The sequence below is a fragment of the uncultured Adlercreutzia sp. genome (assembly GCF_958431955.1).
Lineage (GTDB): Bacteria > Actinomycetota > Coriobacteriia > Coriobacteriales > Eggerthellaceae > Adlercreutzia.
Map to the genome: position 1 here is coordinate 1 of NZ_CAUASN010000012.1, position 57,671 is coordinate 57,671.

Below are 57,671 nucleotides of genomic sequence, written 5' to 3' on the forward strand. Positions count from 1 at the left end.
TCAACGGCGTGAAGTACTACTTCGACCCCTCCACGGCCATGAGCCTGCGCTGGAGCCAGAAGCTGGGCGGGTCCTGGTACTACTTCGACTCCGACTCGAAGATGGTCAAGGGCTGGGTCACCTGGAAGAACGGCACCAAGAGCTTCTTCGACTGGGACGGCCGCGCCCTCACCGGCTGGCGCAGCTTCAACGGCGTGAAGTACTACTTCGACCCCTCCACGGCCATGAGCCTGCGCTGGAGTCAGAAGCTGGGCGGCCGCTGGTACTACTTCAACTCCTCCTCGCAGATGGTGAAGGGGATCGTCACCTGGAAGGACGGCACTAAGAGCTACTACGATGCCCAGGGCCGCGAGACGGGCGGCTGGGTGCAGTCGGGCGGCGCCTGGTACTACTTCGATTGGTCGGACGGGAAGGCTGTCCGCTGGCACCAGAAGATCGGCAGCCACTGGTACTACTTCGACGAGGACTACCAGATGCACACCGGCTGGCTGAAGTGGAACGGCGTGCAGAAGTGGTCGTACTTCTACAGCAGCGGCCGTCAAGCCTTCGGCACGCAGGTGATCGGCGGCTATCGCTACACCTTCGATAGCAACGGCGAGACGAGCACGAAGCCCGTTGTGCTCCCGGCCGGCCAGCTGGCCATGTGGAACAAGGCGCAGAACTACTACAGCAACACCAACTACATCATCTTGGTGAACAGCAGCACCCACAAGGTAGGCGTCTTCAAGGGCAGCAGCTACAACTGGGAGCCGGTGTGGTATTGGGACTGCACCACCGGCGCCCCGGGCTCTCCCACGGTGAAGGGCACCTACACGGTGGGCTCGCGCGGGAAATCCTTCGGCTCGGGCTACACCTGCTGGTACTGGACCCAGTTCTACGGCAACTACCTGTTCCACTCGGTGCTCTACCAGCCGGGCAGCATGTCCCGCATTCAGGACGGCCGCTTGGGCATCTCGGCCTCCCACGGGTGCGTGCGCCTCGATATAGAATGTGCGCGGTGGATCTACAACAACATCCCCCGCGGCACGCGCGTGGTATCCTATTAGAGGTTTTCCCGCACAGAAGTTGTAACAGTTTTCCGGGAGATCGGCGACGGTCTCCCGGTTTTTGTTGAGCGGGCGCATCGGCGCCCGGGGAATGGATGGGCCTATGGACACGCGCTCGGCAACAGATTCCCGCGCAGTCGCCGGCGTGCCTTTCGCGCGGCCGCTTGCAGAGACGAGGGGCAAGGGGCGCTACGCCCTTGTGCTTCTGGTGGCATGCGCGGTTGCCTTCCTCGGCGTCGTGCTCATGCTGGCGCTGCGGGATCGCTCCCTCATTTGGGAGACCGACGGGCGCCTGCTGTACCTCCCCTTCATGATCGCCGAGGGGGAGTGGATCCGGGGCATCGCCGCATCCCTGCTCGCGGGATCCCCCTCGGTGCCCGTCTACTCGTTCGACCTTGGGTTCGGAGCCGATTGGCTCATAACCGCCTCGGGCAACTCCAACGAGCCCTTGAACCTGCTCGCCGCGCTGTGCCCGCGCGAGTTCTCCGAGTATTTCTACGCCTTCCTCGTGTTCTTGCGCTTCTACCTGGCCGCGCTGACGTTCTCGCTGTACTGCTTCAGCCGCGGCAAGGGGAAGGGGGCCACCCTGGTGGGGGCGCTCTGCTACGGGCTGTGCGGCTACGTGGTGCTCTGGGGTGTGCTGCGCCATCCGAACTTCATCGACTTCGCCGTGCTGCTCCCCTTGGTCTTCATGGGCGCCGACAAGCTGTTTGCGCGCAAGAACCCGCTGCTGTTCGTCCTGGCCATGGCGGGCATCTTCGTCTACTCCATCTACTTCGCCTACATGGCTTGCATCTTTTTGCTCTTCTACTGCCTCATAACGTACTTCGCCTACCCGCGTGCCCGCTCGGCCGGGGATTTCCTCTTGCTGGCAGGGAAGTTCGCCCTGGGTCTTGTCGTCGCGTTCGCGTTGGTCGGCTTCTCGACGGTGCCGATGTTTCTGACGCTGACCTCCATGGGGCGGGTGGGCATCGTGCGTGACATCGCGTTCTTCCAGACCCCGGACTTCTATGCGAGCTTCGCCGCCGTGCTGCTGGGCGACCATACGGCCCAGAACGCCTCGGTGCTCGGGGCGGTGCCCGTCATCGCCATGCTCGCCCTGGCCGTGGCCGGCTCTGCGATCGATCGGTACGAGCGCCGCGCGTGGGGAGCGGGGATAGCCCTGTGCCTTGCCGGCGCGATGCTCGCGAAGGTGGGTTCCCTCATGAACGGTTTCGGGTATCCCACCGACCGGTGGGAGCTTATCCTCGGCTTCTGCGCGGCCTACGCCGTCGTCCTGCTCGTGCCCGCCGTCACGCGGCTCACGGCGCGGCAGTGGGGGGCGCTCGCCGTTCTCGCGGGGGCGGTGGGAGCTTGGGCGCTCTGGTACGCCGTGGGCGAGCGCACGCTGCTCGGCTTCGCCGTGGTTGCCATGTTCGCCGTCGTGTTCGCGGCGCTCGCCGGGTGGGCGGCGTGGCACCGCCGCGTCCGGGCGAGGTCGGGGAAGATGCCCCGGCTGCTGCGGCCGCAGGCGCTCTGCGTCCTGCTGGCCCTGGCCGTCGTCGTGAACGCGGCGGGACAGACGGGTATATTCCTCAGTTCTCAGGGCAGCTTGTACTACAAGGAGTTCCTCCGCGCCGATCACGGCCTGAGCACGCGCGAGCAGCTCGATTTGGCCCCGGCCCTGGATGAGGTCGACGACGCCTACCGCATCAACCGCACCGACACCACCTACGGCCGCAACGGCAGCTTCGTCCACGGCTACAAGGGCTTCGACTTCTACTCGAGCTTCTACAACCAGGTCGTCGACGACTTCCGCCAGTCCCTCGGGTTGTCCGACGATGTGAAGAGCACCATGTTCGACGGCACCGAGCAGCGCGCCGCTCTGGACTACGTGCTGGGGGCCAGGTACTACATCTCGTCCTCCGAGGCGGCCGACCTCGTGCCGGAGGGCTACGAGAAGGTGGCTGATCTGGGGGAGGCCCACAACGGACTCTCCTACGCCCTCTACGAGACCGACCGAGCGCTTCCCGTGGCGTTTACGTACGAGACGGCGGTTCCCCAATCGGTCTACGACGACCTCAACCTCGTCGAGCGCCAGGAGCTCATGACGCGCGCCCTCGTGCTCGGCATCGATCGAGAGCTTGCCGGCGCACCCGAGCTCGAGACCGAAAGCGAGGCGCCGAGCGTGGTCAGCGCCGACGGCGCGTGCGTTCAGGACGGGCGCATCATCGCGACGAAGAGGGACGCCTCGGTGACCCTCGCCTTCGACGGCCGCCCCGACTGCGAGACCTACCTGTGCTTCGAGGGATTCCGTTTCGCCTCCTTGCCTGCCGCCGACGCCGATCTTCTGGCGGGCGACCCGGAGCTTGCCGTCGAATCGCTGCCCGGGGATCCCGGCTTCGTCCCGGGGCGCACGGCTTGGGTCTCCGTTACGGGGGAGGCGCGTGACGACTCCTTCGAGATGGTGACGAGCGCGAGCCCTAAGTACGCGGGCAAAGAGGACTGGGCGGTGAATGCGGGCTACAGCGCCGAGCCTCAGACCGCCCTGACCGTGACGCTGAGCGCCGTGGGGGTCTACGAGTACGACGAGCTGTATGTGGCGACCCAGCCGCAGCAGGCTGTTCTCGACAATACGGCTCAGCTCCAGCGGGAGAATGCAGCGACGATCACGTTCGGCGACAACGCCATGGAGGTGCATGTGGATGCCTCCGATCATGCCGATGGGGAGGGAAATGGGGAAAATTCCCGCTACGTATTCGTGTCCGTTCCCTATTCGGCGGGATGGAGTGCTACGATAGACGGGCAACCCGCCGACGTGTTGAGGGCGAACGTGGGGTTCATGGCCGTGGAGGTGGACGATGCGGCCCATGATGTCTCGTTCTCCTATATGATGCCGGGACTGCTGCCGGGCTTTGGGTGCACGGGCGTCGCCTTGGGGGCGCTCGTGGCCTACGAGGTGTGGCGCAGCCGGCGACGGACGGCGGTGCGCGAGGACGTATCTGAGAAGGAGCTTGTCCGATGATCGACTTCAATGTTCCCCCCTGCGTGGGCACCGAGATGGAGTATGTGCGCCAGGCGGCCGAGGAGAACCACAAGATATGCGGCGACGGCCCGTTCACCAAGCAGTGCCAGGCGTGGATGGAGGAGCGCTTCGACGCCGACAAAGTGCTGCTCACCACGAGCGGCACGAGCGCGCTGGAGATGGCGGCCATGCTCTGCGACCTTGAACCGGGCGACGAGGTGATCCTGCCGAGCTTCACCTTCTCGAGCACCGCGACGGCCTTCGTGCAGATGGGGGCGACGCTCGTGTTCGTCGATATTCTGCCCGACACGAAGAACATCGACCCGGCAGCCATCGAGGCGGCCATCACCGACAAGACCCGCGTCATCGTGCCGGTGCACTACGCGGGCGTGGGCTGCGACATGGACGCCATCATGGGCATCGCCCGCCGCCACGGCCTGCTGGTGGTGGAGGATGCGGCCCAGGGCGTGATGAGCACCTACAAGGGGCGCCCCCTGGGCACCATCGGGGATTTCGGCTGCTATTCCTTCCACGAGACGAAGAACTACTCCATGGGGGAGGGCGGCGCGGTGCTCGTGAACAATCCCGATTGCCGCGAGCGGGCCGACATCATCCGCGAGAAGGGTACGAACCGCTCGCGTTTTCTGCGCGGCCAGGTGGACAAGTACACCTGGGTCGACAAGGGGTCGAGCTATCTGCCCTCCGATCTGAACGCGGCTTACCTGTGGGGCCAGCTTCAGGCGGCGGATGCCATCTACGACGACCGCATGGCCACGTGGCACGCCTATGACGAGGCGTTTCGGCCCTTGGCCGAGACGGGGCTCGTCGAGCTGCCGGTGATACCCGGCGATTGCGTGCAGAACGCGCACATGTACTACCTGCTGCTGCCGTCGCTCGAGGAGCGCACGAAGTTCATCGCGTTCCTGAAGGGGCGGGGTGTGCAGGCGTGTTTCCACTACGTGCCGTTGCACAGCGCGCCGGCAGGAGAGCGTTTCGGCCGCTTTGCCGGCGAAGACGTGCACACCACCTCGGTGAGCGACAGGCTCGTGCGCCTGCCCATGTACTACGGCATGGAGCCGTCCGACCGCGATGAGGTGATCGAGGCGGTTCGGGCCTACTTCGCCTGATTTCGGGCTGTCTGCCCGGATCCGTCGTTGCTCTCGGGCGTGCCTTGCTCGCGGCGGCTTTGTGCCGTTGGCGATGCTCAAAGGCGTTTTTGACGTTGTGGGTCGCAGCGTAAATAAAGTAGAATAGGACGCATCGAGAGAAGGAGCCCGCACGGGTTTGGCAGTGGTTTTGCCGCTATTGCGGGCCGGGGAAGGCGAAGGAGAGCGTCCTATGGAACGAGCGTGGATGAGAGGGGCGTTGCCGCAGGGTGCCCGTCGGGGACTGTCGTGCCTGCTGGCCCTGACGCTGGCGGTCGGCGGCGTGGCGATTGGCCCTCGCACGGCGGTTGCCGACGAGCCGGAGGGGGCTCCTGCCGAGCAGCCGGCTGAGGCGGGGGAGGAGACCGGCATTTTCGATGACGCGGCCTCGCCGGCCGCCGAGCCTGCTGCGACCGAGGGCGATGCTGCTGGTGGCAGCGCGGCGGCGGAACCGCTTGCGGCTGAGGAACCCGCGGCGGTCTCCGAGGATGAGGAGGCCGAGGTTCCTGCCGCTGAAGAGGATACGATCGCCGTCCCCGAGACTGTCGCGCCCGCAGCAGTCGATGGCGATGAGCCTGGGGAGATCGTCGTCGTGTTCGAGAAGGGCACCACGACAGCGCAGCAGAACGGCGTCGTGCGGCTGCTCGGCGCGCCGGGCGGCGAGACGGTTGCCTTCGATCTGGGCGATGTGACCCTCGTCGAGGTGGCCGACGGTATGACCGCCGAGGCCGCTGCCGAGGTGGCCGAGGAGAGCGACGGCGTCAAGTACGCGGTGCCGAACTACAGCGCCGAGCTCTTCGACAAGGCCATGGCCGAATCGGCGGCGAACGCCGAGTCCCTCGCCGCTACCGTGAAGGATCCCTATGCCGCCGACCAGTGGTATCTCGACGCCGTCGGGGCCGCCGGCGCGTGGAGCGCCATTCCCAACCGGGGAAGCGCCGCGCCGGTGAAGGTGGCCGTGCTCGATACGGGCGCGTCGGTGAGCCACCCCGACCTGTCGGGAACCCTCAACCGCACGCAGAGCAAGGAAGTCGTGTGGACGAGCCGCTACAGCCGTTTCGCGCTCCAGCCGCTGCGCGGCGACGGCTACACCAACGGCAGCAGCTCCATTCAGGTGGCCAGTACCCACGGCACCCATGTGGCGGGCATCATCGGCGCCCAGGCGAACAGCATCGGCGTCCTCGGCGTGGCGAGCGGCGGCGCGACCGCCAACGCGAACAAGCTCGTGGACGTGGTGGCCGTCGACATCTTCTCCGAGAACGTGATGACGGATGAGGGCCTGCAGCCCAATGCCACCCTCTACGACGTGGTCGTGGGCCTCGACCACGCGCGCGACACCGGCTGCTCGGTGGTGAACATGAGCCTCGGCTTCATCGAGAGCAACCGCAGCCTCGTCGACTTCATGAACGAGGTGTGCACCGAGCTCGCCGATGGCTCCGACATGGTCATCGTGTGCGCAGCGGGCAACGAGAGCACGTCGGCGGCCACCTATCCCGCCGCCTGTGACGACGCCATCGGGGTCATCAGCGTGAACGAGAGCCTGACGCGCTCCTCCTTCTCCAACTACGGCGCCTGGTGCGACATCTCCGCCCCCGGCTCGAACATCCTGAGCACCATTGTGGAGGCGGACAAGGTCACCAACGGCTACGGCTACCTGAGCGGCACCTCCATGGCCAGCCCCGTGGTGGCCGCCACGGCCGCCATGGTGCGGGCCGCGCGCCCCGAGCTGACGGCCGCCGAGGTGCGCTCGGTGCTGTGCTCGACGGCCCAGGACGTGGGTGCGAAGGGCAAGGACGCCCAGACGGGCTACGGCGTCGTCAACGCCGCGAAGGCGGTTGCCGCGGCGCGCGACATGAAGCTTTCCGGATGGCGCACCGTCCGGGGGAGCACTTACTACTACGGCACGAACGGCCAGGCGGTGAAGGGCAGCCAGAAGATTGGCGGCTCGTGGTACTACTTCGACAGCACGGGCGCCATGCAGACCGGCTGGCTCACCTGGTCCGACGGCACCAAGAGCTATTTCGATTGGGACGGGAAGGCCCTTCTCGGCTGGAGAAGCTTCAGCGGTGTGAAGTACTACTTCGACCCGTCCACTGGCAAGAGCCTGCGCTGGAGTCAGAAGATCGGCGGCTCCTGGTACTACTTCGACGGCAAGAGCGTCATGCAGAAGGGCTGGGTCACCTGGAAGGACGGCACCAAGAGCTACTTCCATCCCGACTCCTCGGGGCACGCGGCCGCCCTCCTCGGCTGGCGCAGCTTCAGCGGCGTGAAGTACTACTTCGATCCGGCCACCGGCATCTCGAAGCGCTGGAGCCAGAAGATAGGCGGCCAGTGGTACTACTTTGACTCCTCCTCGCGCATGAAGACCGGGTGGATCACCTGGTCGAACGGATCGAAGAGCTACTTCGACTGGGACGGCCATGCTCTCACCGGCTGGCGCAGCTTCAGCGGCGTGAAGTATTATTTCGACCCCGCCACGGCCATGAGCCTGCGCTGGAGCCAGAAGATCAATGGAAAGTGGTACTACTTCGACTCGTCCTCACGTATGCAGAAGGGCTGGATCACCTGGAAGGACGGCACCAAGAGCTACTTCCACCCCGACTCATCGGGCCATGCGGCCGCCCTCACCGGCTGGCGCAGCTTCAGCGGCGTGAAGTACTATTTCGACACATCCACCGGCATCTCCAAGCGCTGGAGCCAGACCATCGGCGGTTATTGGTACTACTTCGATTCCGCCTCTCGTATGAAAAAGGGATGGGTGACCTGGAACGATGGCAAGAAGAGCTACTTCGACGCCAACGGCCGTGCGGTGACCGGGTGGCAGACCATCGGCGGCAAGCGCTACTATTTCGATCCCGCTACCTACAAGACCTCCGGCCCGGTCAGCCAGCAGACGCCGAGCGTGGCGCGCACGGTGTACTGGGTCGCCTCGGGCGAGGTATACCACACGACGAAGGACTGCGTCTCCCTCAAGCGCTCCAAGAACATTCTGAGCGGCACGATCGCCCAGTCGGGAAAGAAGCGCGTGTGCAGCAACTGCGGATAGCCGGCTAGCCGCAGCGCCCGCGATTTGGGCGCATGAGCTAGGACGAGCGGGTGCCTGGTTGGCCGATGTCGGCGAGCCAGGCGCCCGCTTTCTGTATTTGAGGGCCCCAGGAGCGCTCGAGCCAGCGGAAAAGCGGGCGCTCCAGCAGCGCGATGCGGGCCAGGTCGACGGCGCTTCCAATCGCGTACACCGCGACACCCGAGAGGATTCCCGCAGCGAGGATGGCCGCCGGTCCCAGCGGGTACACCCAGGCGAGGTGCGGCCACAGCCACGCGCGCATGATGGGGTTGTCGTGGATGAGGTACACGCCCAGCGCCGTCTTCGCCAGCGTGTTCACCCAGGGCACGCACGGCATCTCCCAAGTGGCGAAGACGCGGAAGAGGCCGATTGCCGCGAAGAAGGTGGGCACCATGTACTGCCAGATGAGGTAGTCGGGTTGGACGGATCCGAAGCCATGGGCGCGGGCGGCCCAGCCGACGAGCGCCATGAAGGCCCAAACGACGAGCACGCAGCCGGCGAAGGTGCGCGCTGCTCCCCAGCGTTCGACGATGCGCGTCGGGTCGAGGGCGCACTGCGGCCGCGCGCCGCCGTCGCGCTGCTCGCGCAGCCAGCCGCCGATCAGGTACAGGTAGAAGAACCACACGAGATCGTTGCCGATGGGGTTGAAGGCGGTCAGAGTCGGCACAAGCGAGATGGCCACGAATCCCACGGCCGCCAGCCGGCTTTTGCCCGTCGGGCTCAGGTGGCGGTACAGCACGTTTAGGAAGGGGCTTACCACCATGAGGGCCAGGTAGCAGGTGATAAACCAGTACTCGCCCGAGACGATGGGCATAAGGGCGCGCCGCAGCTTCTCCTCGGTGACCAGGGCGGGGTCGGCTGCGAGGAAGATGCCCAGCAGGGCGAAGGAGTAGAACCAGGTCTCCAGCACCACGCGCAGCAGCGACGTGAGGCGCGGCCGGCCGCTCACCATGAAGTAGCCGGTGATGAGCACGAAGCAGTTCACGCCCAACTTGCCTCCGAAACTCAGGCACTCCACGGCGATGTCGGACGCCAGCGGCCCTTCGGCGGGCCAGCTTCCGTGCACGCTGAAATGGAACATGACGATGAGCACCATGCTCACGATGCGGAGGAGCTCGATGTTGGAACTGCGCATGGGCACTCCTTCCCGGGGTCGTCGGCACCGACAACGGATTCTTGACGGAACGAGTATAGGGCCCGTAAACGTGCTACCGTTACCAACGAGGAAGATTTCCCCAGAGTTAACGGTTCTCGCGCGGCGGAGCCGGGACGCGGACGTGTCGCCGGTTCCTCCTCCGCATGGAAGGAGCATATCATGATCGATCGCAAGGCATTCCGGTCGCTGTCCTCGGGGCTGTACCTCATCACGGCCCGTGAGGGGGAGCGTCGCTGCGGGTGCGTGGTGAACACGCTCGTGCAGGTGGCGAGCGAGCCGCCCACGCTGGCGGTGTCGCTCAACAAGGAGAACGTCACCACGGCGGCCATCCTCGCCTCGGGGCGCTTCGCTGCCACCGTGCTCGCCCAAGACGCCCCCATGGAGCTCATCGGCACCTTCGGGTTCCACACCTCCGCCGATACCGACAAGTTCGCCGCCTGCACGACGGCCGCAGACGGCGCCGAGGTTCCCTACGTGACCGAGCACGCCTTGGCGCGCTTCTCGGTGTTCGTGACCGAGACCATCGACGTGGGCAGCCACTACCTGTTCGTGGGCACGGTGGAGGAGTCCGAGGTGCTCGGCGCGGGCGAGGCGCTCACCTACGCCTACTACCATGCGGTGAAGGGCGGCAAGACGCCGCCGAAGGCCGCCACCTACAACGGGGGAGACGAGGCGCCCGCGCCTGGCGTGACCGAGACGCCGGCCGGCGCTCCGGCCGCGGGCAAGCGCATCGCCTGGCGCTGCATGCTGTGCGGCTACATCGAGGAGGGATACCCCGAGGGGCTGCCCGCCGACTACGCCTGTCCCATCTGTGGCGCTCCCCGCGACATGTTCGAGCGCATCGAGCTGTAGGGGGCCGCTTCTCGCTGTCGGCTCCGGTGCGCCTCGTCGCAAGGCTTCCAGTCCGGGGCTGCAGCGGGGCGCGGCGGGGCGCAGCCCCCTTCATGCGAGACGGGCCGGCGATTCACTCGCCGGTCCGTCTCGGTTTCTACGGTATGTGCGCCGCAGCTTACAAGCGGCCGTCCTTCCATGCCACAAGCCCCTCGATGACGAGCTTGTGGGTGCGCTCCACCTCGGGCATATGCTCGGCCGCCGCCTCGTACTCGCCGGCGTATAGCGCGTCGGACACGAGGGCCGCGCACTGGAACAGGTCCTTGAACGAGAGGTTGCCCGCCACGCCCTTCAGCGCGTGGGCCTGGCTGTAGCCCTCGGAGTAGTCCTTGGCCTCCATGGCCGCCTGGAGCGCCACGAGATGCGCGTCGTCCAGGTACTTCAGCGCCAGGCGCTCGTACAATTCGGCATTGTCGCCGAAGCGGTCCATGGCGTCCACGTAGTCGATTCCGTAGGGGGCCAGTTTATCTGCAAGCGTTGCGGTCATGGCGATCAGTTCCTTTCAAACAACGGCGAAAGCTCGTGTTCAGGAGGTACCGCCCGCCACCCTTCTCCTCTTCGACGGACGATACGCTGGACATTGGAGTTCAGTTTAACGTCCCGTAACGGACTTGTCAGTGATCGGCGGGAGTTGTTAACGTTCCGTAGCCACTTGTCAACAAGCTGTAACGTATCGTTAGCGAAACGGTCATCTTTGGTGAACGGGCCGCCGGTACGCGAAGTGCCGGATGCAACTCGGCGTGCGGTGAGCCCCGTGCCTCGCAAGGGGCGCGCGGGCAGGCCGCACACCTCCGCGTTCTAGTAGTCGGCCGCCGCGTCCGAGTCCATCCAGGCTTGGTAGAACTCCTCGTAGGCGTCGGCCAGCACCGCCTCGCGGGCCCGGCGCATGAGGTCGAGCAGGAAGTGCAGGTTGTGCACCGACAGCAACATGGCGCCGAGCATCTCGTTCTGCTTCACCAGATGCCGGATGTAGGCCCGGGTGTAGTTGCGGCAGGTGGGGCAGTCGCAGGCGGGGTCGAGCGGCGTGAAGTCGCGAGCGTACTTGGCGTTGCGCATGTTCATACGGCCCGTGCTGGAAAACGCCGTGCCCATGCGCGCGGTGCGGGTGGGCAGCACGCAGTCGAACATGTCCACGCCCTCGCGCACGGCGCGCACGAGCGTGGTGGGGTTGCCCACGCCCATGAGGTAGCGGGGCCGGTCGACGGGGCAGGCCCGGGCCACCTCGCCCAAGGTCTCGAACATCACCTCGTGGTCCTCGCCCACGGAATAGCCGCCGATGCCGAAGCCGCCGAAGCGCCGGCCGCCTGCGGCCAGCGATTCGTCCTCGATCTCGCGCAGCCGCCGCACGCTCTCCAGGCGCAGATCCAGGTGCATGCCGCCCTGCGCGATGCCGAAGAGCGTCTGGTCGGGGCGCGTGTGGGCCGCCAGGCACCGGCGCGCCCAGGCGCTCGAGTAGTCCACGGCCTTCGCCACGAACTCGCGGGTGGCGGGGTAGGGGGCGCACTGGTCCAGCTGCATGGCGATGTCGGCGCCGATGAGCTCCTGGATGCGCATGTTCTCCTCGGGGCTCCAGTGGATCTTGCTGCCGTCGTAGATGGACTTGAAGGTGACCCCGTCGTCCGACAGCTTCACGGTGTCGGCCAGGCTGAACACCTGGAAGCCGCCCGAGTCGGTGAGCATGGGGCCGTCGTAGTTCATGAAGCGGTGGATGCCCCCGGCCTCGGCCACGAGTTCGGCCCCGGGGCGCATGGCCAAGTGATACGTGTTCGCGAGCACTACCTGGCTGCCCAGTTCGCGCAGCTGGTCCACGGTCACGCCCTTCACCGTGGCCGAAGTGCCCACGGGCATGAACATCGGCGTGCGGAAGGTGCCGTGGGCGGTCTCGTAGGAAAGCGCGCGGGCGTGGCCGGATACGGCCTCGCAGGTGCAGTCGAACAGGGCCATGGGAATGCGTCCTCCTTCGGGTTCCAAAAGCGTCGTGGTAGTATACCGCCGATAGATTTAAGAAGGAGCGCAATCCATGAGAACCGATGATTTCGACTACGACTTGCCCGAAGAGCTCATCGCCCAGGCGCCGGCGCCGGTGCGCGACGAGTGCCGCCTGCTCGTGATGGATCGGAAAAGCGGGGAAGTGGAGGACCGCATCTTCCGCGATATCATCGACTACCTGCGCCCCGGCGATTTACTTGTGGCCAATGAGACCCGTGTGCTGCCGGCGCGCCTGCTCGGTGCCAAGCGGGGCACGGGCGGCGCGGCCGAGGTGTTTCTGCTGCGCGAGTGCGGAGGCCCCGAGCCGCGGACGAACCGCGTGGCGTTCTGGGAGGTGCTCGTGCGGCCGGGCAAGCGCCTGAAGCCCGGCGCGGGCGCCGTGGTGGATTTCACCGACGCGACGGGTGCGGTGGTGCTCTCGGCCGAGATCATCGACTGGGCGGCCGGCGGTCAGAAGGGCGAGCGCGTGGCGCGGCTGTCCACGCCGCTGCCGAGCCTGGACGAGGCCCTGCACGCCGCAGGTCGCACGCCGCTGCCGCCCTACATCAAGGACTACGCCGGCGATGAGGAGATGTACCAGACGGTGTACTCCCGCCGCGAGAGCTCGGCCGCCGCGCCCACGGCCGGGTTGCACTTCACGCCCGAGCTCATCGAGCGTTTGCGCGAACGCGGCATCGGCTGGGCCACGGTGGAGCTGGAGGTGGGCCTCGATACCTTCCGCATCGTGGACGAGGACGATCCCGAGAAGCACCATATTCACACCGAGTTCTACACGGTGCCCCCCTCCACGGTGGATGCCGTGAATGCGACCCGTGCGGCGGGCGGGCGCGTCATCGCCGTGGGCACTACGAGCGTGCGCAGCTTGGAGAGCGCCTGGGACGCGGCGGCCGATGGCGGCCGCGGCGCGCTTGTGCCCCGGGACCGCGCGGCCACGAGCCTCTATATCCTGCCGGGTTACGAGTTCCACGTGGTAGACGCGCTTATCACCAACTTCCATGTGCCGAAGTCCACGCTCATGATGCTCGTCTCCGCCTTCTCCTCCCGCGAGCACATCATGGCCGCCTACGAGCACGCCATCACCGAGCGCTACCGCCTCCTCAGCTTCGGCGACGCCATGTTCCTGTGCTAGAGGTTATACCAGTTCAAAGCTATGGTTTAGGGAAAAGTTTACGGGAATAATCTTTTTCTCGGGCACTTTCCGATGCGCTGATTTCCCGCTGCGGGCATAGTGGGGCCACCGGGGCGCAAGGAGGCGCCGCGGAGCCGGAGCGCGGAAGGGCGCTCGGCCAAGGGGCGCGGGCTGCGGCATATCGGCCGCTTGCCGCGCAAGTCCGAGAGAGGGAGACCCGCTATGACTACCACGAACTTCACCCGTCGCGATCTGCTCAAGTTCGGCGGCATCGCCGCCGCTGCGGTGGCCGGCGCCGGCGCGCTGTCCGGCTGCGGCCAGCCCCGCGCCGTCGGCCAGGCGTCCGCCGAGGGCGACCTGGCCGCCACGGGCGCGGCCGCCGGCCCGTCCTTCCTGGCGCCGCAGACTCCCATCACCGACTTCGCCGAGACCCACGACTACGATGTCGTGGTGGTCGGTGCCGGCGAGTCGGGCCTCGCGGCCGTGCACACCGCCTTGGAGGCCGGCGCGCGCGTGGCCTGCGTGCAGAACATCAACGCAGCGCAGACCACGGGCAACATGGCCGCGTCCATCGACCTGACGAAGACCGACGAGGCCGCCGTGCAGGCCTGCGTGAGCTTTATCAACTGGAAGAGCGACTACCGCTCCGACCGCGACTTGGTGAACATCTGGGCCCGAAACTCCCAGGAGGCGCTGGCCTGGTGGGCCGAGGAGGCGGCCAAGGGCGGCGTGGAGAGCAAGCCCCATGATGCGGTGCTCACCTACAACGGCTACGACATCCACCTGCACGCGAACACCTACTTCCACGTAGAGGGCAACCACAACGCGGCCGCCACGGTGATCGCCGAGAACCTGGCCGGCGCTGGCGCCGAGTTCTTCTACAACATGCCTTGCGTGCAGCTGGCGTGCGACGAGTCCGGCGCGGTGACGGGCGCCATCTGCGAGGACGCCGACGGGGAGCATCACCTGTTCAACGCGGCCAAGGGCGTCATCTTGGCCTGCGGCGATTACTCCTCCAACCAGGAGATGCTCGACTACTACGCCCCCGACACCAAAGGCTTCTCGCTGTTCACCGACTTCCGCGACGGCAGCGCGCTGGTGGCCGGCATGAACGCCGGCGCCATCATGACGCCGCACGCCCACACCAAGATGATCCACGGCGAGCCGGCCGCGGTGCGCCTGGAGATGCCCTTCCTCTTCGTGGACCAGGAGGGCAACCGCTTCATGGACGAGACCTGCTGCCGTATGGGCTACATGAACAACTTCGCGCGTCCCTACCTGGCCCGCGCCGGCTTCGAGGACTCCACGGCCGCGAAGTTCTTCAGCCTCGTGCCCGCGAACTGGGAGGACTACTACGATGAGTGGAAGGCCGAGCGCCCCTACGACATCTCCCAGTACAACGGCGACAACAAGGTGAACCCCGAGAAGTGGATCACCGCGGATACCATCGAGGGGCTCGCCGAGGCCATGAACGCCTACGCCGCTGAGAACGACTGGAAGCTCACGAACATCGACGCGGCTCAGCTGGCTGATACCGTGGCCCGCTACAACGAGCTGTGCGCCGCGGGCGCCGATGCCGACTTCGGCAAGGCGGCCCAGTTCATGGTGCCCATCGACGGCGGCCCCTACTATGCCATCCCGCGCGGCTCCAACAAGCTGCCGGCCATCTTGGGCGGCCTGGTAGTAGACAAGAACCACCAGTGCCTGAACGAGGAGTTCCAGCCCATCGACGGCCTGTACGCCGTGGGCAACGCCTCGGGCCAGTTCTTCGGCGGCGTGGACTATCCCATGGACATCGAGGGCCTCTCCATCGGCCGCGCCATCACCTCGGGCTACTACACCGGCAAGCTCGTCGCGAGCCTGTAGCCCCCGCTTCTCGCCATTTCCCTCTCGGGCCCGGCCGACCTCCCTCCCTGTCGGCCGGGCCCCGTTTCGTCTTTTGCCCTTCCGCCTGCTATAATGCCCGCCATGGGGAAGCTTTGGGAGAACATACGGCGGGGGAGGCAGGATAGGCTCCTGTACCTGAAGGGCATCGTGCCCTACCTGTTCGCGCTCGGCTGCGCCCGTGCCTGGGTTACCCTCGCGGTGGCCGCGCCGGTGAGCGCACCGGCCATACCCTTCGATCTGCATGACGCGTTCGACTACGCCTTCTGCGCGGCCTCGTTGGCGGTGGCGCTGCTCGTGCGCCGGCTGCTGCCCCTCAACGGCACGCCGGCTTTGCGCGCGGCGGCGGGCGTCGCCATGGTTGCGGCCTCTCTCTGCTTCGTGCTCGCCGGCCTGCCCGATGCCCCCTCCGCGGCGCTCGTGGCCCTCGGGGCAGCATCGGGCGGCGCGGGCTTTGGGCTGTTCCTCCTGCTGTGGGCCGAGGTGCTGAGCGGGCTGTCGCTCATGCGCATCTTCCTCTATGTGACCGCCTCGCAGCTCATGGCCGTCGTCTTCGTGTTCTTCTGCTCGGGCTTGGACGACCTGCGCATGGCGGTGGCCATGTTCTGCCTGCCGGCGGCCGCCGTGGGCTGCATCGGGCGAGCGTGGCGCGACATCCCTGCGCCGGAGAGGCCGCCGAGCAGCTGCCCGAAGTTCAGCTACCCCTGGAAGATCTTCGCGCTTCTGGCGCTGTACTCGTTCGCCTACGGGCTGCGCCAGCCTTCGCTCGTGGAGGGCGCGGGCATGTACTCCTCGGCGTCCACCGCCATCATCATGGCCGTGCTGTTCGCGAGCGCCTACTTCTTCCCGAACCGCTTCAACGTGGGCGCTCTGTATCGCTCGCCGCTCGTGCTCATCGTGTGCGGCTTTCTGCTCGTGCCCGCCGAGGGCGTGCTCGGCGCTGCGGCCTCGAGCTACCTCATCGCCATGAGCTACTCGCTCGTGGGCATCATCGTGGCGCTTCTCCTCTACGACATCGCCAAGCGCGCCGGCGTCACCGTGGTGGTGTTCGCCGCCATCAAAGGGGCCGAGCAGGTGTTCGTCATCGCGGGGAAGGGCGCGGCGGGCGCCATGGCCGAGGCCGGCGTGGCTGCCGGCACCCAGGAGGCGGTGATCGCCGTCGCAGTGGTGGCCATGATGCTCGCGGCCACGCTCATCCTGCTGTCCGAGCGCGAGCTTGCCAGCAAGTGGGGCGTGCGCATCCTGGACGTGGGCGGCCTGGTGGAGAAGGCCCCCGAGGAGGAGCGCCGCGAGGCGCGCGTGGCCGAGCTGGCCGAGCGGTGCCGCCTCACGCCGCGTGAGACCGAGATCCTCCAGCTCATCGCCCAGGGGAAGAACGGTCCGGCCATTCGTGGGGAGCTGTTCATCGCCGAGGGCACCTTCAAAGCCCACACGAGCCATATCTACGAGAAATGCGGCGTGCCCAACCGCCGCGGGCTCATGGAACTCATCGCTGCGGGCGGCTCCGGCGGGCGTCGCTAAATATTGCGATTCCAGAATAAGGCGTTGACCTTCGGTTTATTTGTGGCACAATAGGCAAGTTAACGTGCGTGCGCCGTTTGCGGGGAGGCCGCGGCGCGCGTCCTGTGGAAGAGATACGGAAACCGAAGGAAAAGGTCATTTCCCATGGCACTGGAACGTAATGTCAAGAAGAAGCCGGGTCGCGGCTACGACCGCCGCAACGTCTGGCTGCTCGTCCTCACCACTTTGCTCATCGTCGTCTCGGCGGTGCTGTTCACCCCGCCCAACGAGAAAATCAACCAGGGCCTCGACATCCAGGGCGGCCTGTCGGTGGTGCTCACGGCGAAGTCCACCGACGGCGAGCCGGTCACGCCCGAGGATATGGAGAAGTCCCGCGCCATCATCGAGAGCCGCGTGAACGCGCTCGGCGCCTCGGAGGCCACGGTGCAGGAGCAGGGCGCCGATCAGATCCTCGTGCAGATCCCCGGCCTGGCCGACACCGAGGAGGCCCTCGCCACCATCGGCCGCACGGGCTCCCTCGAGTTCGCCCGCCTCGACTCGTTCACCGACGAGGACGTGAAGACGGCCATCGAGAGCGGCCAGTACGCCGGCGAGAGCACCGTCTCCGACGAGTTCGGCAACGTCTTCCCCTCGGGCCAGACCGAGCACCTCTCGGTGGAGCCGGGCACCTACACGCCCATCGTCACCGGCGCCGACATCACCAACGTCACCATCGGGAAGGCCTCGGAGGCCTCTACCGACTACGCCGTGAACATCACGCTGAACAGCGAGGGCGCCAAGGCCTTTGCCGACGCGTCCCGCGAGCTGGTGGCCGACCACGGCGCCATCGTCATCATCCTGGACGGCGAGGTGCAGTCCGCGCCGCGCGTGCAGTCCGAGATCCCCAACGGTGAGGTGCAGATCACCGGCGGCTACACGCTGGACGAGGCCAAGAATCTCCAGACCATCCTGGAGTCCGGCTCGCTGCCCGTCTCCTTCGAGTACGCCCAGTCCCAGGTGGTCGGCCCGACCCTCGGCCAGGACGCGCTCGTCTCCGGCGTCGTCGTGGCCCTCATCGGCCTGGCGCTCGTGATGCTCTACCTGCTGTTCTTCTACAAGGGCCTCGGCCTCATCACGGCGGCCGCCATGGCCGTGTTCGCCGTGCTGTACCTGGGCATCCTCGCGGCCCTTTCCGCCTTCCACCTGTTCAGCCTGTCGCTGGCGGGTATCGCCGGCATCGTGCTGACTATCGGCATGGCCGCCGACTCGTCCATCCTCACCGTGGAGCGCTTCCGCGAGGAGATCCGCATGGGCCGCTCGGTGAAGGCCGCCTCCATCACCGGCGTGAAGCACGCCATCTTCACCTCCATCGACGCCGATCTGGTGACCATGGTCTCGGCGCTGTGCCTGTTCTTCCTGGCCGCCTCGTCGGTCAAGGGCTTCGGCATGACGCTGGCCTTGGGCATCATCTGCGACATCGTGATGATGGTCATCTTCAAGGCCCCGCTCATCCGCCTGCTCGCGCCGAAGGTCATCGCGCGCCATCCGGGCTTCTGGGGCATCAAGGACTCCATCGACGCCTCGAAGGGCTACGCCGAGCTGGCCGCCGCCGAGGGCGTGAGCGAGCGCGAGGCCGAGACGGGCTCCCAGATGAACGCCGCCGAGACCCGCGAGATCGTGGACGCCGACGACCCGGCCGCCGCCTCGCAGACCGTGCGCGCCGTGCGCAAGATCAAGGGGCGCTTCATCAAGCACGACATCAACTTCCTCGGCTACCGCAAGGTGTTCCTCACCGTGGCCGCCGTGGCCATGGTGGCCTGCCTGGCCGTCGTGGGCTTCCGCGGCCTGAACTTCGGCATCGAGTTCGTGGGCGGCACCTCGGTGGCCTTCCACGGCACCGGCGAGACCACCATCGAGCAGATGCGCGATGCCTTCGCCGACGCCGGCGAGCCCGACGCGGTCATCCAGACCACCGAGACCAACGGCGAGCCCGGCTTCCTCGTGCGCACCACCACCACGAGCCCCGAGGACGCCACCGCCCGTGCCACCCAGGTGGCCGACGCCCTGGGCATGACGGCAAACGACTTCGAGGTGACCACCATCGGTCCGGACTGGGGCGCGAGCGTCATCCAGAGCTCGCTCATCGCCTTCCTCGTGTCCATCCTGCTCATCATCGTCTACATCGCCATTCGCTTCGAGTACAAGATGGGCGTCATGGCCATCGTGGCGCTGCTGCACGACCTCATCCTGGTCGTGGGCATCTACGCGCTCGTGGGCCGCGAGGTGAACCCGAACACCATCGCCGCCCTGCTCACCATTCTCGGCTACTCGCTCTACGACACCGTGGTCGTGTTCCACCGCATCAACGACAACATGAAGGGCGAGGACATCCGCTGCACCTTCATGACCATGGCCAACCACTCCATGAACCAGGTGTTCATCCGCACCATCAACACGACGCTCACCTCGTTCATCCCGGTGTTCGCCATGCTGCTGTTCGGCGGCGAGACGCTGAAGGACTTCGCCTTCGCCATGGCCATCGGCCTTATCGCCGGCTCCTACTCGTCCATCGCCATCGCCTGCCCGCTCTACTGCATGTGGAAGACCCGCGAGCCGAAGTTCGCGAAGCTGCAGCGGAAGTACGGCACCGAGATCGGCCGCTTCGAGTTCGACCACTCCGCCTCCACGGGCATCGCCCAGGTGCCGCTTGCGCGTCTGGAGGCCCAGAAGGCCGCCGTGGCCGGCGCCCCGGTGGACGCCGAGGGCGAGCCGCTGCCCCAGGGCAGGCACGTGGCCGGCGCCAAGCCCAAGCAGGCCGACAACAAGAAGAAGAAGCACAAGCACGGGAGGGCCCAGTAATGGAGACGATTCGCGAAGGCTCCGCGCCGAACTTCTGCCCGCCGGTGGAGGAGGGCCTCACGCTCACGTTCTCCGATGAGAAGGGCGATCAGGTGGAGGTGGAGTTCCTCGGCCTTCTGCTCCACGCCGGCCGCTCCTACGGCTTCTTCGTCGATGCCGGCGAGGAGAACCCCGACGTGCTGATCTTGGAAGCGATGGAATTCGACGAGGAGGGCCAGCCCGAGTCCTTCGAGCTCGTCACCGACGAGGCCGTGGCCGCGGAGGTGTACGCCGATTTCCAGGAGGCCACCAAGGACCTCTACCGCTTCGCCTAGCAACGCGGGCGCCGGGCATCTCGCCGCGGCGCCCGCGTTTTGTTCTCGGGAAGGACACCCATGATTCTCGTCACCGATCCCGACCACGGGCTCACCTTGCGCGAGCAGCAGATTCTCTACTACATCGCCGGTGGCCTGTCGAACAAGGAGATCGCCGAGCGCCTCTCGCTGTCAGAGCAGACGGTGAAGGCACATCTGTCCCATATGACGGCCAAGTCGGGCCGCGCCAACCGAGCGGCGCTTGTGACCTACGGCTTCGAGACCGGCATTCTGCGCCGCAGCTAGAGGTGTTCCGCGCGGCGGGGCTATCTGCGGCCGCCGTCTGCGCCGCCCGCGCTACCCGGCACGTCGGGCGGCCTGCGCGCAGCTGCGCCGGAGCGGCTGGCTCCATGTAGCCCGTTCGGGCGATGCCGGCCCGGTGCGGGCTTCGCTATGATGGGGCGTAACGAGAGAGGATGAGCCCCGTTCCATGTTCCTGTTCTATCTGGAAATAGTCTGCGTGCTGGCCTACGGCGCGTCGAGCGCCCTGGCGGCCCACGGCATCCTGCGCGAGCGGCAGGGGAGTGCCCGGGCGGCCAAGGTGCTCTTCTTCGCGGCCGTCGCGCTGCACTCCGCCGCAATCGGCATCGAGTCCACCACCACCTCCGGCACGCTGCTGTCGGGGCCGAACATCATCATGCTGGCCGCCTGGGCCCTCGCCGTGGTGACGGCGGTGGGCCTGGCCGTCACGAGGCGCGGGCTCGGCTTCGCGCTTGCCGTGGGGCCGGTGGCGGCGCTGCTCATCGTGGCCTCCCAGTGGCTGAAGATCCTCGACCCGGTGAGCGCCGACAACATGGCCTTCTACCAGTGGCCCCTGCTCGTGCCCCACATCGTCCTCGTGTTCGCGGCTTGCGCGTGCTTCGCGGTGAGCGCGGCGGCCTCGGGGCTTCTGCTGTACCAGCGGCGCCTCATGACGCGCCGTTCCGCCAAGCTGTTCTCCCTCGAGACGCCCGCCCTCGACACCCTGGCCACCATCGCCCGCGCCGCGGCGCTCGCGGGGCTCGTCGTGTTCGTCGGCGCCATGCTCATCGGATTCACCCATATGGTGGCGCTCTCGGCGGCCATGACCCACTTCCACTGCCAGGGGAGCGTGGGGTATCTCTGGCCGCGCATCGTTCTGTCTCTTCTCGTGTCGGCGGTATGGAGCCTCTATGCCGTCTTCTCCTTCCTCGCGCCCTGCGCGGTGGGCACCCGCACCCGGGCCCTCCTCTCCATCGGCGGCTTCGCGGTCATGCTCGTGCTGATCGCCGTCTCGGCCGGGTGATGCCATGGCGCTCGTCATGGTCGGTGCCAATCCGCGCAGGGCGCCCTTCCTTCCCCTGTCGGCCTCGCTTGCCGGCGAGGGCGTGCTGAACGCCGCCCTGGCGGCGCTCGCGGGACATCGGAGCGTGGGCGAGGCGCTCGTGCTCGCGACGGGGGAGCGCTTCGAGGTGTACGCCGTGGTGGAGGACGGCGTGGATGCCTACGACCTTATCCTGGGTGTGCTCGGCGGCGCGGCGAACGCGGGGGCGGAGCTTGCCGCCCACGGCTACTTCGCCGAGGGCGCCGATGCGGCGGCGCACCTGTTCGCCGGCGTGGCCGGCATCGACGAGTTCGCGGCTGCGGGCGAGAACGTGGCCGCGGCCTGGCGCGACGGCGTTGCCCCGGCTCGGGCGCACGGTGCCTTCGGAGGGCGGCTTGAGGCCCTCGGTGATGCCATGCGCGCCCTCGCGTCCCGTCTGGCCGCGGCGGCGAGCGCGGGATCGGACGACGCCCTCGGCGAGACCGTGGCAGAGCTGGCGGGACGGGTGTTCGATCACCTCGATCGCCGTCAGGTGCTCGCCGTGGGAGACGACGGGCTCGTGGCCGCTGCAGTGTCCGCGCTCGCCCGGGCCGGCGTCGGCCGCTTCTCCTTCATCGGAGAGGGCGCTGCGGCCCTCGAGGGCGCTCCTGCCTCGCCGGTGGTCTCTGCCGAGGCGCTGCCCGTGGCCCTCGGCAACGCCGACATCGTCGTGGCGGCGGCCGGGGTGGTGCCCCTGCTCGACAAGCGCACCGTGAAGGGGGTCATGCGCAGCCGCCGGGGCCGGGCGATGCTGCTCGTCGACGTGTCGGCGGACCAGGCGGCCATTGACGGCCGGGCGGCCTCCATCGACGACGCGTTCCTCTACACCCGCGACGATTTGGTCCAGCTCACCTGCGATGCGCCCTGGTCCCAGGCCGGCCGCGCCGCCCAGCGCGCGGCTGCCGTGGCCGAGGCCGTGCGCGATTTCTCCTACCAGTTAGCCTGAGCCTACTTTTGCGGCGGCCAACCTAGGCCGTTCAGGCGATGCTCCGCCGCGCGGCCGTTCGCTATGCTTCTCCCACGCTGAAGACGAGTGACGTGAGGAGCAGCCCATGATCGTATCGTGGATGACCACGAACCAGTGCAACCTGAAATGCGTGCACTGCTACCAGGACGCCGAGGAGGCCGACGCGCGCGAGCTTTCCACCGACGAGGCGAAGAAGATGATCGGGGGGATCGCCCGCGCGGGCTTCAAGATCATGATCTTCTCCGGCGGCGAGCCGCTTTTGCGTCCCGACATCTACGAGCTGGTATCCCATGCGGCCTCCTGCGGGCTACGCCCGGTGTTCGGGAGCAACGGCACGCTTATCACTGACGAGGTGGCGGCGCGCCTGAAGGACGCCGGCGCCTGCGCCATGGGCATCTCGGTGGACAGCCTGGATGCTGCCAAGCACGACAAGTTCCGCGGCCTTGAGAACGCGCACGCGCTCACCATGGCCGGCATCGAGGCCTGCAAGCGCGCAGGCCTGCCCTTCCAGCTGCACACCACGGTGGTGGATTGGAACCGCGACGAGGTGTGCGCCATCACCGACTTCGCCGAGGAAATCGGCGCCATAGCCCACTACATCTTCTTCCTCATTCCCGTGGGCCGGGGCGTCTACATCCAGGAGACGAGCCTGGAAGTGCTCGAGAACGAGGCGCTTCTGCGCGACATCATGAAAAAGTCGGCGGAGGTGTCCATCGACGTGAAGCCCACCTGCGCCCCGCAGTTCACCCGCGTGGCCAAGCAGCTCGGCGTCGACACGCGCTTCGAGCGCGGCTGCCTGGCCGGGCTCACCTACTGCGTCGTGGGCAGCGAGGGCATCGTGCGCCCCTGCGCCTACATGACCGAGGAGGCGGGCGATGTGCGGACGCAGCCCTTCGACGAGATTTGGAAGACGAGCCCCGTGTTCGAGCGTCTGCGCACCCAGGCCTATTCCGGCGCCTGCGGCACCTGCGACTACAAAGACGGCTGCGGCGGTTGCCGGGCGCGAGCGGCCTACTACCACGACGGCGACATCCTGGCCCAAGACGACTACTGCGCCCACGGCCAGAAGCTGGAAGAAGAGGAGAACTAGCATGAAGAAGTTCGTTTTGTGCGCCGCTGCGGCGGTGCTCATCCTGGCTCTGGTCGGATGCGGCCAGCAGGAGGCTGCCGCTCCGGCTGCCGATGACGCTGCCGCTCCGGAGCAGCAGGCCGCCGCGCCCGATGCGGCCGGCGCCGATGACGCCGTGCCTGGACCTGTCACCTTCACCGACGACATGGGCAACGAGGTGACCGTGGACAACCCGCAGCGCGTGGTAGCCTGCATGGGCAGTTTCGCGAACGCCTGGGAGCTTGCCGGGGGCATTCTCGTGGGCGTCTCCGATGACGCACTTTCCGCGGCGGGCTGGACCATCGAGAGCCCCGATGTGGCCACGGTGGGCGACTTCACCGCGGTGAACCTGGAGGCCATTATCGCCCTGAACCCCGACTTCGTCATCATGACGAGCGGCACCGGCGGCCGCGGCGGCGACTCCAGCCAGGCCGATCTGCGCGATGCGCTCGTGGGCTCCGGCATTCCCGTGGCCTACTTCCAGGTGACCACCTTCGAGGACTACGAGCGCCTCATGCGCATCTTCACCGACATCACCGGCCGCGAGGACCTCTACGAGCAGAACGCCGCGAAGGTGGCCGAGGCCATTGACGACATCGTGGCCCAGGTGCCGGCCGAGAACCCGCCGACGGCGCTCGTGCTCACCACGTTCTCAGGGGGCACCCGCGTGCAGGCGTCCGCCACCCAGACCGGTTCCATGCTGGCCGCGCTCGGCGTGAACAACCTGGCCGATGAGAACCGCAGCCTGCTGAAGGACTTCAGCCTGGAGGCCATCATCGAGATGGACCCCGACTTCATCTTCGTCATCCCCATGGGCGACGACGCCGAGGCGGCCATGCGCAACCTGGAGGAGGCCACGGCGGCCAACTCCGCCTGGGCGAGCCTGTCGGCTGTGCAGAACAACCGCTACATCACCCTGGACCCGACCCTGTACCTCTCCAAGCCCAACGCGAAGTGGGCCGATGCCTACCAGGGGCTCTTCGATGACCTGTACGGCCAGAACTAGCGTGCGGTTTTCAGGCTCCGTGCGCGCATCGTCCCCGATTTCCATCTCATGAGCAGCGTTCCGAAGAACATCGCCGTCTTGGCCGTGACCTGCGCCCTCCTGGTGCTGGCCACGGCCCTGGGCTTCATGCTCGGCGCCTCCTCGGTGAGCCTGCCGGAACTTGTGGCGTGGGCGACAGGCGGGGACGTGGCCGATGCGGCCCGCAGCATTCTGGAAAACGTCCGCACCCCGCGCGTGCTGGCGGCGCTGATCGCCGGCGCGGCGCTCGCCACTTCCGGCGCGCTCATCCAGGCGTCGCTCGACAACCCGCTCGCCAGCCCCAACGTCATCGGCGTGAACTCCGGCGCGGGCCTGTTCGTGCTTCTGGCCGCCTCCCTGGTGCCCGGGGCGCTGTGGCTCACGCCGCTCGCGGCCTTCGCCGGCGCGCTCGTAACGGCGCTCATCATCTTCGCGCTCTCGCTCGGCGCGGGGGCGAGCCGGTTGACCGTGGTGCTTGCCGGCATCGCCATCACCACGGTGTTCGGCGCCGGCATGAACACCATCCTCATCGTGGACCCGGACGCCTACGTCGGCTCGTCCACCTTCCTCGTGGGCGGTCTTTCGGGCGTGCTCATGCGCGACCTGGGCTGGCCGGCCCTCTACATCGCCGTCGGCGTCTTGCTGGCGCTTGCGGCAGCGCCGAAGCTGAATATTCTCGCCCTTGGCGACGAGGCGGCCCACGGCCTGGGGCTCAACGTGGGCCGGGTTCGCCTTGCCGTGTTGGCCGTGGCCGCGGTGCTCGCCGGCGCCGCCGTGAGCTTCGCGGGACTCCTCGGTTTCGTGGGGCTCGTGGTGCCGCACCTCGTGCGTTTCTTCGTGGGCCACGACAACCGCTGGGTGGTGCCGGTGGCGGCCCTTGCCGGCGCGGCCTTCGTGGTGGGCTGCGATCTGCTCGCTCGGGTGCTGTTCGCCCCTTACGAGCTTCCCGTGGGCATCCTCATGGCGTTCATCGGAGGCCCCTTCTTCATCTACCTCATCCTGAAGAACCGAGGAGGCGGCCTTGACTGATCCCGCCATTCGCTACGACAACGTGACGTTCTCCTACAAGCCGGGCACCCCCTTCATCGAGGGGCTTTCCGCCTGCATCGAGCCCGGCTCGGTGACGAGCATCGTCGGCCCCAACGGCTGCGGCAAGTCCACGCTTGTGAAGCTCGCCAGCGGCCTTTTGCGCCCTGCGGCGGGACAGGTGGAAGTGAAGGGCCGCGACACCGGCCGCCTCTCGCCTCGCGAGCGCGCCCGCGAGCTGGCCGTGCTCGCGCAGTCCTCGCGCACACCTCCCATGACCGTGGAGGCGCTCGTGGCCCTGGGGCGCCACCCCCACACGGGCATGGGCGGCCGGCTCTCGTCGGAGGACCGCGAGCGGGTGCAGGCGGCTATGGAGCGGGCCGGGGTGGCGCGCTTTCGCGGCCACGACCTGCGGCAGCTCTCCGGCGGCGAGCGCCAGCGGGCCTTTGTGGCCATGACCCTGGCCCAGGACACCGACCTCATCGTGCTGGACGAGCCTACCACCTACCTGGATATCAACGCCTGCCACGATCTTATGGCCCTCGTGCGCGATCTGAACCGGCGCGACGGCAAGACCGTGGCCATGGTCATCCACGATCTGGATCTGGCCCTGCGCTACTCCGACCGCCTCGCGGTCATGGAGCGCGGCCGCGTGACGGCCGAGGGCTCGGCCGAGGAGGTGCTCGCCGCCGGCGCCATCGAGCGCGCCTTCTCCATGGACATCTGCCCCTACGACCGCCCCGCGACCGATGGCGCCGGGGAAGGGGAGGGCGCTACCCCCAAGCGCGCCTACGTGCTCTTCCCGCGCGAGAGCGTGCCCGGGAACGCGGATCATCGGCGCGGCTGATAGGAGTCGGCGCGCTGCCGATGACGGGGGTCTTGCGCGGCGGCGGGGCTTCTTCTACAATGCTTCCCGTGAATTCTGTTTCAGGGCGAGGTGGAAATCCTCACTGGCGGTAAGCACGGCGGTGCCATCGAGCGCCCCGGCAAGCCCGCGACCCTGCGAAGCCCACGCGGCTTCCAGGCTGACCCGGTGAAAATCCGGGGCCAACGGTTACAGTCCGGATGGAAGAGGCAGATGTTCGCGCACCGGCTCTGCGGAGCTGGCACCCGGCAAGGGGCGCGCGAACCGACGAGGCCTGTATGAAAGGAATTCATACGGGCTCGTTTTCTTTCTGGCGAGGGGAAGGCGAATCCGCGCAGACAAGACGCCTCGCCGGAAGAAGGTGATTCCCATGGCCGACAAGCCCACCAACCACCCTGCCGCGGCAAGCCCCGTGCGTCCCGCGAAGACCCCCACGGCCCAGCGCGCCCTGGCCAACACGAACCGCTGGTCCACCCGCGTGCTCGTGACCATCGCGCTTCTGTGCGCCATCTCGGTGCTGCTCACGTTCGTCGAGTTCCCGCTTCTGCCCGGCGTGGCGTGGCTGTCCTACGACGCCTCGTTCATGCCCGCCATGGTGTGCGGCTTCGCCTACGGGCCGGCCGCCGGCCTGGCCTGCGGCATCATCTCGGTGGTAGCCCACGGCATCCTGTTCGCCGACTTCACCGGCGCGCTCATGAACTTCCTTGTGGTCATCGGCTACGTGCTGCCGGCCGCCGTGGTCTACCAGCGCATCCACAACTTCAAGGGGGCCGTCATCGGGCTTGTGCTCGGCATTGTGGTGGCCGTGGTCATGGCGGTGCTCGGCAACCTGCTCGTCACGCCCGCATGGCTCGGCGTGCCGCTAGATGCCGTGGTGGCCATGATCGTGCCCATCCTCATTCCGTTTAACCTGCTGAAGGGCATTCTGAACTCGGTGCTCACGCTTATCGTGTACAAGGCCATCTCGAATCTCATTACCCCGAAGAAAGACCAAGTGAAGGGCCTCTAAGTGACGCAAGCTGCTTCTTCTCCCGACAGAATCGCGGCGGCTGGCGGCATCGGAGTTGACGGAGCCGTTCGCGCGGACGACACTCCGCGCGCCGTTGCCGGAGCGCCGTCGGATGTCCCCGAGGAGGTGTTCGTCGACTTCCGCGATGCGGGCTTTACCTACGACGGCGAGCGCTTCGTCTTCCGCCATCTGAACCTCACGGTGCCCCAGGGGCAGTTTCTCTGCCTGCTCGGCGGCAACGGCTCGGGCAAATCCACGCTCGCCAAGCACGTAAACGCCCTGCTTCTGCCCGACGAGGGCGAGGTGCGCGTGTTCGGGTGCGACACGCGCGACGACGAGCAGACCTACTTCATCCGCTCCAACGCCGGGCTCGTGTTCCAGAACCCCGACGACCAGATCGTGGCGAGCCTCATCGAGAACGACGTGGCCTTCGGCCCCGAGAATCTGGGCATCCCCAACCCGGAGCTGCGCGAGCGGGTGACCCGGGCGCTTGCCGAGGTGGGGCTTCAGGGCTTCGAGGAGCACGAGACCAATGCGCTCTCGGGCGGCCAGAAGCAGCGCGTGGCCATCGCCGGCGTGCTGGCCATGGACCCGGCCATCCTCATCTTGGACGAGGCGACGGCCATGCTCGACCCGCGCGGGCGCGCCGGGCTGATGCGCGTGGTGCGCGAGCTGCACAGCGCGGGCATGACCGTGGTGATGATCACCCATTACATGGAGGAGGCCGCCGCGGCCGAGCGTGTGGTGGTGCTCGACGGCGGCTCGGTGGTGCTCGACGGGACGCCCGACGAGGTGCTCACCCGGGCCGACGAGCTGCGGGCGCTCTCGCTGGAGGTGCCGTTTGCCTGCCGGCTCTCGCTGGCGCTGCAGAAGGCCGGCGTGCCCGTGCACACCTGTGTGTCCGACGACGAGCTGAAGGAGGAGCTATGCGCCTTGCGTTCGAAGATGTGAGCTACTCCTACGACGGCGGCCAGGCGAAGCGCCGCCGCGGGAAGCGCGCCGCCGAGAAGCAGGAGCGCCGCGCCAACTGGGGCAACGCCCCCGATGCGCGGTGGGCCCTGCGTGAGGTGGCGCTTGCGGTGGAGCAGGGGGAATTCCTCGGCGTGGCGGGGCATACCGGCAGCGGGAAGTCCACGCTCATCCAGCATATGAACGGCCTTGTGCACCCTACCTGCGGCCGGGTGACCGCCGACGGGGAGGACCTGGCGGCCAAGGGCGTGGCCGCCAAGGTGCGCAGCCATGTGGGGCTTGTGTTCCAGTACCCCGAGAACCAGCTGTTCGCCACCACCGTCTACGACGACGTGGCCTTCGGGCCGCGCAACATGAAGCTGCCCGAGGACGAGGTGGCGCGCCGGGTGGGGGAGGCGCTTGAGCTCGTGGGCCTGTCGGTCGACGAGATCGGCGAGCGCAGCCCCTTCGACCTGTCCGGCGGCCAGCAGCGCCGCGTGGCCTTCGCCGGGGTGCTCGCCATGGAGCCCGAGGTGCTCGTGCTCGACGAGCCGGTGGCCGGTCTGGACCCGCTCTCCCGTGCCGACTTCCTGGCGCTCATCGCGTCGTTTCACGCCTCGGGCATGACGGTTGTGATGGTGTCGCATTCCATGGAGGATTTGGCGGCGCTGGCCGACCGCATCCTCGTGCTCTCCGAGGGCCGCGTGTTCGCCCTCGGCACGCCTGCGGAGGTGTTCGCCGACCCGGCGGCGCTCAAATCGGTGGGCCTGGCCGCCCCGGCGCCCCAGGCTTTCGCCAACGCCCTGCGCGAGGCGGGATTCGCCCTCGACCGCGCGCTCTACGACGAGGAGACGCTCGCGGCCGATATTGCCGCGCAACTGGGTGCGAAGGCTGCCGATGCTCGCGATGCCGTCCCGGAGGCTGCCGCTGCTGGCGATGCCGCCCCGGAGGCTGCCTGCGCCGACCAGCGCGCCGAAGGCGGTGTCGACCGTGGCTGAGCGCGCCATCATCGGCCAGTACTGGCCTGAGGAGTCCATCGTGCACGCCATGGACCCGCGGGTGAAGTTCGTGTTGTCCCTCGTGCTCATGGCGGCGGTGTTCTGCGCGGCCACCCCGCTTTCCCTGGCGGTGGCGGCGCTGTTCATCGTCGGCTTCTACGCCGCCTCCCGCATTCCGCTTGCCCAGGTGGTGCGGGCCTTGGCGCCTCTGCTCGTGCTCGTGCTGCTGACGGCCCTTCTGAACGTGCTCTTCGTCCAGGGCGGCCAGGTGTACTTCGAGTGGGGCATCATCTGCGTGAGCGAGAAGGGCTTGGCCTCCGCCGCCTTCATCGGCTGTCGCCTGTTCTTGCTGCTCATGGGCATGAGCCTGCTCACGCTGACCACCACGACCCTCGACATCACGGCGGCCTTCGAGCACCTGCTCGCCCCGGCGGCGCGCCTCGGCGTGCCCGCCCACGAGCTCGGCATGATCCTCGGCATCGCTCTGCGCTTCCTGCCCCAGTTCATGACCGAGCTCCAGGTGATCTACCGGGCCCAGGTCAGCCGCGGCGCCCATTTCGACGTGAATCCCTTCAAGGGGGGCGTGCGCACGCTCACGGCTCTCATGGTGCCGCTGTTCGCGAGCGCCTTCCGCCACGCCGAGACGCTCTCGGGCGCCATGGAGGCGCGCTGCTACCACGGCGGTGCGGGCATAACGCGCTTGAACCCCCTCAAGCTGACCTGGCGCGATGGGGCAGGCGCGGCCGCGGTGCTGCTCATGATGGCCGCCGTTATCGCCGTGAACTTCATTTAGAAATTCATTTAGAAAGGAATTTCCCATGTCCCAAGGAAAAGAGACCATTGTCGAGTATCTGACGAGCATTCCCGCCTGGTATCTGGCCACGGTGGAGGAGACCGCCGAAGGCGCCCGCCCCCATGTGCGCCCCTTCAGCTTCGCGGCTATGCAGGACGGCGACATCCAGTTCTGCACCGCCACCACCAAGGACTGCTACCGCGAGATGCAGGCGAACCCGCACGTGGAGCTGACCGCCTGGAAGCCCGGCGCCGGCTGGGTCATTCTACGCGGCAAGGCGAACCTGACCGACACGGCCGACGCAGCCACCCGCGAGGAGGGCTTCAATCACATGGTGGCCCTCGGCGAGGACTGGGCGAGCGCCGATGACGAGCGCCTCACCTTCTTCACCATTGAAGACGCCGAGGCCTGGATCTGCGACATCGACGGCAGCTGGAACCCCGTTCAGCTGTAGCGGCCACAGGCTGTAACCGATTCGTTCCTTATGGGCAGTCGGTGGAGGGGCCGGAGGCCTCGCGCGCAGATTCCGCAGTCTCGGAAATGTTGGTGTAAAATTCCTACACCAACATTTCCGAAAGCGAGGACCTGACCGAGCACGAGGCCTCCGGCCCCTCCACCGACGGACAGGTTCCATAAGGATCCTATGACTGACATCCTCACCACCATCGACTCCTTCGTGTGGGGCCCCGCGATGATCGCTCTGCTTCTGGGCACCCATATCTTCCTTACCTTCCGCACCGGCTTTATCCAGCGCAAGCTGCCCCAGGCCATCCGCATGTCGGTGAGGCGCGACCCCGACGGCAAGGGCGACATCTCCAGCTTCGGGGCGCTCGCCACAGCACTCGCCGCCACCATCGGCACCGGCTCCATCGTGGGCGTGGCCACCGCGCTTCTGGCGGGCGGTCCGGGCGCCATCTTCTGGATGTGGATCGCCGGCCTGTTCGGCATCGCCACCAAGTACGTGGAGACCTACGCGGCCGTGAAGTACCGCGTGCGCGACAAGTCGGGCGCCATGCTCGGCGGAGCGATGTTCGTGTGGAAGCGCGCCTTCGCGCGGCCCGACGGCAGCGTGCCGTGGTGGGCCACCCTCGGCGCGGTGTCGTTCGCGGCCTTCGCCATCATCGCCACCATCGGCACCGGCTCGGCAGTGCAGGCGGCGGCTATCTCGGGTATCGTCACCTCGTCCATTCCCGCTATTCCCGCCGTGGCCGTGGGTGTGGTCATCGTGGTGGCGGTGGCGGCCGTCATCTTCGGCGGCGTGAACTCCATCGCCCGGGTGTGCGAGTGGCTCGTGCCCGTCATGGCCGGGGCCTACGCCCTCGGCTGCCTCGTCATCATGGGCATGAACTTCTCGGTGCTCGGCGACGCGGTGATGCTCATCGTGGAGTGCGCCTTCACGCCGAAGGCCGCCTTCGGAGGGGCGGTGGGCAGCGGCATGGTCATGGCCCTGCAGTTCGGCTGCGCCCGCGGCCTGTTCTCCAACGAGTCGGGCCTGGGCACCGCGCCCATCGTGGCGGCGGCCGCCAAGACGAGGAACCCCGCCGACCAGGCGCTCATCTCCATGACGGGGGCGTTTTGGTCCACGGGCGTCATCTGCCTGCTCACGGGTCTTGTGCTCGTGTCCACCATGATCGCGCATCCCGAGATCGGCCAAGGTATCTTGGAGAACCCCTCCATTGCTACCGGGGCTGCGCTCGCCAGTGCGGCCTTCGCCGACATCCCCGTGTTCGGCACGCCGGTGCTCGTGCTCGGCATGTGCTCGTTCGCCTATTCCACCATCCTCGGCTGGAGCTACTATGGCAACCGCTGCGTGGCCTACCTGTTCGGCTCCAAGGGCATTAAGCCCTATCAGGTGGTGTACGTGGCCGTGGCCTTCCTCGGTGCTGTCGGGGTGGGCGATGTGGTGTGGACCATCTCGGATATCGGCAACGCGCTCATGGCCATTCCGAATATCATCGTCATCCTGCTTTTGTCGGGCATGATCGCGCGGGAGACGAAGCACTTCGTCTACGACGGCCACCTCGACGAGGAGTACGCCGAGCCGGTGCCCGTCACCAAGGGGCCGCAGCTCTAGATTTGGCGATTTGTCGCGATTGGTCGAGTCGTTTCGCTTTTTTGGCCAAAAAGCACCCCGAGTGCGCTGATGAGAGTTCCTCTGGCCCCCTCCTAGGCCCAGGTTATGCTCTCAACGCCATCATTTCGGCTGATTTTTCCGGATTGGCCGCAGTTGTTCGGAGCGCGGCGACTCCCACGAGCTCACTCGAGGCATGTTTTGGCCAAAAAATAAAATCGGCTTCCGATGCGATGCTGGGCCCGCGTCTTTGGGCTGCCGTTCGCTGGTAATTCTTCATTTGTTAACAAAGACGCTCATCTTCTCTGCCTATAATGCGGATACTTTAGCGCGTTAAAGTGCTGCGGCCTTGCCCGCGGCGCACGCCGGCCGGGGACACAGCCCGCGCCCGCGACCTGTGTCCCGCGCTCGTAGAGAGGAGAAGCGATCTATGGACATGATCGTGGACATCATCAACAGCATCGACGGGTTCGTGTGGGGCCCGCCCATGCTCGTGCTGCTTCTGGGCTCGCACATCTTCCTCACCTTCCGCACCGGCTTCATCCAGCGCAAGCTGCCCACGGCCATCAAGCTCTCGGTGACGAAGGATCCCGACGCTCCCGGCGACATCAGCCAGTTCGGTGCCTTGTGCACAGCGCTGTCGGCCACTATCGGCACCGGCAACATCGTGGGCGTGGGCACGGCCATCATCGCCGGCGGCCCCGGCGCGGTGTTCTGGATGTGGATCACCGGCGTGTTCGGCATCGCCACCAAGTACTCCGAGACCTTCGCCGCAGTGAAGTACCGCGTGAAGGATCACAACGGCAATATGCTCGGCGGCGCCATGTACGCCTGGGTGCGCGGCTTCAAGGACAAGGCCGGCAACACCCCCTGGTGGGCTATGCTCGGCGCCGGCGCCTTCGCCCTGTTCGCGGGTATCGCGTCGTTCGGCATCGGAAGTGCCGTGCAGTCCTCGGCCATGACCGAGGTCATCTCCACGAACCTGCCCGGCGTGCCCGCTTGGGGCATCGGCCTGGCCATCGTTATCATGGTGTCCGTGGTTATCTTCGGCGGCGTGAAGGTCATCTCCAACGTCTGCGAGAAGCTTGTGCCTTTCATGGCGCTCGCCTACATCTGGGGCTGCGTGGTTATCCTCGGCATGAACTGGGAGCTCGTGTGGCCCGCGCTCTGCCTCATCGTGGAGAGCGCCTTCACGGCCAAGGCGGCCTTCGGCGGCGCCCTCGGTTCTGGCCTCATGCTGGCGCTGCAGTTCGGCTGCGCCCGCGGCCTGTTCTCCAACGAGTCGGGCCTGGGATCGGCGCCCATCGTGGCCTCGGCGGCCGCTACGCGCAACCCGGCGCGCCAGGCGCTCGTGTCCATGACCGGCACCTTCTGGGACACCGTCATCATCTGCCTGCTCACGGGCCTCGTGCTCGTGTCCACTATGCTCGGCAACGCCGATCTGCAGGCCGAGATCATGGCCGGCAACATCACCGCCGGCGCGGCCCTGTCCTCGGCGGCCTTCGCCGAGATCCCCTACATCGGCACGCCCATCCTCATCTTCGGCATGATCCTGTTCGCCTACTCCACCATTCTCGGTTGGAGCTACTACGGCAACCGCTGCGTCACCTACCTGTTCGGTAAGCGCGCCATCCGTCCGTACCAGGTGCTCTACGTGCTGGTCGCCTTCCTCGGCGCCATCGGCGTGGGCGATGTGGTGTGGACGGTCTCCGACATCACCAACGCGCTCATGGCCATTCCCAACATCATCATGGTGCTGCTGCTCTCGGGCCTCATCGCCCGCGAAACCAAGCACTATGTGTACGAGGGCAACCTGGAGGAGCGTGACGAGACTCCCATCCCGCAGCTCGACAGCAAGTAAGCTTTGGCGCCTCGCGGCGCGGCACGAACCTGTGGGTTTGATTCAAAACGAGGGCGGCCCTCTGAAGGGGGGCCGCCTTTCTTTTATACTGGGCGTATGAAGACGATTGCAATCATAGGCGGTGGGGCTGCGGGTTTGGCGGCAGCGGTGGCGGCGGCCGAGACGGTGCGCGACGCTGGTGCGGGCGCTGGATCTGACGCCGAGGTGCGCGTGACCGTGTACGAGGCGTCCGATCGGGTGGGGCGTTCGATTCTGGCCACGGGCAACGGGCGCTGCAACTTCTCGAATGCCGTAATTGACGCGAGTCGGTACCGCAACGCCGCGTTCGTGGAAGAGACGCTGGGTGCTTGCGAGGCGACGTTCTGCGAAGATGGCGAAAGCGCTGGAGCGCCGGCTGCTGACGAGCCATTGTCCGGGGTGGATGCGCGGGCCAAGGCGCTGAATGCGATGAGCTGCGCCGACGCGGTTGGCGCGTGGAATGTGGTGCTGCGTTTCTTCTCCGATCGCGGCTTGATGTGGCGCGAAGAGGGGGAGGGGCGGCTGTATCCTTTGGCCAACAAGGCCACCAGCGTGCTCGACTGCCTGCGCGCGGCCTGCGTCGCAGCGGGCGTGCGTGAGCTCGTGGAAAGCGAGGTGGCGGCTGTGGAGGCGCCGCGCGGCGAGGGCGATCGGTTCACGCTGCGCTTGGCCGACCGCCGGCTCGAGCGGGCCGATGCGGTAATCGCGGCCGTCGGCGGCGCGGCGGGCGAGCGCTTGCTGCCCGCAGGTGTGCCCTTCCGCGCGATGGCGCCGACGCTCGGCCCCATTGCCACCGATCCGCGCTGGCCGCGTCAGCTGGACAACATTCGCGTGCGCGGGGCGCTGGAGCTCTGGCGGCCCGGAGAAGGCATGAGCCTCGAGGCATGCCGGGATGCGGGCTTCCCGCCCGACGAGCATCTCGGCGAGCGCCTGGTGGCCCGTGAGGTGGGTGAGGTGATGTTCCGCAAGTACGGCGTGTCGGGTATTGCCGCGTTCAACTTAAGCCGGCTCATGGAGCCGGGCGACCGGCTGGCCGTCGATTTCGTGCCAGGGGTGCGCCTGGTGGATATGGCGGCGTTTTTGAATCGTCGCCGCAAGATGCTCTTTGCGAGCTTGGGTCGATCCGTCACCTGGGAGGATATGCTGCGCGGTATGGTGCTTGCACCCGTAGCCGACGTGCTGTTGAAGGCCGTCGGGCTGCGAGGCGGGGACGAGACCACGAAGGAGAGTGCCGCGAAATTGGCTTGCGTGCTGAAGGGGCTGCGGCTGCCGGTCACGGGGTTGGGCGATGAGCGCCAGTGCCAGGTGCGTCGCGGCGGCGTGGACGTAGCCGCCATCGATGCGCATACCTGCGAGGCGCGCGAGATGCCGGGCCTGTATGTCGTTGGCGAGGCGCTCGACGTGGATGCGCCCTGTGGCGGCTACAACCTGCACTGGGCCTGGGCGAGCGGCTTGCTGGCTGGGCGCAGCGCGGTGGAGGCGCTGCGATGATCCAAGCTTCGAACATCCCTGTGTCGCTGGATGCGCTGCTTCCCGAAAACGACGGCCAGCTTCGCCGCGAAGTGGCGCACGCCCTGGGCGTGAAGGCAGGAGCGCTGGAAGAGGTGCGTCTGGTGAGGCGCTCCATCGACGCGCGCAAGAAGTCCAACGTCCACGGTGTGGTAGCCGTAGCCGTGCGGCTGGCGAAGGGCGCGAAGCCGCGGCCCGCGAAGGGCGTGACGACAAAGCCCTACGAGCCGACGGAGCCCCTGCGCATTCCCCTTATTGAAAGCGATACACGTCCCCTCGTCGTGGGCGCCGGCCCTGCTGGCCTGTTCTGCGCGCTGTATCTGGCCCGTGCAGGGTTGCGGCCCCTGGTGGTGGAGCGCGGCGCCGATGTGGATGCGCGCATGGCCGCCGTCGAGGCTTTCAACAACGGCGCGCCGCTGGATGCGCGCACGAACATCCAGTTTGGCGAGGGCGGCGCGGGTACGTTCTCCGACGGCAAGCTGAACACGGGCATCAAGAGCCCGCACATCCGCCACGTGCTGGAGGCCTTCGTGGAAGCGGGTGCTCCGGCCGACATCCTGGTGGACGCGAAGCCCCATATCGGCACCGACCTGCTCGTGGGCGTGGTGCGCAATTTGCGCCGCGCCATTCAAGAGGCCGGGGGAGAGGTTCGCTTCCTCGCGCACCTGGACGAGCTCGTGGCGGAAGACGGGCGCGTTGTCGGTGCGGTGATTTCCTCGACGGAAGACCTGTCTGCCTCAGGCGCGCGGCCGTGGGATGCGGAAGATGGCGCCGAGGCGGCGTCGGAAGATGGCCGTCGCTGGTTTTTCCCCACCGATTGCGTGGTGCTCGCCTGCGGGCATTCCGCGCGCGACACCTTCGCCATGGTGCGCGAAGCGGGGGCGGTTATGGAGCGCAAGCCCTTCGCCGTGGGCGTGCGCATCGAGCATCCGCAGCAGCAGATCGACGCCATGCAGTATGGGGAAGCCGCCGGACACCCCGCACTCGGGGCGGCCGACTACAAGCTGGCCGTGAAGTGCGCCGACGGCCGCGGCGTGTACACCTTCTGCATGTGCCCGGGCGGGGAGGTGGTGGCGGCCGCCAGCGAGGAGGGCGGCCTGTGCGTGAACGGCATGAGCCGCCACGCCCGCGCCGGCGCGAACGCCAACAGCGCCCTTCTGGTGGAGGTGCGCCCCGACGACCTGCCCGGCGACGACCCGCTTGAAGGGGTGGCTTTCCAGCGCCAGATCGAGTGCGCGGCTTTCGAGCTCGGTTGCGGTCTTTCCCTGCGGGAGGGCGATGGCCCCACAGGCGCGGCCGAATGCGAGGCGCCGACCGCCCTGCCGCGCATGCCCTACACCGCCCCCGCTCAGACCGTCGGCGATTTTCTCGCGGGCACCTCGGGAGCACCCAGCGCTCTGGTACATCCCACCTATCCGCGCGGCGTGGCCTGGCATGACCTGCGCGAGTGCCTGCCGCCCTTCGTCGCCTCCGCGCTTGCCGAGGCGCTGCCGCTGCTCGATCGCAAGCTGCACGGCTTCGCCGATCCCGGTGCGGTGATGACGGCGGTGGAGGCCCGCAGCTCGAGCCCTGTGCGCATCGTGCGCGACGGCGACTTCCAGGCGAGCATCGCGGGGCTCTACCCCTGCGGCGAGGGCGCGGGCTATGCCGGCGGCATCACGAGCGCGGCCGTGGACGGCCTGCGGGTGGCCGAAGCTATCGTGGCCGCGCGGGCGGACGTATGTCCGAAGCCCGAGGCGTCCGCGAAGGCGCGGGGTCCCGAGAGCCGAGGGCCCTCGCGTCCCGCCGAAAACACGACGGAAGGGGAGCGCCTGTGAACGTGCTCACGCTGAAAGAGGCTCGCGACGCCCTCTCTGCGGGCCGTGCCGTCATTCTGCCCACCGATACCGTGTTCGGCCTCGGCGTGTCCGTGCGGGCCGTGCCGGGCCCCGAGGCGCTGTACACCCTCAAGCACCGCGACGGGGGCAAGCCGGTCGCATGGCTCGTGGAGGGCCCCGAGGCGCTGGACGCATACGGAAGCGCCGTGCCGCCCTACGCACGCCGCCTCGCCGAGGCCTTCTGGCCGGGGGCTCTCACGCTCGTGGTGCGCGCCGCCGACACGGTGCCGCGTGCTTTCCAGTCGGCGGCGGGGACCATCGGCTTGCGCATGCCCGCAAGTGATGTCGCTCTCGCGCTCATTCGCGCCGCGGGCTGCCCCCTCGCCGTTACCTCGGCCAACATCTCGGGTCGTTCCGCCGTCGGCGATGCGGCGGCTCTCGACCCGTTGCTCGCCGATGCGACGGCGGGAGTGTACCTGCCCGAGGCGGCCGGGCGCGAGCGGGAGGCGAAGCCGGCTTCTCCGGAGGTGCTCCCGTGTGCTGCCCACGCTTCGCCAACGGATGCGACGCCCCTTCCCTCCACCGTGCTAGACTGCACTGCGGACTATCCGCGCGTGCTGCGCGAGGGGGCCCTGCCCTGGAATGTGCTGAAAGGAGCATTGCGATGACCGTAGAAGGCGAGATGACCGAAGAAAGCAAGGTAGCGCAGGTGGAAGACGGCGTGGGTCGCACCGAGTTCACCTTCGATTCCGCCGACGGTGCGAGCGCGGTGCATACCGTGCTGTGGGTGCCGACCGCTATGGACCGTACCGCCGGCGCTGCCGATGCGCCCGGTTGCTTCCGTCCGCGCGGGGTGGTGCAGCTCATCCACGGTATGGCCGAGCACATCGACCGCTACGACGACTTCGCCCGCTTCCTCGCCCGCGCGGGCTACCTGGTGTGCGGCCACGACCACGTGGGCCACGGCGACACCGCGCCCACGGCTGCCCATCGTGGTCGCATGCACCCGCGCACGGGCGGGGATGCGCTTGTGGCCGACGTGCAGACGCTGCGCCTGCTCGTGGCCCAGCAGGTGGCCCCGGGTGTGCCCTACTTCATGTTCGGCCATTCCATGGGCTCGCTTGTGCTGCGCAATTACCTGCCCCGCTTCGGGAAAGGGCTTGCCGGCGCCGTTCTCTGCGGCACGGCGAACCAGCCCGAGGTGGTGGCAACGGCGGGCAACGTGCTCGCCCGCGCCATCGTCGCCGTGCGCGGGGCCGACTACAAGAGCGAGCTTCTGCACCGCCTGGCCGACGGCGCCTACAGCCGCCAGGTAAAGGACGCGCGCACGCCCTTCGACTGGCTCTCCCGCGACCCGGCGGTCGTGGACGCCTTCATCGCCGACGAGCGCGCGGGCTTCATGTTCTCGGCCGGCGCTTACGCCACTTTGACCGAGCTGGCGGCCCGCGCCAACAGCCCGGCGGCCTACCGCGCCACGCCCCACGAGGTGCCCCTGCTCTTCGTGGCCGGCGACGCCGACCCGGTCGGGGATTGCGGTCGCGGCGTGGCGAAAGCCGCCGAGTCGATGGAGCGCGCCGGCGGCACGGACGTGACCCTGCGTCTCTTTTCCGGCATGCGCCACGAGATTCTGAACGAGATCGGCAAGGAAGAAGTCTACGCCTTCGTCCTGGAATGGATCGGGGCGCGTTCATGAAGAAGTACATCATCGCCTTGGACCAGGGCACCACCTCGTCCCGCGCCATGCTCATCGACCGGGAGGGCCGGGCGGCGGGCAGCGTGCAGCGGCCCTTTCCGCAGCTGTACCCGCAGCCGGGTTGGGTGGAGCACGACCCGCACGATATCTTGTCGTCCCAGCTGGGGGCCTTGACCGAGCTTCTGCTCACCTACAGCGTGAGCCCCGACGAGGTGGCCGCCATCGGCATCACCAACCAGCGCGAGACCACCGTGGTGTGGGACCGCGCCACCGGCGAGCCCATCGCGAACGCCATCGTGTGGCAGTGCCGCCGCACCGCCCCCATGATGGAGGCGCTCGCGAGCGACCCGGCGGTGGTGGCCGAGATCCAATCCCGCACGGGGCTCGTGCCCGACGCGTACTTCTCGGCCAGCAAGATCGCCTGGATCTTGGGCGAGGTGCCCGGGGCGCGGGCGCGGGCCGAGCGCGGCGAGCTCGCCTTCGGCACGGTGGACAGCTGGCTTCTGTGGAAGCTCACTTACGGCGCCGTGCACGCCACCGACGTGACGAACGCGAGCCGCACCATGCTCTACAACATCCACGAGGGCTGCTGGGATCCGTATCTGCTGGAGCTCTTCGGCATTCCCGCGTCCATGATGCCGGAGGTGCGCCCCTCGGCCAGCTTCTTCGGCGAGACGGCGAACCCGGGGCTCGTACAGGGCATCCCCATTGCCGGCATGGCGGGCGACCAGCAGGCGGCGCTCTTCGGCCAGTGCTGCTTTTCCGCCGGCCAGGCGAAGAACACCTACGGCACCGGCTGCTTTTTGCTCATGCACACGGGTCATGAGGCCTGTGCGAGCGGCAACGGCCTCATCACCACGGTGGCCGCCTCGGCACCTGGCACGAACGGCATCGAGTACGCGCTCGAGGGCAGCGTGTTCATGGCCGGCGCGCTCATCCAGTGGCTGCGCGACGAGCTCGGCATTATCGGGAATGTGGCCGAGACCGATCGGATAGCCCGCAGCGTGCCCAGCACCGAGGGCGTCGTGGTGGTGCCGGCCTTCACGGGGCTCGGCGCGCCCTGGTGGGATGCCGAGGCCCGCGGCGCCATTCTGGGGCTCACCCGCGGCGCCGGGCGCGCCCACATCGTGCGGGCGGCCCTGGAGGCGCTGGCGTATCAGGTGTGCGACCTGGTGCAGGCCATGACCGAGGATGCCGGCGTGCCGCTGTCGGTGCTGAACGTGGACGGGGGAGCGTCGGCCAACGACTTCCTCATGCAGTTCCAGGCCGACATGCTCGGCGTCTCGCTGCGCCGCCCCGCCAACGCCGAGACCACGGCCTTGGGCGCGGCGTATCTGGCCGGGCTTGCCACGGGATTTTGGCCCGATACCGAGGCGCTGCTGTCGCTGCGAGAGGGCGAGGAGCGCTTCCTGCCCACTTTCGACGAACCGATGCGCGCCGAGCGCCTGGCCCGCTGGCGCGCCGCCGTCGCCCGCGTGCGCAGCTAGGAACCGCCCAGCGGGGCTTCTGCGGGATGCAGGGCGCCATCCGTCGCGATTTGGTGCGGATGGCGGAAGCGCGGTGCACGCTGCGGCCGCGAGCACCTACAATAAGCGCACAACGTGGCTGCGACGGAAAGGATGGGGCCCATGCGGGTGAGCATCGGTGCCGACCACGCCGGCTTCGAGCAGAAGCAGGCGCTGGCGGCGTATCTGGCAGGGAAGGGGCACGAGGTCTGCGACCGCGGCCCGGATAGCGACGACCGCGTGGATTACCCCGACTACGCCGCTGCCGTGGCCCGGGACGTGGCCGAGGGAGCTGCCGATGCCGGCGTGCTCGTGTGCGGCACAGGGATAGGCATGGCTATGGCCGCCGACAAGGTGCCCGGCGTGCGCGCCGCCAACATCATCAACACCGAGTTCGCCGCCTTGTGCCGCGAGCACAACGATGCGAACGTCATCACGCTGTCGGGCCGCTTCGTGCCCCTCGAGGAGAACGAGCGCATCCTGGACACCTTCTTCGCCACCGACTTCGGCGGCGGAAGGCACGCCGGCCGTGTCGAGAAGATCATGAACCTGGACTAAGGAGAACTCATGGCCCTTGAATTTCTAGCGAAAGAAGACCCGCAGGTAACCGAGTGTCTGCGCGAGGAGCTGGCGCGTCAGCGCGGCAGCGTGGAGCTCATCGCGTCGGAGAACTTCACGTCCCGCGCCGTCATGGAGGCCGTGGGCAGCGTGTTGACCAACAAGTACGCCGAGGGCTATCCGGGCAAGCGCTACTACGGCGGCTGCGAGAAGGTCGACCTGGTGGAGGATCTGGCCCGCGACCGCGTCTGCGAGCTGTACGGCGCGAAGTACGCCAACGTGCAGCCCCACTCCGGTGCCAGCGCGAACTTCGGCGCGTATTTGTCCATCATCGAGCCCGGTGACACGGTGCTCGGCATGAGCCTCGATCACGGTGGCCACCTCACCCACGGCAGCCCCGTGAACTTCTCAGGCCTTCTGTACAACATCGTGTCCTACGGCGTGAACCCCGAGACCGAAGTCATCGACTACGACGAGGTAGAGCGCATCGCGAAGGAATGCCGCCCGAAGGTGATCGTGGCCGGCGCGAGCGCGTACCCGCGCTTCATCGACTTCGAGCGCATGGCGGCCATCGCGCACGAGGTGGACGCCTATCTTATGGTGGACATGGCCCACATCGCCGGCCTCGTGGCCGCGGACCTGCATCCGAGCCCGGTGCCCCACGCCGATATCGTCACCTCCACGAGCCACAAGACCTTGCGCGGCCCGCGCGGCGGCTTTATCCTCACCAACAGCGACGAGCTGGGCGCGAAGATCAACAAGGCCATCTTCCCCGGCGCCCAGGGCGGCCCGCTCATGCACGTCATCGCCGGCAAGGCTGTGGCCTTCGGCGAGGCGCTCAAACCCGACTTCCGCACTTATATGGAGCGCGTGGTTGAGAACGCCCGCCGCCTCGGCGAGGGCATGGCCGACGGCGGCCTGCGCCTCGTGTCGGGCGGAACCGACAACCACCTGTGCCTCGTGGATCTTACCGCCTCCGATATCACCGGCAAGGACGCCGAGAAGCTACTGGAGAGCGTGGGACTTACCGTGAACAAGAACTCTATCCCCAACGAGCAGCGCTCGCCCTTCGTGACGAGCGGCATCCGCGTGGGGTCTGCCGCGGCCACTACGCGCGGCTTTACCGCCGATGACTTCTACGAGGTGGGCGAGCTTATCGCCGCCGCCGTGTTCAATGCCGCCGACGAGGCGAAGCTCGCCGACATCCGTCGCCGCGTGGACGCGCTGCTTGCGGCCCACCCGCTGTACCCGGGACTGGAGTACTAGACGATTAAGTAAGAGCAGGGGACGGCCCGGCGGCTGTCCGACCTCCGAGTCCGCAGACGCGGAACTGTTGGTGTAAAATCCCTACCCGATAGTTCCGAAAACGCGGACGAGTCCGAGCGCGGGCAACCGCCGGGTCCTCTTCGCGGGAATATCCCTCGAACCGAAAGGAAGCGCGTTATGGAGTACAACGACCGCGTCACCGTCATCGACCATCCCATGGTGCAGCACAAGCTGTCGAAGCTGCGCGCCAAGGACACCTCCTCCAAGGACTTCCGCCAGCTGGTGCGCGAGCTGGCCATGTTCGAGGGCTATGAGGCCACGCGCGATCTGGCCCTGGAGGACGTGGAGGTGGAAACGCCCATCTGCAAGGCCACGTGCAAGCAGGTGGCGGGCAAGAAGATGGTGATCGTGCCCATTTTGCGCGCCGGTCTGGGTATGGTGGACGGCCTGCAGGAGCTCATGCCCTCCACCTTCGTGGGGCATCTGGGCATGTACCGCGACCCCGAGACCCACGAGCCCCACGAGTACTACGCGAAGCTGCCCGACAGCATCGACCAGCGCGACGTGCTCGTGGTGGATCCGATGCTCGCCACGGGTGGTTCGGCGGTGGCGGCCATCCAGTACCTGCGCCGCCAGGGCGTGAAGAACATCAAGCTCATGGTGCTCGTCGCCGCACCCGAGGGCATCGAGGCGGTGCTCGCGGCCGATCCCGACGTGCGCATCTACACCTGCTCGGTGGACGAGGGCCTGAACGAGCGCGCCTACATCGTGCCTGGTCTCGGCGACGCCGGCGACCGCATCTTCGGCACGAAGTAAGTTCGGGTTAACGCAGGCGGAAGGCCCGGCGGCTGCCCGCGCGCAGATTCCGCAGACTCGGAAATTCTGGTGTAGAATTTCCACACCAGAATTTCCGAAAGCGAGGACTTGCCCGAGCACGGGCAGTTGCCGGGCCTTCCGCCGAAGGATCGGAAAGAGTATTTCTGTCGAAAAGATCGGAGCACCAATGTCAGCGGATAACCGCCCCAGCTGGGACGAGTACTTCATGGGCCTGGCCAACCAGGTGGCCGAGCGCACCACCTGCCTGCGCCGCGGCGTGGGCGCCATCATCGTGAAGGACCGCCGCATCTTGGCCACGGGCTACAACGGCGTGCCCACCGGGCTCGCCCACTGCTCCGAGACCGGGTGTCTGCGCCAGCAGCTCGGCGTGCCGAGCGGCCAGCGCCACGAGATTTGCCGCGGCCTGCATGCCGAGCAGAACGCTATCATCCAGGCGGCCCGTTTCGGCACCGATATCGACGGTGCCACTATCTACGTGAACACGCAGCCCTGCGTGGTGTGCGCGAAGATGCTCATCAACGCCGGCATCAAGGAGATCGTCTACCAGAACCCGTACCCCGACGAGCTTTCCCAGCAGCTTTTGGCCGAATCCGGCATTCTCGTCCGCGAGTACACGGGGGAGTAGGGAAGTAGAGCGCGCTCCTCTCTTCAACTCAAGGTTGAGCATAGAGGAGGAGGCGGGTGTCCCAACCGAGTGAGTTCCGCAGCGACGGGAAGTGTCCAGTGGACACTTCCCCAAAGCGAGGACTGTCTGAGCGAATTGGGATACCCGCCTCCTCCGACCGAGGGGAGCCGCAACCAAGTTTCGTGCACGTGCACAAATTTTCCCAGTTCATCGCCATGCCGACTGCGCGAACTTTTCACCGCTCACCAATAAAAGCGCGGTTCCGTCCACCTTCTGTTGGCAACTCGTTATCATACGTTACGGTTTATTGGGTACTCAGCGCGAAAGCGCCCAGACGGAAGCAGGGTATGGCACTGGCAATTGTACTCGGCGTGTTGGCTGGAGTGGTGGGGTTCGCCCCGCTCATCTTCGGTTTGCACCGGGTCAAGCACATGACGGACGCGGGCAATTTCGGGCATATGGGTGTTCTCATGCTCTGCCTCATCTTCTCCTTTATCCTCATGTTCGCCGCCGCAATCCTCTGCATCACGCTGGCACGCGATTTGGCGCTGCCCTTCGTCCTGTCGGAAGCCGTAGCGCTCTCGCTCACCGCCGTCGCATTTGGCGTGAGCCGGATCGTGCGGAAATAGCATAGGAAAGGTTGATACGTGGACGCTCTTTCAACTCTCTCGGCCGAGGTGCCCCATCTCCAGGCATCCTTCGATCCCACCGTCGTGTTCGGCGGGGTCACCCAGTACATCGTCTGGATGGTCATCTGCTGGATCATCACCTGCGCCATCGTGCTCGTGGTGGCCAAGAAGCTCACGCTCATCCCCACGAACAAGTTCGTGAACACGGTTGAGTACGGCTATCAGTTCGTCCGCAACGACATGGGCGAGGGCATCATTGGCCACGGGTTCAAGAAGCACGTGCCCTTCCTGGCCACGATGTTCTTCTTCATCCTGATCTCGAACTTCGTGGGCCTCATTCCCGGCTGCAAGACGCCGACGGGCACCATCTCGGTGACCTGGGCGCTGGCCACCATTTCGTTTATCTACTTCAACTTCTGGGGCATCAAGGCCAAGGGCGGCCTGGCCTACCTGAAATCCTTCGCCCCCTCGGGCCTGCCCACCGTCATGGTGCCGGTCATCTGGTTTCTGGAGCTCATCTCCACGGTGATCCGCTGGCTGACGCTGGCCGTCCGACTCTACGGCAACATGTTCGCCGGCCACATGGTGCTCGGCATCTTCGCCCTGGCCTCCTCCGTGTTCCTCACGGTGGGCATCCAGGCGCTCGACCCCATCTCCGGCGTGCTGTCGCTGCCGTGGTTCATCCTGCTCATCGCCATGTACGCCCTGGAGACGCTCGTCGCCTTCCTGCAGGCCTACGTGTTCACGGTGCTCTCGGCGGTCTACGTCCAGATCGCCACGTCGGCCCACTAGGCCGCACGGCACCGACCTCAAGCGCCCCGCGGCGCCGGGAGGCTGGAAGGCCTCCGTACCCCTTGGGTTAAGCCGGCACCTCCAATGCCGGAGACCATATCCGTTAAGTGTTTTTGGGAAACAGGCTCAAAAACGACCTTTAAGGAGGAAATTGTGGAAACTGTTTTCGTCATCGCTGCGCTGAAGCTCGTCGGCTACGGCCTGGCCACCATCGGCCCCGGCCTGGGCATCGGCATCGCCTGCTACGGCTGCTGCGTGGGCACCGCCCGCCAGCCCGAGGTGCAGGGCCGTCTGTTCACCAACTTCATCATCGGCGCCGCTCTGGCCGAGGCCCTGGCCCTCATCGGCTTCGTGCTCGCGTTCATCCTCTAAATCCGTCTCATCAATCAATTCGGAAGCCTGCAGAGGCAAGAAAGAGGTATGCACGTGAAGACAAGAGCGAACAAAGCAGTGGCCAAGGTCGCCTTCGGCGCCGTGGCCCTGAACGCTGCTTTCCCTGCGCTCGCGTTTGCTAGCGAGGAGGAGTCGGGCGGTCTGTCCGCCATTCTCCCCGACATGGCGGAGTTCATCCCCATGCTCATCGCCTTCATCATCCTGTGGATCATTCTCGCGAAGTTCGGCTGGCCCATGTTCGCCGGCATGCTCGAGAAGCGCGAGAACACCATCCGCGAGGCTCTGAAGAAGTCCGAAGAGGCTCAGATCGAGAGCGAGCGCGTGCTTGCGGAGTACCAGCAGCAGCTGGCCGACGCCAAGACCCAGTCGGCTCAGATCATCGCCGACGCCCGTGCGGTGGGCGAGGCCGTGAAGGCCGACATCACCGCCCAGGCCCAGACCGAGGCGGCCGACATGATCGCCAAGGCGAAGGCCGCCATCGAGGCCGAGAAGAAGGCCGCCGTGGCCGAGCTCCAGTCCTCGATCGCCGACACGTCGGTGGATGTCGCGTCCCGTCTCATCGGCCAGGACCTGACCGAGGGCGAGCACCGCGCCATCATCGAGCGCTACGTCAAAGAGGCAGGGAGCTTCAATGGCAACTAATCGTCTCGTCGTCAAAGAGGAAGTCGCCGTCTTCGCGTCGGTGCTCTTCGACAGCGCCAACGAGGCCGCCGGCCAGGAGGGCGTCCTGGAGGTGCGCGAGCAGATGGCCGAGGTCATCCGCGCCATGCGCGCCGACCTGGATCTCACCATGGCGCTCTCGAACCCCGATTTCACCCCTGAGCAGCGCCGCGCGCTGGTGGAGAACGTCTTCGCCGATACGCACGTGGCGTTCCGCGAGGTGCTGGCGGTCATGGCCGAGCGCGGCCAGGCCGACCTGCTGCCCCGGGTGAACGACGAGTTCCGCGCGCTGATCGGCGAGCGTTTGGGGATCTGCGTGGTGGACGTGACCACCGCGGTGCCCCTCGACGACGGGCTGCGCCAACTTATTACGGAAAAAGCAGAGGCTGACCTGGGCAAGAAGGCGGTGCTGCGCGAGCGCATCGACAAGTCTATCTTGGGCGGCATCATCATGGACGTTGACGGCAACTACATTGACGCGAGCATGATCTCGCAGCTCAACCGTGCCCGCAACGTCCTCAAAGACACAACAGATGGAGGTGAATGCTAGTGACTGAAATCACCGCACAGTCCATTGACGCCGCGCTGAAGAAGCAGCTCGAGTCGCTGACCGTCAGCGTCGAGTCCCGCGAGGTGGGCACGGTCATCCAGGTCGGCGACGGCATTGCGCGCGTCGACGGTCTCCGCGATGCCATGGCCGGTGAGCTGCTCGAGTTCATCGGAGAGGGCGGCAAGACCGTGTACGGTCTGGCCCAGAACCTCGAAGAGGACGAGGTCGGCGCCGTGCTTCTGGGTGACGTCACCGCAATCAAGGAAAACGACCAGGTCCGCACGACCGGCCGTATCGTGGAGGTTCCCGCCGGCGAGTCCATGCTCGGCCGCGTGGTGAACCCGCTCGGCCAGCCGATCGACGGCAAGGGTCCCATTAAGGCCGAGGGCACGCGCCCCGTGGAGTTCAAGGCTCCGGGCGTTATCTCCCGCCAGCCCGTGAACGAGCCCATGCAGACCGGTATCTTGGCCATCGACTCCATGGTGCCGATCGGCCGCGGCCAGCGCGAGCTCATCATCGGCGACCGCCAGACCGGCAAGACGGCTATCGCCATCGACGCCATCATCAACCAAAAAGATCAGGACATGATCTGCATCTACGTCGCCATCGGCCAGAAGGCCTCCACGGTGGCCGGCGTGGTGGAGACCCTCGAGCGCCACGGCGCCATGAAGAACACCATCATCGTGGCCGCCACCGCTTCCGACTCGGCTCCGCTGCAGTACATCGCGCCGATGGCCGGCGCCGCCATGGGCGAGTACTTCGTCTACAACGGCGAGAACGGCAAGCCCGCCGACGCCGAGAACCGCGGCCGCGCGGTGCTCATCGTCTACGATGACCTGTCCAAGCAGGCCGTGGCCTACCGCCAGATGTCGCTGACCCTGCGCCGCCCGCCCGGACGCGAGGCCTATCCCGGCGACGTGTTCTACCTGCACTCCCGCCTGCTGGAGCGCGCGGTGAAGATGTCCGACGAGAACGGCGGCGGCTCCATGACGGCTCTGCCGATCATCGAGACCCAGGCCGGCGACGTGTCTGCCTACATTCCGACCAACGTGATCTCCATCACCGACGGTCAGATCTTCCTGCAGACCGACCTGTTCTTCCAGGGCCAGCGCCCGGCTGTCGACGTGGGCATTTCCGTGTCCCGAGTCGGCGGCTCCGCGCAGATCAAGGCCATGAAGCAGGTGGCCGGCTCCCTGCGTCTGGACCTCGCGAGCTACCGCGAGCTGCAGGCCTTCACCCAGTTCGGCAGCGACCTGGACAAGGCCACGCAGGACCAGCTGACCCGCGGCTCCCACATGACGGAGCTTCTGAAGCAGGGCCGTTACAACCCGATGCCCGTGGCCGAGCAGGTCATCGCCATCTTCGCCGGCAACGAGGGCTTCCTCGACGATCTGCCGCTGGATGCCGTGGTCCGCTTCCGCACCGAGCTGCTCGCCTCCATCCGCGCTTCCAAGCCGGAGATCATCGAGACGATCAACAAGGAGAAGAAGCTGACCGCCGAGACCGAGACCGCCATGAAGGAGGCTATCGCCGCCTTCAAGCAGTCCTTCGACGCCACAGCGTAAGGTAGGTAGACCATGCCCAACCTACACGACATCGAACGGCGAATCAAATCCGTCTCCTCGACGAAGCAGATCACGCGTACCATGGAAATGGTCGCGGCTGCCAAGATTCGCCGTGCTTCCGAGCGCGTGGACAACGCGCTGCCTTGGGCGGTCGCCATCTCAGACATGCTCATCAGCACGGCAAAGTACGCTCATTTGGATAACGAGCCGCTGCTGCAGGTCCACGACGAGGTGAAGCGCGTGCTCATCGTCGCCGTCACCTCGGACCGAGGCCTCGCCGGCGGTTTCAACACCAACGTGCTTCGCTACGTGGAGAAGCTCATGAAGCTCAAGCAGCGCGAGGGTGCCGAGGTGGAGGTGGCTGCCTGTGGCAAGAAGGCCATCGGCTACTTCACCTACCGCGGCATCGAGCCGGTCTTCTCCTTCGCGGGCTATTCGGCCGACCCCGAGTTCGCTCAGGCGGCCGAGCTGTCCGGCTACGTGATGCAGGCTTACGCCGAGGGCAAGCTCGACGAGGTGTTCATCGTGTACAACCACGCGAAGAACGCCGCCGAGCAGACCTTGGTGGAGCAGCAGGTGCTGCCGGTGAAAGAGGAGTCCTACGCGGACCTTCTGGGTCTTAAGGCCAAGGAGGAGGACGTGTTCAAGTCCTTCCGCGAAAAGGACGACTCTGCCATCCCGGGCGACATCGACTTCGAGCCGAGCACGGAGTCGGTCATGTCCTACATGATGAACGCCTACCTGAACAACGCGTTCTTCTACGCGATGCTCGATTCCGCAGCGGGCGAACAAGGCGCTCGCCGCAACGCGATGAAATCGGCTACCGATAACGCGAACGAGATGGTCTCCACCCTGGAGCGCGTGTACAACACCGTGCGCCAGGGCGCCATTACCACGGAGATCACCGAGATCGTGGGCGGTGCCGCAGCTTTGGAGGATTAAATGGCTGATAACACTTCTACTGAAGCGGCCAAGGGAGGCGCCACCGGACGCATCGTCCGTATCGTCGGCGCCGTTGTGGATGTGGAGTTCCCGGCAGACGCCATGCCGGCCATCTACAACGCCCTTACCGTGAAGGCACAAACCCCCTCGGGCGAAGTGTCCACCGTGCTCGAGGTGCAGACGCACCTGCCCGGCGACATCGTCCGTACCGTCGCCATGACGTCGACCGACGGCATGGTGCGCGGCCTGGAGGCGCACGACACCGGCGCCCCCATCATGATGCCCGTGGGCAAGGCGACCCTGGGCCGTATTTGGAACGTGCTAGGCGAGCCCGTCGACGGCAAGCCCATGCCCGAAGACGTCGAGTGGCGCCCGATTCACCATCCGGCCCCGCCGTTCGACACCCTGGTGACCACCACTGAGACCTTCGAGACCGGCATTAAGGTCGTCGACCTGATCGAGCCCTACGTGAAGGGCGGCAAGACGGGTCTGTTCGGCGGCGCCGGCGTGGGCAAGACGGTGTGCATCCAGGAGCTCATCAACAACCTGGCCCAGGAGCACGGCGGCACCTCCGTGTTCACCGGCGTGGGCGAGCGTACCCGCGAGGGTACCGACCTCTACCTCGAGATGACCGATTCCGGCGTTATCGAGAAGACCTGTCTGGTGTACGGCCAGATGAATGAGCCTCCCGGAGCCCGTCTGCGCGTGGGTCTGGCGGGCCTGACCGAGGCGGAGTACTTCCGCGATCAGGGCCAGGACGTGCTGTTGTTCATCGACAACATCTTCCGCTTCACCCAGGCCGGCTCCGAGGTGTCCGCACTTCTCGGCCGTATGCCCTCTGCCGTGGGCTATCAGCCGACGCTGGCTACCGAGATGGGTGATCTGCAGGAGCGCATCTGCTCCACGCAGACCGGCTCCATCACGTCGGTGCAGGCCGTCTACGTGCCCGCCGACGACCTGACCGACCCGGCTCCTGCCACCACGTTCACCCACTTGGACGCCAAGACGGTTCTCTCCCGCGGTATCGCCGAGCTCGGCATCTACCCGGCTGTGGACCCGCTGGAGTCCACCTCCCGCGCCCTCGATCCCGAGATCGTCGGCCAGGAGCACTACGACGTGGCCATGGGCGTGCAGCAGATCCTGCAGCAGTACAAGGACCTGCAGGACATCATCGCCATTCTGGGTATGGACGAGCTGTCCGAGGACCAGAAGCTGACCGTGAACCGCGCCCGTAAGGTGCAGAAGTTCCTGGGCCAGCCCTTCCACGTGGCCGAGGTCTTCACGGGTCTGCCCGGTGTGTACGTGAAGGTCGAGGACACCGTGCGCTCCTTCAAGGAGATCTTGGACGGCAAGTGCGACCACATTCCGGAGCAGTGCTTCGTGAACAAGGGCGCCATCGAGCAGGTCTACGAGGCCTACGACGCCATGCAGAAGGACGGCAACTAATGGCCGTTATGCGCTGCACGGTGGCCCTTCCGGATCGCGCTCTGTTCCAGGGCGAGGTCTCCTATGCCAGCATTCCCGGCGCGGACGGCTACTTCGGTGTGCTGCCCGGCCACGAGCTGGCGGTCTCGCTCAACCGCGAGGGCGGCGTCGTGACGCTGACCGTCGGGGAGAACGAGCAGGACAAGAGGCAGTTCCTGGTCATGGGCGGCGCGACGTCGGTTCTGGACGACCAGGTGACGGTGCTCGCCCGTTTCGGAACCGCCGTGGAGGACATCGACGCCGAGGCCGTGAAGGCCGAGGCCGATGAATGCCGCGCGATTATCGCGGATCTCGGCTCGTCCGACGATCCGCAGGATCAGGCCACCCTCGTCACCAACCAGAAGAAGCTGGAGTGGTGCGAGGCGCAGCTGAAGCACGTGAGCGGAGCCGCCGCCTAGCGAGGGCGTCCTTCGGGGCGCGGCCGCCGGCAAGCGAGCCCGCAAGCATTTGAGCCTGTTTTGAGGGGCGTCCCACCCGGGGCGCCCCTCTTAGTTTGAGGGAGGTTCCCGCAGGGAGGCGAGTGCGGGGAGGGAAGACCGCTGCTGTATTCCATGCAAAACCCACCGTTTGTTCGCACGCTTGGAGTGTGGGGGCTGGTATCATGGCACCCGAGAAAACTGACGGAACTTGAGAGCGGCCGCGCGGGGTCGCGTGAGCGCTTCGGCGCTTGCGGCGAGTACCCTTCTCGGCCCAGCATGACACGATATGCGCGCATAACCCACTACAACCGAACTCCGTGCGCCGAGACCCGACTGAAGGGGCGGACACCCTATGGCATTCGTACACTTGCACAACCACACCGAGTACTCGCTGCTCGACGGCCTCACGCACATCAAGGACATGGTGCGCCGCGCCGCCGAGCTGGACATGCCGGCGGTGGCCGTCACCGACCACGGCGTCATGTCGGGCATGGTGGAGCTCTCCGACGCGTGCGACGCGGTGGAGAAGGAGACGGGCAAGCGCGTGAAGCCCATTTTCGGTTGCGAGGTGTACTTCACCACCGACGAGTCGCTGCGCAAGGACGTGAAGCCGAAGCTGTACCACCTGCTGCTGCTGGCGAAGACCAACGAGGGCTACCACAACCTGCTGAAGCTCGTGAGCGAGTCGCACGTGGACAACTTCTACTACAAGCCGCGCACCACGTTCAGCATGCTGCAGAAGTACGGCCACGGCATCATCGGCTCGTCGGCCTGCATCGCCGGCATCATCCCCAAGCTTCTGGACGACCGCCGCTTCGACGACGCGGTGGAGTGGGCGAAGAAGTTCGCCAGCTGCTTCGATGAGGGCGACTTCTACATCGAGCTGCAGAACCAGGGCATCCGCACCGACGCCGGCTTCACCCAGACCGAGCTCAACCACCAGCTGACCGCCGTGGCCAAGGCGGCGGGGCTCAAGACCATCGCCACCAACGACTTCCACTACCTCCTGAAGGAGGACGCGCGCGCCCAGGACATCATGCTGTGCATCGGCACCGGCGCCATGGTGAACGACGAGAAGCGCATGAAGTTCGAGAACGACCAGTTCTACATGAAGACCGAAGAGGAAATGCGCGAGGCCATGGCCGAGTTCCCCGAGGCCTGCGACAACACGGTGGAAGTGGCCGAGAAGTGCCACGTGGTGCTCGAGCGCGACTCCATCCTGCCGCGCTTCCCCCTGCCCGAGGGCGAGACCGAGGAGTCGTGGTTCCGCAAGCGCGTGCAGGAGGGCCTCGTGAAGCGCTACGGCGACCCGGTGCCCGCCGAGGCCCAGGAGCGCGCCGACTACGAGATGAGCGTCATCATCCAGCAGGGCTTCCCGGCCTACTTCCTCATCGTGCAGGAGTACATCGAGTGGGCCCGTTCCCAGGGCATCGGCGTGGGGCCGGGCCGCGGCTCGGCGGCAGGCGCCATCGTGGCCTACGCCATGGGCATCACCGACTTGGACCCGCTGCCCAACGGCCTGCTGTTCGAGCGATTCCTCTCGCCCGAGCGCGTGGAGATGCCCGATATCGACGTCGACTTCGAGCAGGGCCGCCGCGAAGAGGTGATCCAGCACATCAAGGACGTCTACGGCGAGGACCACGTGTCCCAGGTGATCACCTTCGGCACCCTGCAGGCCAAAAACGCCGTGCGCGACACGGCCCGCGTGCTGTCGGGCACCCTGCAGATGGGCCAGGGGCTCTCCTCCGACGACGCCCGCAAGGCCGCCTACGGCCTGGGCGACCGCATCTGCAAGATGATCGGCGATGAGCTGGGCATCACCATCGACAAGGCGCTCGAGACGAACCCCGACCTGAAGAAGGCCTACGAGACCGAGCCCGACGTGAAGACCATCATCGACGCGGCCCGCTCCATCGAGGGCCACGTGCGCGGCGAGGGCGTGCACGCCTGCGCTACCATCATCTGCCGCGACCCCATGAGCGATCACGTGCCCATGAAGCGCGACACCAAGGGCGGCGGCATCATCACCCAGTACGACGGCCACTACACGCCCGATCTGGGCCTTCTGAAGATGGACTTCCTCGGCCTGCGCACCTTGGACGTGCTGTCCATCGCCTGCCGCAACATCGAGGAGCGCACCGGCCAGAAGATCGTCCCCGAGGAGATTCCCACCGACGACCCGCTCGCCTTCAAGCTGATGCAGTCCGGCAACATGGACGGCCTGTTCCAGGTGGAGGGCTCCCTGTACGTGAGCCTCTTCGCACGCCTGCCACCCACGCGCTTCTCTGACGTCGTGGCCTCCATCGCCCTGAACCGCCCGGGCCCGCTGGAGTCCGGCATGGTGGAGGACTACATCCAGGTGGCCAGCGGCAAGACGCCGGCCCACTACTACGACGATCGCCTGCGCCCCATCCTGGAGGAGACCTTCGGCACCATGGTCTACCAAGAGCAGATCATGCAGGTGTCCATGGCCATGTCGGGCTTCTCCGCCGGCAAGGCCGACAAGCTGCGCAAGGCCATGGGCAAGAAGAAGATCGACGTCATGCGCCAGCTGCAGGCCGACTGGAACTCCGGTGCGGTGGAGAATGGCTACGCCCTGGAGATCGCCGAGAAGATCTGGGACGACGCCGAGAAGTTCGCGAAGTACGCCTTCAACAAGTCGCACTCGGCCGCCTACGCCATCCTCGTGATGCGCACGGCCTATTTGAAGGCGCACTACCCGAACGACTTCATGGCCGCCGTGCTCACGAGCTACATGGGCAACACCGACCGGCTCATCCGCTACATCGCCAGCTGCAACCACAACGGCACGCCGGTGCTGCCGCCGGACATCAACTCGTCGCGCGCGGAGTTCACGCCGGTGGACGAGGGCATCCGCTTCGGCTTGGTGGGCGTGCGCGGCGTGGGTCAGAGCGTGGCCGACGCCATCATCGCCGAGCGCGAGGAGAACGGCCCCTTCTCGTCGCTGCACGACTTCGTGAACCGCGTGGACGCCAAGGCCTACAACCGCAAGACCTTGGAAGCGCTCATCAAGGGCGGCGCCTTCGACTCCACGGGCTACACCCGCAAGCAGATGATGTACTTCATCGAGGAGACGCCGCTGCTCGAGGGCGCGGCCAAGCGCCAGAAGGACCGCGACCGCGGCCAGGTGTCCATGTTCGACATGTTCGCCGACGACGCCGACTCGGGCTTCCAGGAGGACGTGCCTGCTCCCGACGGCGTGGAATGGGACAAGCGCACCAAGCTCGCCTACGAGAAGGAGATCATGGGCATCTACGTGTCCGAGCATCCCCTGGCCCCCTACGAGGGCACCATCTCGCGTCTGTCGAAGTTCACCATGGGCGATCTGTCCGAGCGCACCAAGGAGATCCGCAACGCGGTGTTCGTGGGCATGATCTCGAACGTGGTGGTGAAGCTGACGAAGCGCGGCACCAAGATGGCCACCTTCACCCTGGAGGACACGACCGGCTCCTGCGAGTGCATCTGCTTCAAGTACGACGAGAACGCCCAGGTCATCCAGGAAGACGTCATCGCGAAGGTGAAGGGCAAGTTCGAGGTGAACGACCGCGGCAGCCAGATCATGGCCTTCGAGCTGGAGGCGCTGGAACTGCGGGAGGAGGACGCCCGTCCGCGCCACCTGGAGCTGTCGGTGCCCTCGCGCACCTTCGACCAGAACCGCTCGGCGCACCTCAGCCGCATCTTGAGCTCGTATCCGGGCCGCGATGCCGTAGTGCTCATGGTGCAGCAGGCAGACGGCCGTAAGTTCCGCGCCGAGCTGCCCGTGTCGGTGGACGCCCAGTCGGTGGTCATGCGCGCCGAGATCCGCGACCTGTTCGACCAGGAAGTGATGATCGCGTAGTGGAAGAGATCCATCGTCCCACTCTGGAGGAGCGTGCGGCGGAGTGCGCCCGGGAGCAGACGCTGTCGTGCACCGTGACCTACGACGGCGCGCCCTTCGCCGGCTTTGCGAAGCAGCCGGGGCAGCGCACGGTGCAGGGGGAGTTGGAAGAGGCTCTGGCGCTTCTGCTTCGCCGGCCCGTGGACGTGGTGTGCGCCGGCCGTACCGACGCCGGCGTGCATGCCCGCGGCCAGGTGGTGTCCTTCGATGTGGACACGCTCGAGCTGCGCGACCGCGCGCTGCACACCCTGCGCCGCTCGCTGAACGCGCTCACCGGCGAGGGCATCGTGGTGCGCTCGGTGGACGAGCGGCCACGGGGCTTCTCCGCCCGCTTCGACGCCCAGTGGCGCGAGTACAAGTACTTCTTGGCCACGGGCGACACCCCGCCGGTGTTCACCGAGCGCACCGCCTGGTACGTGGGCCCGAACCTGGATATTGCCGCCATGGAGCGGGGGGCGGCCCACCTTATCGGCGAGCACGACTTCAAGAGCTTCTGCATGGCCGCCTCGGCGGTGGGCAAGCCCACGTGCCGCAACGTGAGCGAGATATCCATCGCCTCCGAGGAGATCCTCGGCGAGCCGCACCGCGTCATCACCGTGCGGGGCAACGCGTTTCTGCACTCCATGGTGCGCACCATCGTGGGCACGCTCGTCATGGTGGGCCGTGGCCAGCGCACCCCCGACTGGGTGGCCGAAGTGCTCGCCGCCCGCGACCGCCAGGCAGCCGGCGAGAACGCCCCGGCGCGCGGCCTCATCTTCTGGAGCGTGGCGTACTAGCCGGTGCGGCTTCGCCCGCCCCTCCGTGGGGGCGTTCCCGTGCTATGATGTCTCCATCGACAATTTGCGCATGCGCATAAAACTAAGGGGGACAGTATGGAGGAGACGGGAAAGCTGGCGCCGCTCGGGTTCGGGTTCATGCGCCTGCCGCTGACGGACGCGGACGATCCCACGTCCATCGACATCGGCAAATGCTGCGAGCTCGTGGACATCTTCATGGACGCGGGGTTCACGTACTTCGACTCGGCCCGCGGCTATCACGGCGGCAAGTCGGAGTGGGCGCTGAAAAAAGCGCTCGTGGAGCGCTACCCGCGCGACTCGTTCCAGCTGGCCACCAAGCTGCCGGCGTGGCTCGCGAGCAACGCCGACCACGCCCGGGCCATGTTCGACAAGTCGCTGCGCGAGTGCGGGGTCGATTACTTCGACTACTACCTGCTGCACAACCTGGGCGAGTCGCTCACGCCGCCTTTCGAGGAGTACGGCCTGTGGGAGTTCTGCGCCCAGAAGAAGGCCGAGGGGAAGATCCGCAACTTCGGGTTCTCCATCCACGACAACGCCGAGGAGCTCGAACGCGTGCTCGACGCCCATCCCGACGTCGATTTCGTGCAGCTGCAGATCAACTACATCGACTGGGAGAGCGAGATCATCCAGTCGCGCAAGTGCTACGAGGTGTGCCAGGAGCGCGGCCTTCCCGTGGTCATCATGGAGCCGGTGAAGGGCGGCACGCTCGTGCGCCTGCCCGATGCCGTGGCCGACATCCTGCGCGCGGCCGAGCCCGGGGCGCCCATCGCGTCGTGGGCGCTGCGCTTCGCGGCCTCATTGCCGAATGTGATCGCAGTGCTGTCGGGCATGAACACGCCGGAGATGGTGGCCGAGAACGCGGCTATCCTGCGCGACGGCGTGCCGCTCACGGCGGGGGAGTACGAGGTGATCGACGCGGCCCGCGCGGCGCTTGCGGCCCTGCCCGGCGTGCCCTGCACCGACTGCCGCTACTGCATGAAAGGGTGTCCCGAGGGCGTGCACATCAACACCATCATGCAGTCGCTCAACATCTACGACCAGATGGGGGATGCCTACCGGGCCCAGGAGAACTACAACTGGAACGCCGGCGATGGCAAGGCGAGCGCGTGCATCCAGTGCGGCGCCTGCGAGAGCGTCTGCCCCCAGCACATCGCCATCGTGAGCGAGCTGGAGCGCGCCGCCGAGCTGTTCGAGTAGCCCGCGGCTCCTTTTTCCCGAAAAAGCGGCGGCAGGCGGGGTGTTTCACGATATAATCACACGGTTTCGACGGGCGGCTGCACCGCGAGCGCGATGCAGCCGCCCGTTCCTTATATCTGGGCAGAGGCGTGGGGACGCCTCGGAAATGGGAAAGAAAGGGTTCAACTATGGAGAAACGAGCCTCCTGGTCCGGCAAGTGGGCCTTCATCTTGGCTGCGGCCGCCTCGGCCGTGGGCCTGGGGAACATGTGGCGCTTCCCCTATCTGGCGGCGAAGTACGGCGGCGGCACCTTCCTCATCACCTATCTGGTGCTGGTGTTCACCTTCGGCGTATCGCTGCTGCTGCTCGAGACGGCGCTCGGCCGCAAGACCGGTCAGTCCGCCATCGGCGCGTTCTCGAGCTTCGGCAAGAAGTTCACCTTCATCGGGGTGCTCGCCTCGGCGGTGCCGTTCATCATCACCCCGTACTACTGCATCATCGGCGGCTGGGTGACGAAGTACACCGT

The 57,671-nt window shown here is 66.7% G+C and carries 49 protein-coding genes and 1 riboswitch (1 of these 50 running past the window's edge); of the genes, 46 read left to right on the forward strand and 3 right to left on the reverse strand.

Translation table 11 applies throughout. The features are described from left to right. From Q5064_RS05250 to Q5064_RS05265, 4 genes are all read left to right on the forward strand, one after another. Nucleotides 1–1,046, forward strand: a 1,046-nt coding sequence (locus Q5064_RS05250) for a L,D-transpeptidase family protein (protein ID WP_302962860.1), incomplete at its 5' end; no start/stop codon positions are given. A gap of 199 nt (nucleotides 1,047–1,245) precedes the next feature. Continuing rightward, nucleotides 1,246–4,050, forward strand: a complete 2,805-nt coding sequence (locus tag Q5064_RS05255) for a YfhO family protein (protein ID WP_302962861.1) — start codon at nucleotides 1,246–1,248, stop codon at nucleotides 4,048–4,050. After that, entirely contained in the window at nucleotides 4,047–5,177 is a 1,131-nt protein-coding gene (rffA, locus tag Q5064_RS05260; protein ID WP_302962862.1) for a dTDP-4-amino-4,6-dideoxygalactose transaminase, read from the forward strand. Before Q5064_RS05255 ends, rffA begins: the two co-directional genes overlap by 4 nt. A 211-nt stretch (nucleotides 5,178–5,388) precedes the next feature. Next, complete coding sequence (locus Q5064_RS05265; RefSeq protein WP_302962863.1) at nucleotides 5,389–8,241, forward strand: S8 family serine peptidase; 2,853 nt, start codon at nucleotides 5,389–5,391, stop codon at nucleotides 8,239–8,241. A 37-nt stretch (nucleotides 8,242–8,278) separates the two neighbouring features. Here the strand turns inward: Q5064_RS05265 and Q5064_RS05270 are convergent, their stop codons facing one another. Beyond that, nucleotides 8,279–9,394: an acyltransferase gene (locus tag Q5064_RS05270; RefSeq protein WP_302962864.1), complete on the reverse strand. Its 1,116-nt coding sequence runs from the start codon at nucleotides 9,392–9,394 to the stop codon at nucleotides 8,279–8,281. 180 nt (nucleotides 9,395–9,574) lie between these two features. Between Q5064_RS05270 and Q5064_RS05275 the strand changes: the two genes are divergently transcribed. Continuing rightward, nucleotides 9,575–10,267 (forward strand): flavin reductase, encoded by a 693-nt coding sequence (locus Q5064_RS05275; protein ID WP_302962865.1) that lies wholly within the window; start codon nucleotides 9,575–9,577, stop codon nucleotides 10,265–10,267. Nucleotides 10,268–10,424: 157 nt separating this feature from the next. Here the strand turns inward: Q5064_RS05275 and Q5064_RS05280 are convergent, their stop codons facing one another. Continuing rightward, nucleotides 10,425–10,793 carry an Hpt domain-containing protein gene (locus Q5064_RS05280; RefSeq protein WP_302962866.1) on the reverse strand — a complete coding sequence of 123 codons (369 nt, stop codon included), beginning with the start codon at nucleotides 10,791–10,793 and terminating at the stop codon, nucleotides 10,425–10,427. A gap of 311 nt (nucleotides 10,794–11,104) precedes the next feature. Then, nucleotides 11,105–12,250 carry a tRNA guanosine(34) transglycosylase Tgt gene (gene tgt, locus Q5064_RS05285; RefSeq protein WP_302962867.1) on the reverse strand — a complete coding sequence of 382 codons (1,146 nt, stop codon included), beginning with the start codon at nucleotides 12,248–12,250 and terminating at the stop codon, nucleotides 11,105–11,107. 76 nt (nucleotides 12,251–12,326) lie between these two features. Between tgt and queA the strand changes: the two genes are divergently transcribed. From queA to Q5064_RS05490, 41 genes are all read left to right on the forward strand, one after another. After that, nucleotides 12,327–13,424, forward strand: a complete 1,098-nt coding sequence (gene queA, locus Q5064_RS05290; RefSeq protein WP_302962868.1) for a tRNA preQ1(34) S-adenosylmethionine ribosyltransferase-isomerase QueA — start codon at nucleotides 12,327–12,329, stop codon at nucleotides 13,422–13,424. Between the two features lie 222 nt (nucleotides 13,425–13,646). Beyond that, nucleotides 13,647–15,290, forward strand: coding sequence for an FAD-binding protein (locus Q5064_RS05295; protein ID WP_302962869.1), 1,644 nt, complete (start codon nucleotides 13,647–13,649; stop codon nucleotides 15,288–15,290). A 102-nt stretch (nucleotides 15,291–15,392) separates the two neighbouring features. Then, nucleotides 15,393–16,829: a helix-turn-helix transcriptional regulator gene (locus Q5064_RS05300; RefSeq protein ID WP_302962870.1), complete on the forward strand. Its 1,437-nt coding sequence runs from the start codon at nucleotides 15,393–15,395 to the stop codon at nucleotides 16,827–16,829. Nucleotides 16,830–16,973: 144 nt separating this feature from the next. Then, complete coding sequence (secD, locus tag Q5064_RS05305) at nucleotides 16,974–19,667, forward strand: protein translocase subunit SecD (RefSeq protein ID WP_302962871.1); 2,694 nt, start codon at nucleotides 16,974–16,976, stop codon at nucleotides 19,665–19,667. Next, entirely contained in the window at nucleotides 19,667–19,981 is a 315-nt protein-coding gene (locus tag Q5064_RS05310) for a DUF1292 domain-containing protein (protein WP_302962872.1), read from the forward strand. Before secD ends, Q5064_RS05310 begins: the two co-directional genes overlap by 1 nt. A 60-nt stretch (nucleotides 19,982–20,041) precedes the next feature. Next, the gene (locus Q5064_RS05315; protein ID WP_302962873.1) at nucleotides 20,042–20,266 is read left to right on the forward strand and encodes a response regulator transcription factor; all 225 of its coding nucleotides are present in this window, start codon (nucleotides 20,042–20,044) and stop codon (nucleotides 20,264–20,266) included. A 184-nt stretch (nucleotides 20,267–20,450) separates the two neighbouring features. Continuing rightward, nucleotides 20,451–21,284 carry a hypothetical protein gene (locus Q5064_RS05320; protein ID WP_302962874.1) on the forward strand — a complete coding sequence of 278 codons (834 nt, stop codon included), beginning with the start codon at nucleotides 20,451–20,453 and terminating at the stop codon, nucleotides 21,282–21,284. 16 nt (nucleotides 21,285–21,300) lie between these two features. Beyond that, nucleotides 21,301–22,287, forward strand: a complete 987-nt coding sequence (locus Q5064_RS05325; RefSeq protein ID WP_302962875.1) for a hypothetical protein — start codon at nucleotides 21,301–21,303, stop codon at nucleotides 22,285–22,287. Between the two features lie 106 nt (nucleotides 22,288–22,393). Further along, entirely contained in the window at nucleotides 22,394–23,398 is a 1,005-nt protein-coding gene (gene nirJ2, locus Q5064_RS05330; protein ID WP_302962876.1) for a putative heme d1 biosynthesis radical SAM protein NirJ2, read from the forward strand. 1 nt (nucleotide 23,399) lies between these two features. Continuing rightward, nucleotides 23,400–24,422, forward strand: coding sequence for an ABC transporter substrate-binding protein (locus Q5064_RS05335; RefSeq protein ID WP_302962877.1), 1,023 nt, complete (start codon nucleotides 23,400–23,402; stop codon nucleotides 24,420–24,422). A 48-nt stretch (nucleotides 24,423–24,470) separates the two neighbouring features. Continuing rightward, nucleotides 24,471–25,469, forward strand: a complete 999-nt coding sequence (locus Q5064_RS05340) for an iron ABC transporter permease (RefSeq protein ID WP_302962878.1) — start codon at nucleotides 24,471–24,473, stop codon at nucleotides 25,467–25,469. Beyond that, on the forward strand, nucleotides 25,462–26,313 hold the full coding sequence (locus tag Q5064_RS05345; RefSeq protein WP_302962879.1) for an ABC transporter ATP-binding protein: 852 nt from the start codon (nucleotides 25,462–25,464) through the stop codon (nucleotides 26,311–26,313). The genes Q5064_RS05340 and Q5064_RS05345 overlap by 8 nt, the downstream gene beginning before the upstream one ends. A 72-nt stretch (nucleotides 26,314–26,385) precedes the next feature. Beyond that, a riboswitch (FMN riboswitch) is annotated at nucleotides 26,386–26,547 on the forward strand. A 154-nt stretch (nucleotides 26,548–26,701) separates the two neighbouring features. Then, nucleotides 26,702–27,340, forward strand: coding sequence for an ECF transporter S component (locus Q5064_RS05350; protein ID WP_302962880.1), 639 nt, complete (start codon nucleotides 26,702–26,704; stop codon nucleotides 27,338–27,340). Further along, the gene (locus Q5064_RS05355) at nucleotides 27,341–28,291 is read left to right on the forward strand and encodes an energy-coupling factor transporter ATPase (RefSeq protein ID WP_302962881.1); all 951 of its coding nucleotides are present in this window, start codon (nucleotides 27,341–27,343) and stop codon (nucleotides 28,289–28,291) included. Next, entirely contained in the window at nucleotides 28,267–29,286 is a 1,020-nt protein-coding gene (locus tag Q5064_RS05360) for an energy-coupling factor transporter ATPase (protein WP_302962882.1), read from the forward strand. Before Q5064_RS05355 ends, Q5064_RS05360 begins: the two co-directional genes overlap by 25 nt. Then, on the forward strand, nucleotides 29,279–30,079 hold the full coding sequence (locus tag Q5064_RS05365) for an energy-coupling factor transporter transmembrane protein EcfT (protein ID WP_302962883.1): 801 nt from the start codon (nucleotides 29,279–29,281) through the stop codon (nucleotides 30,077–30,079). Before Q5064_RS05360 ends, Q5064_RS05365 begins: the two co-directional genes overlap by 8 nt. 25 nt (nucleotides 30,080–30,104) lie before the next feature. Then, the gene (locus Q5064_RS05370) at nucleotides 30,105–30,533 is read left to right on the forward strand and encodes a pyridoxamine 5'-phosphate oxidase family protein (protein ID WP_302962884.1); all 429 of its coding nucleotides are present in this window, start codon (nucleotides 30,105–30,107) and stop codon (nucleotides 30,531–30,533) included. A gap of 189 nt (nucleotides 30,534–30,722) precedes the next feature. Next, entirely contained in the window at nucleotides 30,723–32,153 is a 1,431-nt protein-coding gene (locus Q5064_RS05375; protein ID WP_302962885.1) for a sodium:alanine symporter family protein, read from the forward strand. A gap of 427 nt (nucleotides 32,154–32,580) precedes the next feature. After that, nucleotides 32,581–34,011 carry a sodium:alanine symporter family protein gene (locus Q5064_RS05380; RefSeq protein ID WP_302962886.1) on the forward strand — a complete coding sequence of 477 codons (1,431 nt, stop codon included), beginning with the start codon at nucleotides 32,581–32,583 and terminating at the stop codon, nucleotides 34,009–34,011. Between the two features lie 96 nt (nucleotides 34,012–34,107). Further along, a complete protein-coding gene (locus Q5064_RS05385) occupies nucleotides 34,108–35,520 on the forward strand; it encodes an NAD(P)/FAD-dependent oxidoreductase (protein WP_302962887.1) in 1,413 nt (470 codons plus the stop codon). Then, on the forward strand, nucleotides 35,517–37,355 hold the full coding sequence (locus Q5064_RS05390) for an NAD(P)/FAD-dependent oxidoreductase (protein ID WP_302962888.1): 1,839 nt from the start codon (nucleotides 35,517–35,519) through the stop codon (nucleotides 37,353–37,355). Before Q5064_RS05385 ends, Q5064_RS05390 begins: the two co-directional genes overlap by 4 nt. Then, nucleotides 37,352–38,023 carry an L-threonylcarbamoyladenylate synthase gene (locus tag Q5064_RS05395; RefSeq protein WP_302962889.1) on the forward strand — a complete coding sequence of 224 codons (672 nt, stop codon included), beginning with the start codon at nucleotides 37,352–37,354 and terminating at the stop codon, nucleotides 38,021–38,023. The genes Q5064_RS05390 and Q5064_RS05395 overlap by 4 nt, the downstream gene beginning before the upstream one ends. After that, nucleotides 38,020–39,048, forward strand: coding sequence for an alpha/beta fold hydrolase (locus Q5064_RS05400; protein ID WP_302962890.1), 1,029 nt, complete (start codon nucleotides 38,020–38,022; stop codon nucleotides 39,046–39,048). The genes Q5064_RS05395 and Q5064_RS05400 overlap by 4 nt, the downstream gene beginning before the upstream one ends. Beyond that, nucleotides 39,045–40,535, forward strand: coding sequence for a glycerol kinase GlpK (gene glpK / locus Q5064_RS05405; protein ID WP_302962891.1), 1,491 nt, complete (start codon nucleotides 39,045–39,047; stop codon nucleotides 40,533–40,535). The genes Q5064_RS05400 and glpK overlap by 4 nt, the downstream gene beginning before the upstream one ends. Before the next feature lie 141 nt (nucleotides 40,536–40,676). Further along, nucleotides 40,677–41,111, forward strand: a complete 435-nt coding sequence (rpiB, locus tag Q5064_RS05410; RefSeq protein ID WP_302962892.1) for a ribose 5-phosphate isomerase B — start codon at nucleotides 40,677–40,679, stop codon at nucleotides 41,109–41,111. Nucleotides 41,112–41,120: 9 nt separating this feature from the next. Next, entirely contained in the window at nucleotides 41,121–42,377 is a 1,257-nt protein-coding gene (gene glyA / locus Q5064_RS05415; protein WP_302962893.1) for a serine hydroxymethyltransferase, read from the forward strand. A gap of 177 nt (nucleotides 42,378–42,554) precedes the next feature. Next, the gene (gene upp, locus Q5064_RS05420) at nucleotides 42,555–43,193 is read left to right on the forward strand and encodes a uracil phosphoribosyltransferase (RefSeq protein WP_302962894.1); all 639 of its coding nucleotides are present in this window, start codon (nucleotides 42,555–42,557) and stop codon (nucleotides 43,191–43,193) included. Between the two features lie 187 nt (nucleotides 43,194–43,380). Beyond that, nucleotides 43,381–43,839 carry a cytidine/deoxycytidylate deaminase family protein gene (locus tag Q5064_RS05425; protein ID WP_028027239.1) on the forward strand — a complete coding sequence of 153 codons (459 nt, stop codon included), beginning with the start codon at nucleotides 43,381–43,383 and terminating at the stop codon, nucleotides 43,837–43,839. 347 nt (nucleotides 43,840–44,186) lie between these two features. Then, entirely contained in the window at nucleotides 44,187–44,468 is a 282-nt protein-coding gene (locus tag Q5064_RS05430) for a hypothetical protein (protein WP_302962895.1), read from the forward strand. 18 nt (nucleotides 44,469–44,486) lie between these two features. Further along, nucleotides 44,487–45,260 carry a F0F1 ATP synthase subunit A gene (atpB, locus tag Q5064_RS05435; protein WP_302962896.1) on the forward strand — a complete coding sequence of 258 codons (774 nt, stop codon included), beginning with the start codon at nucleotides 44,487–44,489 and terminating at the stop codon, nucleotides 45,258–45,260. 153 nt (nucleotides 45,261–45,413) lie between these two features. After that, nucleotides 45,414–45,632 (forward strand): ATP synthase F0 subunit C, encoded by a 219-nt coding sequence (atpE, locus tag Q5064_RS05440; RefSeq protein ID WP_016308481.1) that lies wholly within the window; start codon nucleotides 45,414–45,416, stop codon nucleotides 45,630–45,632. A gap of 54 nt (nucleotides 45,633–45,686) precedes the next feature. Further along, complete coding sequence (gene atpF, locus Q5064_RS05445; RefSeq protein WP_035009254.1) at nucleotides 45,687–46,295, forward strand: F0F1 ATP synthase subunit B; 609 nt, start codon at nucleotides 45,687–45,689, stop codon at nucleotides 46,293–46,295. Next, nucleotides 46,285–46,863, forward strand: a complete 579-nt coding sequence (atpH, locus tag Q5064_RS05450) for an ATP synthase F1 subunit delta (protein WP_135970894.1) — start codon at nucleotides 46,285–46,287, stop codon at nucleotides 46,861–46,863. The genes atpF and atpH overlap by 11 nt, the downstream gene beginning before the upstream one ends. After that, nucleotides 46,857–48,428 carry a F0F1 ATP synthase subunit alpha gene (gene atpA, locus Q5064_RS05455; protein WP_302962897.1) on the forward strand — a complete coding sequence of 524 codons (1,572 nt, stop codon included), beginning with the start codon at nucleotides 46,857–46,859 and terminating at the stop codon, nucleotides 48,426–48,428. The genes atpH and atpA overlap by 7 nt, the downstream gene beginning before the upstream one ends. Nucleotides 48,429–48,440: 12 nt before the next feature. Then, nucleotides 48,441–49,370, forward strand: coding sequence for an ATP synthase F1 subunit gamma (gene atpG / locus Q5064_RS05460; protein WP_135970895.1), 930 nt, complete (start codon nucleotides 48,441–48,443; stop codon nucleotides 49,368–49,370). After that, nucleotides 49,371–50,816, forward strand: coding sequence for a F0F1 ATP synthase subunit beta (gene atpD / locus Q5064_RS05465; protein WP_135970896.1), 1,446 nt, complete (start codon nucleotides 49,371–49,373; stop codon nucleotides 50,814–50,816). Beyond that, the gene (locus Q5064_RS05470; protein ID WP_302962898.1) at nucleotides 50,816–51,253 is read left to right on the forward strand and encodes a F0F1 ATP synthase subunit epsilon; all 438 of its coding nucleotides are present in this window, start codon (nucleotides 50,816–50,818) and stop codon (nucleotides 51,251–51,253) included. Before atpD ends, Q5064_RS05470 begins: the two co-directional genes overlap by 1 nt. Nucleotides 51,254–51,626: 373 nt before the next feature. Further along, on the forward strand, nucleotides 51,627–55,133 hold the full coding sequence (dnaE, locus tag Q5064_RS05475) for a DNA polymerase III subunit alpha (RefSeq protein ID WP_302962899.1): 3,507 nt from the start codon (nucleotides 51,627–51,629) through the stop codon (nucleotides 55,131–55,133). Next, a complete protein-coding gene (gene truA, locus Q5064_RS05480) occupies nucleotides 55,133–55,948 on the forward strand; it encodes a tRNA pseudouridine(38-40) synthase TruA (protein ID WP_302962900.1) in 816 nt (271 codons plus the stop codon). The genes dnaE and truA overlap by 1 nt, the downstream gene beginning before the upstream one ends. Before the next feature lie 96 nt (nucleotides 55,949–56,044). After that, nucleotides 56,045–57,166: an aldo/keto reductase gene (locus Q5064_RS05485; protein ID WP_302962901.1), complete on the forward strand. Its 1,122-nt coding sequence runs from the start codon at nucleotides 56,045–56,047 to the stop codon at nucleotides 57,164–57,166. A gap of 167 nt (nucleotides 57,167–57,333) precedes the next feature. Further along, a protein-coding gene (locus tag Q5064_RS05490) for a sodium-dependent transporter (RefSeq protein ID WP_302962902.1) crosses the window boundary here: on the forward strand, nucleotides 57,334–57,671 show its 5' end (the start). The gene runs 1,030 nt beyond the window's last position; only the first 338 of its 1,368 coding nucleotides appear in the window; the start codon lies at nucleotides 57,334–57,336; the stop codon falls past the right edge of the window.

Excerpts from the sequence above, each read along its gene's own strand:
- Q5064_RS05385 (WP_302962887.1), top strand. The coding sequence starts at position 34,108 with ATGAAGACGATTGCAATCATAGGCGGTGGGGCTGCGGGTTTGGCGGCA.
- nirJ2 (WP_302962876.1), top strand. The coding sequence starts at position 22,394 with ATGATCGTATCGTGGATGACCACGAACCAGTGCAACCTGAAATGCGTG.
- Q5064_RS05370 (WP_302962884.1), top strand. The coding sequence starts at position 30,105 with ATGTCCCAAGGAAAAGAGACCATTGTCGAGTATCTGACGAGCATTCCC.
- Q5064_RS05400 (WP_302962890.1), top strand. The coding sequence starts at position 38,020 with ATGACCGTAGAAGGCGAGATGACCGAAGAAAGCAAGGTAGCGCAGGTG.
- atpD (WP_135970896.1), top strand. The coding sequence starts at position 49,371 with ATGGCTGATAACACTTCTACTGAAGCGGCCAAGGGAGGCGCCACCGGA.
- Q5064_RS05390 (WP_302962888.1), top strand. The coding sequence starts at position 35,517 with ATGATCCAAGCTTCGAACATCCCTGTGTCGCTGGATGCGCTGCTTCCC.
- glyA (WP_302962893.1), top strand. The coding sequence starts at position 41,121 with ATGGCCCTTGAATTTCTAGCGAAAGAAGACCCGCAGGTAACCGAGTGT.
- atpG (WP_135970895.1), top strand. The coding sequence starts at position 48,441 with ATGCCCAACCTACACGACATCGAACGGCGAATCAAATCCGTCTCCTCG.
- tgt (WP_302962867.1), bottom strand. The coding sequence starts at position 12,250 with ATGGCCCTGTTCGACTGCACCTGCGAGGCCGTATCCGGCCACGCCCGC.
- Q5064_RS05265 (WP_302962863.1), top strand. The coding sequence starts at position 5,389 with ATGGAACGAGCGTGGATGAGAGGGGCGTTGCCGCAGGGTGCCCGTCGG.
- Q5064_RS05325 (WP_302962875.1), top strand. The coding sequence starts at position 21,301 with ATGGTCGGTGCCAATCCGCGCAGGGCGCCCTTCCTTCCCCTGTCGGCC.
- Q5064_RS05320 (WP_302962874.1), top strand. The coding sequence starts at position 20,451 with ATGTTCCTGTTCTATCTGGAAATAGTCTGCGTGCTGGCCTACGGCGCG.
- Q5064_RS05470 (WP_302962898.1), top strand. The coding sequence starts at position 50,816 with ATGGCCGTTATGCGCTGCACGGTGGCCCTTCCGGATCGCGCTCTGTTC.
- dnaE (WP_302962899.1), top strand. The coding sequence starts at position 51,627 with ATGGCATTCGTACACTTGCACAACCACACCGAGTACTCGCTGCTCGAC.
- upp (WP_302962894.1), top strand. The coding sequence starts at position 42,555 with ATGGAGTACAACGACCGCGTCACCGTCATCGACCATCCCATGGTGCAG.
- Q5064_RS05380 (WP_302962886.1), top strand. The coding sequence starts at position 32,581 with ATGGACATGATCGTGGACATCATCAACAGCATCGACGGGTTCGTGTGG.
- Q5064_RS05280 (WP_302962866.1), bottom strand. The coding sequence starts at position 10,793 with ATGACCGCAACGCTTGCAGATAAACTGGCCCCCTACGGAATCGACTAC.
- queA (WP_302962868.1), top strand. The coding sequence starts at position 12,327 with ATGAGAACCGATGATTTCGACTACGACTTGCCCGAAGAGCTCATCGCC.
- Q5064_RS05310 (WP_302962872.1), top strand. The coding sequence starts at position 19,667 with ATGGAGACGATTCGCGAAGGCTCCGCGCCGAACTTCTGCCCGCCGGTG.
- rpiB (WP_302962892.1), top strand. The coding sequence starts at position 40,677 with ATGCGGGTGAGCATCGGTGCCGACCACGCCGGCTTCGAGCAGAAGCAG.
- Q5064_RS05360 (WP_302962882.1), top strand. The coding sequence starts at position 28,267 with ATGCGCCTTGCGTTCGAAGATGTGAGCTACTCCTACGACGGCGGCCAG.
- Q5064_RS05350 (WP_302962880.1), top strand. The coding sequence starts at position 26,702 with ATGGCCGACAAGCCCACCAACCACCCTGCCGCGGCAAGCCCCGTGCGT.
- Q5064_RS05295 (WP_302962869.1), top strand. The coding sequence starts at position 13,647 with ATGACTACCACGAACTTCACCCGTCGCGATCTGCTCAAGTTCGGCGGC.
- glpK (WP_302962891.1), top strand. The coding sequence starts at position 39,045 with ATGAAGAAGTACATCATCGCCTTGGACCAGGGCACCACCTCGTCCCGC.
- Q5064_RS05335 (WP_302962877.1), top strand. The coding sequence starts at position 23,400 with ATGAAGAAGTTCGTTTTGTGCGCCGCTGCGGCGGTGCTCATCCTGGCT.
- secD (WP_302962871.1), top strand. The coding sequence starts at position 16,974 with ATGGCACTGGAACGTAATGTCAAGAAGAAGCCGGGTCGCGGCTACGAC.
- Q5064_RS05425 (WP_028027239.1), top strand. The coding sequence starts at position 43,381 with ATGTCAGCGGATAACCGCCCCAGCTGGGACGAGTACTTCATGGGCCTG.
- Q5064_RS05270 (WP_302962864.1), bottom strand. The coding sequence starts at position 9,394 with ATGCGCAGTTCCAACATCGAGCTCCTCCGCATCGTGAGCATGGTGCTC.
- atpH (WP_135970894.1), top strand. The coding sequence starts at position 46,285 with ATGGCAACTAATCGTCTCGTCGTCAAAGAGGAAGTCGCCGTCTTCGCG.
- rffA (WP_302962862.1), top strand. The coding sequence starts at position 4,047 with ATGATCGACTTCAATGTTCCCCCCTGCGTGGGCACCGAGATGGAGTAT.
- Q5064_RS05375 (WP_302962885.1), top strand. The coding sequence starts at position 30,723 with ATGACTGACATCCTCACCACCATCGACTCCTTCGTGTGGGGCCCCGCG.
- Q5064_RS05300 (WP_302962870.1), top strand. The coding sequence starts at position 15,393 with ATGGGGAAGCTTTGGGAGAACATACGGCGGGGGAGGCAGGATAGGCTC.
- Q5064_RS05275 (WP_302962865.1), top strand. The coding sequence starts at position 9,575 with ATGATCGATCGCAAGGCATTCCGGTCGCTGTCCTCGGGGCTGTACCTC.
- Q5064_RS05430 (WP_302962895.1), top strand. The coding sequence starts at position 44,187 with ATGGCACTGGCAATTGTACTCGGCGTGTTGGCTGGAGTGGTGGGGTTC.
- Q5064_RS05315 (WP_302962873.1), top strand. The coding sequence starts at position 20,042 with ATGATTCTCGTCACCGATCCCGACCACGGGCTCACCTTGCGCGAGCAG.
- Q5064_RS05340 (WP_302962878.1), top strand. The coding sequence starts at position 24,471 with ATGAGCAGCGTTCCGAAGAACATCGCCGTCTTGGCCGTGACCTGCGCC.
- Q5064_RS05485 (WP_302962901.1), top strand. The coding sequence starts at position 56,045 with ATGGAGGAGACGGGAAAGCTGGCGCCGCTCGGGTTCGGGTTCATGCGC.
- atpA (WP_302962897.1), top strand. The coding sequence starts at position 46,857 with ATGCTAGTGACTGAAATCACCGCACAGTCCATTGACGCCGCGCTGAAG.